We start from the raw sequence: 56,002 nt of genomic DNA on the forward strand, positions 1-56,002 counted from the left end.
CCAGGAGATACGCGTCGCCCAGACCGGTGTGCAGATCCTCTTCGGATTCCTGCTGACGGTGGTCTTCACCCCGCACTTCCAGGGGCTGGATCCGACCGACAAGACGATCTACATCGTCACGGTGATCCTCGGCTCCATGGCCACGGGCGCGCTCATAGGGCCCGTGGCCTTCCACCGCATCGTCTCGGGCCGGCGCATGAAGCCCCAGGCCGTCGCCTGGGCCTCGCGGCTCACGTTCCTCGGCATCGTCCTGCTGCTGGCCACGCTGACCTCCGCGCTCTTCCTGATCCTGCGCGTGGCCACGCACGACGACCACGTCCCGTGGATCGTGGCCGGCGTCATGGCCTGGTACCTGCTGTGCTGGTTCGCCCTGCCCCTCTGGGCCCGGATCCGCTACACCACGGACGGCCCGCAGGACGAGCACGCCACCGCGGACCGGAGCGGCGCCGGAGCCTGACCGCCGCGGGCGCCCCGCCGGGCCGTCCGCGATCCGGTCCGCCCGAGCGAGCGGATCGCTCCCCGGCCCCCGTCACTCCCCGCCCGCGCGGGCCCGGGCGCCCGAGCGGGTGCGGCCCGCGGTCTGGGCGCGCTGCGGATGGCGGCGCACGTACTCGCGCTCCAGCTCGTCCATGCGCTGCGTGTGGGTCGCCAGCGCGTCGTCCGACCCGTGCAGCAGGGTCTCGTGGCGCGTGCGGTGGATGGCCTCCAGCTCCTTCAGGAGCCGGCCCTCCTCCAGGTTCCGCGCCGACGGACCGCCGTCGTGCTCCGCCATGGCACACGCACCTCCCGTAAGACCGCGCGACCCCCGTGGAGACCAGCGTAGGTCCGACCGGCGGGGGCGCGCGCTCCGGGCTCCGCCGGCCGGGGCGCGCGGTCCCCGGCCGGCCGCGGCCGCGGGTCAGCAGATGCGGGGCAGCTGCTCTCCGATCGGCAGGTCCACCACCCGGGTGCCGCCGAGGCCGGTCCGGGCCACGACGAGCCCCGGGTGGGCGTCCACGGCCTCGCCGATCACCCGGGCGCGACGGCCGAGCGGGTGGGCGCGCATCGCGTCGAGCACGGCGTCGGCGTGCTCCCGGGGGACGAAGGCGACCAGCTTGCCCTCGTTGGCCACGTAGAGCGGATCCAGGCCGAGGATGGCGCAGGCGTTCGCGACGGCCTCGGGAACCGGTACCCGGCCCTCCTGGATGACGACGCCGGTGCCCGAGGCGGCCGCGATCTCGTTGAGGGAGGCGGCCAGGCCGCCGCGCGTGGGATCGCGCAGCACGTGCAGGTCGGGGGTGACCGCGAGCATCGCCTGGACGAGCCCGCCGAGCGCCGCGCAGTCGCTCTCCACGTCGACGCCGAACTCCAGCCCCTCGCGCACGCTCATGATCGCCACGCCGTGCAGCCCGATCTCGCCGCTGACGATGACCACGTCGCCGGGCACGACCCGCTGGGCCCTGAGGTCCACGCCCTCGGGGATGAGCCCGATGCCCGAGGTGTTGATGTAGACGCCGTCGCCGTGGCCCGCCTCGACCACCTTGGTGTCACCCGTCGCGACCTCGACGCCCGCCGCGCGGGCCGCCGCGCCGAGCGCTTCGGCCACCCGGGCCACCACGGACATCTCCACCCCCTCCTCCAGGATGAACCCGCAGGACAGGTAGGCGGCCCGGGCGCCGCTCATGGCCAGGTCGTTGACGGTCCCGTTGACCGCGAGGTCGCCGATGCTGCCGCCGGGGAAGAACAGCGGCCGCACGACGTAGGAGTCGGTGGAGAAGGCCAGCCGCGCGCCTCCCAGCGTGACGGCCGCCGAGTCGCCCAGACCGGCCAGCACCTCGCCGCCGAAGGCCGGGGCGAAGAGGTGCTCGACCAGCTCCGCGGAGAGGGCGCCGCCGCCCCCGTGGCCCATCACCACGCGGGGCCGGTCGCGCAGCGGGGCCGGGCAGGTCCAGCCGGTCACGTCCAGTGCGGTGTCAGACAACGGGGCTCGCCTCCAGCGGTGCGGCGGTGCCGGCCTGCGGGGCCGGGGTGAGTTCCAGGCGGCGGTACAGGTAGTACGCGGCGCAGGCGCCCTCGCTGGAGACCATGGTGGCGCCGAGCGGGTTGCGCGGGGTGCACAGGGTGCCGAAGGCCTCGCACTCGTGCGGTTTGAGGAGCCCTTGCAGCACTTCGCCGCTGCGGCACTCGGCGGGCTCGCGGGTCTGGATGCCGGTCACCGAGAAGCGGTGCTCGGCGTCGAACTCCCGGTAGCGGGCGGAGAGCCGCCACCCGCTGTCCGGGATGATCCCGATGCCCCGCCAGGCCCGGTCGGTGACCTCGAAGACGTCTTCCAGCATGGCGAGGGCGGCCGGGTTGCCCTCGGGACGGACGGCCCGCGCGTAGGCGTTGTCGACGGTGTGCTCGCCGCGCTCCAGCTGGTGCACGGCCCGCCGTACGCCCTCCAGGATGTCCAGCGGCTCGAAGCCGGTCACCACGATCGGGACGCGGTGGCGTTCCGCGAGGCCGGGGTACTCCCCCGTACCCATCACACTGCACACGTGTCCGGCGGCGAGGAAGCCCTGGACCCGGCAGCTCGGCGACCGCATGATGGCCTCGATCGCGGGCGGGACCCGGACGTGCGAGACCAGCAGGCTGAAGTTGGCGATGCCCAGCTTCTTCGCCTGGTACACCGTCATGGCGTTGGGCGGGGCGGTGGTCTCGAAGCCGATGCCGAAGAACACCACCTGGCGCGCCGGGTTCTGCCGGGCGATCCGCAGGGCGTCGAGCGGCGAGTAGACGACCCGTACGTCGCCGCCCTCGCTGCGCACCTGGAACAGGTCGCGGCCGGTGCCGGGGACGCGCAGCATGTCGCCGAAGGAGCAGAAGATCACGTTCGGCCGGGAGGCGATCTCCAGCGCCTTGTCGATGACCTCCAGCGGGGTGACGCACACCGGGCAGCCGGGGCCGTGGATCAGCTCGACCCGCTCGGGGAGGAGCTGGTCGATGCCGTGCCGGATGATGGTGTGGGTCTGGCCGCCGCAGACCTCCATCAGGGCCCAGGGCCGGGTGACCGTCGCGTGGATGTCGTCGAGCAGCCGGCGGGCGAGCTCGGGGTCCTGGAACTCGTCGATGTACCTCACCGGCCGCCCTCCTCCCGCGCCGCGCCGACGGCCGGGACCGCGTCGTGGCCCCGCACGCCGTCCGCCGCCCCGTCCGGAGCGGCGTCCGGAGCGGCGTCCGGAGCGTCCGCGAAGGGCCACTCGCCGCCGCCGGCCTGTGCGGCCTGCTCCCACGGATCTCCGAACTCCTCCTGGAGCATGCCCAGTTGCGCGAAGAGTTCGAGCGTCTGCCGGGCCGATTCCTCGTCCAGCCGCTGGAGCGCGAAGCCCACGTGGACGATGGCGTACTCCCCGACCTGGAGGTCCGGCAGGTACTCCAGGCACACCTCCTTCTGCACGCCTCCGAAGGCGACGGTGGCCATCCGGGTTCCGTCCCGCTCCCCGATGTCAAGCACTCGGCCGGGTACCGCGAGGCACATGGGCTTCTCCTTGCTGTGGGTGGTGTTCCGTGGCACGGGCCGCCGCCACCATGAGCTGGCCGAGGGACAGCCCGCCGTCGTTGGGCGGGACCCGGCGGTGGCGCAGGACGGTGAAGCCGTGCCCGCTCAGGGCGCGGGCGCAGGCGGAGGAGAGCAGGGTGTTGGCGAAGACCCCGCCGGTCAGGGCGACGGCGGTGAGCCCGTGGCGCTCGCGGGCGAGGCCGCAGAGGGTGGTGACGAGGTCGGCGACGCAGGCGTGGAAGCGGGCGGCGACGACCTCCTGCGCCACGGCCGCGCGGACGTCGGCCACCACCGCGGCGAGGACGGGGGCCGGGTCGGCGGTGAGGGGCCCGCCGGGGCGGCCGGCCGGCCCGCGCAGGGCGAAGGCGTAGCCGGGTCCGGGCGGCGCGGGAGCCGCGAGGGCGGCCGCCTCCAGTTCGACGGCGGCCTGCGCCTCGTACCCGGCGCGCTGGCAGACGCCCGCGAGGGAGGAGACCGCGTCGAAGAGGCGGCCCATGCTGGAGGTGGGGACGCAGTTGAGGCCGCGGTCCAACTGGGTGGCGAGGACGCGCAGTTCGTCGGCCGGGCAGGCGGCCGTGCACGGGAGGTCGGCCGCCCAGTCGAGACCGGCGGCCCGCAGGTGGGACAGGGCCATCCGGTACGGGCGGTGCACGGCGGCGTCGCCGCCCGGCAGGGGGACGGGGGCGAGGTGGGCGAAGCGGGTGTACCCGGCGTAGTCGGCCAGGAGGAACTCGCCGCCCCAGACGGCCCCGTCGTCCCCGTACCCGGTGCCGTCGAAGGCGACGCCGATGACCCGCGCGGTGCCGTCGAGGCCGTGCTCGGCCATCGCGGAGGCGATGTGCGCGTGGTGGTGCTGGACGCCCACCAGCGGCCGGGCGCCGGCGGCCCGCCGGGCCCACCGGCCGGAGCGGTAGCCGGGGTGCCGGTCGGCGGCCAGCAGCGCGGGGGTGACGCCGGTGAGCGACTCCAGCTGGAGCTCGGCCCGTTCGAAGGCGTGCTGGGTGGCGAGGTCGGCCATGTCGCCGATGTGCGCGGAGGGCCAGGCCCGGCGGCCCTCGCCCAGGCAGAAGGTGTTCTTCAGGTCTCCGCCGACGGCGAGGATCGCGGGCACGGACAGCGGGAGGTCGACCGGGAGGGGGGCGTAGCCGCGGGAGCGGCGGACGAGCAGCGGTTCGCCGTCGCAGATCCGCACCACCGAGTCGTCGCACGGGACGTGGATCGGCCGGTCGTGCGCGAGCCAGGCGTCGGCGAGGCCGGCGAGCCGCTCCAGGGCCTCGTCGTCCTCGGTGACGATGGGCTCTCCGGAGAGGTTGCCACTGGTCATCACGAGCAGCCGGGGCCCGGGCGGGTCGCCGGGCAGGCCGAGCAGGAGGTGGTGGACCGGGGTGTACGGGAGCATCACGCCGAGGTCGGGACTGCCCGGGGCGACGGCCGCGGGCAGCGCGTCGGCGGCGGCCGGGCGGCGGCGCAGCAGCACGACGGGGCGTACCGCGCCGGTGAGCAGGGCGCGCTCCTCGGGGCCGATGCGCACGAGGTGTTCGACGTCGCCGGGGCTCCGGGCCATCAGCGCGAACGGCTTGTCTCCCCGCGCCTTGCGGCGGCGCAGCTCGGCCACGGCTCCGGCGTGGGTGGCGTCGCAGGCGAGGTGGTAGCCGCCGAGCCCCTTGACCGCCAGGATCGCACCGGCGGCCAGCAGGCGACGGGCCTCGGCGACCGGGTCGGCGGCGGACACCGCGCGGGGCGGGTGTCCGGCGAGCAGGCGCAGCCGGGGGCCGCAGTCGGGGCAGGCGACGGGCTGCGCGTGGAAGCGCCGGTCGGCCGGGTCCGCGTACTCGCGGGCGCAGTCGGGGCACATCGGGAAGCGGGCCATGGTGGTGTGGGCGCGGTCGTACGGCAGCCCGGTGACGATGGTGAAGCGGGGCCCGCAGTGGGTGCAGGTGATGAACGGGTGGCGGTGGCGGCGGTCGGCCGGGTCCGCCAGTTCGGCGAGGCAGTCGGCGCAGGTGGCCACGTCCGGGGAGACGAGCGTGCGGGCGGGGCCGCCGGTCAGGGAGGCGACGATGGTGAACCCGGCGCCGCCCGCGACCGGGACCTCGCAGTGCTCGACGGCGTCCACGACGGCCAGCGGCGGCGCGTCCGCAGCGAGCCGCTCGCAGAACGCCGACACGGCCGCCGCGGCCCCCTCGACCTCCGCGACCACGCCGTCGGGGGTGTTGGTGACGTGCCCGGCGAGGCCGAGTCCGGTGGCGCGGGTGTACACGTACGGCCTGAAGCCGACGCCCTGCACCACCCCGGTCACCGTGACCCGGCGGCGTCGCACGGCCTCCATCAGCGGGACCGCGCCACGGCGGGCGGGGCGCCGTGCGGGGGCGCGGCGGCGGTGCGGGGGTGCTCGTGGTCGTGGCCGTGGTCGTGACGCCCGCCCCCCTCCCCGTCGCCGTGACCGTGGTCGTGGTGGTGCGGCCCGTCGCCGTGGTCGTGGACCTGGCCGGCTCCGTGGTGGTGGCCGTTGCCGGGGCCGGCCGGCGTCCCGCCGCGCGCCATCACCGGCGCGTGCGCCGCGCCGCCCGCGCCGACCGCGAGGGCCCGGTCGAGCAGCGCGCCCACGCCCTGGCCGCCGCGCGCCGAGGTCAGGACCACCTCCACACCGGGGTTGACCCGCTGGACGTTGGCCCGGAAGGCCGCTTCGTCGAACTCGACGGCCCGCGCGATGTCGGTCTTGGTCACCACCACCAGCTGGGCGAGCCCGAAGGCCGTCGGGTACTTCAGCGGCTTGTCCTCGCCCTCGGTGACGGAGGCGAGGACGACGCGCAGGCTCTCGCCGAGGTCGTAGGAGGCCGGGCAGACCAGGTTGCCGACGTTCTCGACGAACAGCAGCCGGGTGTCCTCGGGGAGCCAGCCGTCCAGGTGGCCGCCCAGCATGTCCGCTTCCAGGTGGCAGAGCCCGTCGGTGAGCACCTGCTTGACGGGGACGCCCGAACGGGCCAGCCGCACCGCGTCGTTCTCGGTGGCCAGATCGGCCGTCAGCGCGGCGACCGGGACGCCCCGTTCGCGGGCGAGCAGCAGTTCGCGCTCCAGCAGGGCCGTCTTGCCGCTGCCCGGGCTGGACAGCAGGTTGACGACCGCGGTGCCGCGCGCGGTGAGCCCGGCGCGCAGGGCGTGCGCCGCCTCGTCGTTCTTGGCGAGCACCGCCTGGCGTAGATCGACCACTCGGCACATGGTTCAGGCCTCCTCGGGGATGGGTTCGCGGGTGGACGTGTCGGGGGCCGTGCCGTCTTCCCAGTGCACGGCGGCGATCTGCAGCTCCCGGCCCGAGAGCAGGTCGACGTCGGCGGCGCTGCCGCACCCCGGGCAGCACAGTTCGGGGGGCATGCCGACGGGCCATTCGGTCGTGCAGGAGCCGCAGCGGGCGCGGGCGACGACGGTATCGGCGATCAGTTCGGCGCCTTCGAGGACCGTGCCGGCGCAGGCCAGTTCGAAGCAGAAGGCGAGCGCGTCGGGGACCACGCCGGCCAGTTCGCCCACCTGGACGCGCACGGTCGTGACGGCGGTCGCGCCGGCGGCCCCGGCCGCTTCTTCCACCTGGCCCACGACGGCCATGGCGATCGACATCTCGTGCATCGGACTCCGTCCTGCCGGGGCTCATTACACCGGCAGCCGGACGGCGCCGGGGACGGCCACGCCGACGCGGCCCGGCCCCCGTACGCCGTTCGGGCGCCGGGTGCGCGGGCCGCGCCGCCGTGGGCCGCGGGTCACATCCTGCGCATGCGCAGGTAGCGCCGGACGTCGGGAAGGACCTGCAGCAGGACGGCGACGAGCGCGGCGGCCGTCGCACTGCCGACGAGGGCCTGGGTCTTCTTCATGGGGTACTCCTCAGTTCGCGGCGGGGCAGGTCGTCGCCGTCCCCGCGGGCCGGTTCCCGAAGCAGTTCCAGGAGCATGCGTACGGCCTCCGGCACCGCGGCGGCCACCGGGCCGCTGAGGCCGATGCCCTCCTCGGTGGACGCCGGTTCGCAGCCGATGACGAGGGTCCGCCGCGGCGGTGTGGAGCCGGTGCCCGCGCACAGGGTGCCGAGCAGGGCGAGGACCGCGTCGGGGGACATGTGGTGGCCGTCGAGGACGGCGCCGCCCGGTGCGACCGGACCCGCGCCGTCGGCCTCGATGAGGTAGAGGGTGCCGGGCGCGCCGCCGCGGGCGGTGGCGTCGACCAGCACGAGGGTGTCGTAGCCGTCGAGGAGCTGGTAGGCGAGGTGGACCCCGCGCACCCCGAAGTCCACCACCTCGACCCCGTCGGGCAGCGGCCGCGCGGACAGGGCCCGCACGGCCTCGACGCCGAAGCCGTCGTCGCCGAGGAAGACGTTGCCGATGCCGGCGACCAGGGTGGGGCGGCTCACGCGTCCTCCAGCGGGCTGACCTCGTCGGGCTGGAAGTACAGGAAGCGGCCCTGTTCGCGGCGGATGTCCGCGCCCGGGTCGCCCTCCACGGTGACGGCGAGGTGCACGCCCCCGTCGACGTCGTGCAGGACGGCCTCCACCAGCGCGGCGCGGCCCCGGACGAAGAGGTCCTGGGCATCGGTACGGCGCAGGCCCGGGCGCAGCAGGACGCGGCTGCCGACGCCCACCGGGACCCCCTCGACGCTCACGCGGTCGCGGGCCGGGTCGGCGGTGTCGGCGCGGGCCGGGTCCCACCAGGGGGTGTCGGGCCGGAACACGGCCTCGTCGACTCCGGGTCCGCCCGCTCCGACGGGTCGCGCCGGTCCGGTCGGCGGCGGTGCGGTCGGCGGCGGTGCGGTCAGTGGCGGTGCGGTCAGTGGCGGCGGCGGTGCGGTCGGTTCGCCGAAGAGGGCCGGGCCGTCGAGGACCGGGTCGGGGCCCGTGACGTCCCGCAGGCCGCGGACCGCGCCGTGCAGGCGTTCCAGCACCTCGGGGGGCATGGTGTCGGCGAGCTCGATCACGGCCGCCGCACGGGCGTCCGTACCCCGCGCCTCCCGCTTCTCCTGGTCGGTGAGGGCCGCGGTGCGCAGGGCGAGGATCTCGTCGATCTCCGTGGAGTCGTACATGGCGCCCGCGCTCTCCGGAGCGATGGCGGCGTGGTCCTCCAGGATGATCGGGGAGGAGAGGACCACGTCGCGGCGGCCCGCCTCGCCGGCCAGGACGGGCCAGGTGTGGAGGTTGACGCAGGAGGCCGCGGCCGCCTTGGCCCATTCGGGCGGGTCGGTCATGGACAGGAAGGACCCGGTGTCGAGCCCGAGCAGGAGGTGGGCGGCGACGAGGGAGCGCGGCAGGGCCGCGTCGCGGTCGGCGGGTCCGTCCTCGGGCGTCCACGGGCTGGTGTTCTCCACCACCGCGGTGAGCCGCACCACCCGGTAGGGGCCGTCGAGTTCGGTGGTGCGGAGCCGGACGACGCCCTCGATCTCCTCCGTGCGCCGCACGAGGCGGCCCAGGGTGCGGCCGTCCGGCCCGAGGACGGGCTCGGTCTCCTCGCGGGCGGGCCGGCGGAACGGGAAGACGGCGCCCGCTCCCGCCAGTTCGGCCGCGCGCACGGACAGTTCCACGCGCTCCTCGGCGCCTTCGTCCCAGGGGACCAGCACCCGGTCGTCCAGGTGGAGTTCGGCGACCTCGGTGAAACCGCCGTCGTCCCGGAGCCGTTCGACCGTACGGCGCTGGGCGTGCAGGAAGCGGAGCTCCACGGCGAGGGTGGCGTCGCCCTTGGGTTCCATCAGGATCTCGGTCTGCTGGAGGGCGTGTTCCTCGTGCGCGGGCCCCCACGCGGGCGGCACCAGCACGCCGAACTGCCAGCGCAGCCGGTTCTTGGCGGCCGAGGCCCGGTACGGGTAGAGCACGTAGCCCTCGAAGAGGACCGCGTCCGCCACGTGGCGGGCGGTGTCGAAGCGGGAGCCGGGCGCGGCGGTGGTGGTCATGGCGCGGTCCTCTCGGTGACGCGCGGCGCGGCGCCGAGCCGGAGCGGGTCGGGCTGCGGGGGCCGGAGGGGGGCGGCGGTGTCGAGCAGGGCCCGTACGGTCGCCTCCCACGAGGCGAGCGCGTGCCGCGAGCGGAACGCGAGCAGGTCGGCCATGGTGGCGCGGGGCAGCCGCAGCCAGCCGCAGCCGGGGAAGTGCTGCTCGACCATCTGCTGCCAGACCGGCACGGGCATCCGGAAGGACGCTTCGCGGTCCCAGGGCACGGGCTCGACGTGGAAGCCGCCGGCGCCGGTGAAGGCGGTGCCCGAGAACAGCATCAGCAACGGCACCTCGCCCTCCTCCAGTGCGCTGAAGTAGCGGCTCGCCGCGATGTCCATGTCGTAGGTGCAGGGCACGACCAGGTCGGTCTCGGTCTCCCCGGTGAAGCTGGGCACCATCGCGGTGACGTGCGCGAACTGCACCGGCTGGAGGGTGGTTCCCCAGCGGGAGCGTTCGCCGAAGAGGTCGGCGAGGCCCTCGGCCTCGGCGGGGCCGTAGCCGCGCCGGGCCGGTTCGATGCGGATCTGGCAGCGCAGGGCGAGGGCGTGCACCCGGGCCTGCGGGTCGGCCGTGCGGATCCTGAGCCGGAAGACGAGGGTGGGGCCGGCGGCGTAGGCGTCGGCCCGCACGCCGGTGCAGGTGAACTCGAACTCCGTCATGGGCGCCGGTCCCCCTCGGTCCGCGTCGCCGTCGCGGCGTGCTCCGGAGCCCGACCGGTCCCGGCCGGGACCTTGGCCCGTCGTTCGACCTCGTCGAAGAAGGTCCGCAGCGCGGCCCGCGCCTCGGCCCCGCCGTCGAAGCCCTGCCACAGCAGCCGCATGCGCCCCACCAGCTCGTAGCACACGTCGATCGGCACCAGGTGGCAGGTGGTGTCCCCTTCGGAGCGGTGCAGGAGCAGCGCCTCCACGTCGGGTTTGAGCAGCGCGGCGAGCCGGCCGGAGCCCAGCACGCTCTGCCAGGTCTCCGGATCGAGCTCGCTCTCGGTGGCGCCGGCCGGGCTGGGGTAGAGCGCCACCAGCCGGTCGAGGGCGGCGTTGCGGAAGAAGAAGGCCACGCCCACCGGGATCTGGAGCCGCTCCCAGGCACCGTCGTCGAGCGGGTGCCCGGGGTCCTTGAGGTAGCGGGTCGGGACGGCGCGGTAGCGCCCGGTGGCGGTGCCCGGCCGGTCGAAGAGCAGGGCGCAGGCGGTGCAGGCGCACACCAGCGCGCGCCGGTCCGGCTCGACCAGGTGGCGGTGGCCCTCTTCGGGGACCACGACCCCGCACAGTTCGCAGGTCTCGGGGCGGGCGGGGCGCGGGCCGGTGAAACGGCGCAGCCCGCGCGCGGCGTCCGTACGCACCGGTGTCAGGGGCCCGTTCACCGCACCGGCGCCGGGGTGACGGGGCGGGTGGAGATCTGGAGCAGGGCGGGCTGCGGCGGTTCGGCCGGCGCGAGTTCCACCCGGGTGACCTCGGGGGCGAAGCAGGCCAGGGCGTCCTCGACGCTCCGGCCGGCGCCGTCCGCGGCACTGCCGCAGCCGCAGCCGCCACCGGCGGCCCGCGGGCGGAGCGTCAGTACGCCCGTGGCCTCGTCGAACCCGAGCGGCTCCAGCGGGTCGGCGGCGGCTTCCAGGGCGCGTGCGATGCGCGTGTGCACGTCCTCGGGGTTGAGGTGGTGCAGGGCCAGCAGGCTGGCGACGAGCTCGTCGTCGAGCAGCGGCGCGAGCGCGGCCTCGCCGACGCCGTCCACGACCCGGGCGAGCCCGGCGCCGTAGAAGTCCATGAGGACGCGCACCAGTTCCTCCGCGGCTGCGCACACCTCGCGGTCGCCGGTGGCGGCGAGCCGGTCCAGGACCTCCTCGACCCGCTGTCCGGCCTGCCGGGCGTCCACGGCCGCGCTCATCCGCCCAGTCCGCTCAGGCCGGTGGGGACGTGCATCTGCTTGACCGTCTTGCCCGGGCCGACGTACATGTGGACGCCGCAGGGCAGACAGGGGTCGAAGCTGCGCACGGCGCGCATGATGTCGATGCCCTTGAAGTTCTCCGGGGTGTTCTCCTCGAAGATCGGGGTGTTCTGCACCGCGTCCTCGTAGGGGCCGGGGGTGCCGAAGGTGTCGCGGGTGCTCGCGTTCCACGGGGTGGGCGGGTAGGGGTGGTAGTTGGCGATCTTGCCGTCGCGGATCACCATGTGGTGCGAGAGGACGCCGCGCACCGCCTCGGTGAAACCGACCCCCAGGCCCTCGTCGGGGACATCGAACTTCTCCCAGGTCTGGGTGCGTCCGGCGCGGACCTCTGCGAGGCCCTTCTCGGCGCAGTGCAGCGCGATGGCGGCGGCGTACGCCTGGAAGTAGGTGCGGGCGCGGTTGCGCTCCAGGGCGTTGCTCCACTTCGGGATCTTCCACTCGAAGCGGGTCTCGGGCTTGGTCATGGTGCGCGGCAGGGTGATGACGACGCTGTGGCCCGTGGCCTGGACGTAGTCGGTGTGCACCAGCCCGGACAGCGCGGTGGACCACAGCCGGGCCAGGGGGCCGCCGCCGGTGTCGAGCGCGAGGTGGTCCTTGCCGTCGAACCAGCGCGGCGACATCACCCAGCTGTACTTGTCGTCGAAGTTCCGCTTCTGCGGGGCGGGGATGGTGTGCTGGTTCCACGGGTGGCGCGGGTCGACGGGGTTGCCGAGCGGGTCGTGCGTGACGAACTGCTCCTGTCCCTGCCAGTCGTCGTAGTACGAGCTGCCCAGCAGGATGCGGATGCCGAGGTTGATCTCGGTGAGGTCGTTGGTGACCAGCTTGCCGTCCACCACCACGCCCGGGGTGACGAACATCTTCCGTCCCCAGTCGGTCATGTTGGCGTACGTGAAGTCGCAGTACTCGGGGTCGTTGAGCGCACCCCAGCAGCCGAGCAGCACGCGGCGCCGGCCGACCTCCTCGTACCCGGGCAGGGCCTCGTAGAAGAAGTCGAAGAGGTCGTCGTGGAGCGGGACGACGCGCTTCATGAACTCGCAGTACCGCATGAGGCGGCTCATGTAGTCGGTGAAGAGCTGCACGGAGGCGATGGTGCCGACGCCGCCCGGGTAGAGGGTGGAGGGGTGCACGTGGCGGCCCTCCATCAGGCAGAACATCTCGCGCGTGTAGCGGCTGACCTGGAGGGCCTCGCGGTAGAACTCGCCCTCGATGGGGTTGAGCGAGCGCATGATGTCGGCGATGGTCTTGAAGCCGTGCTCGCCGGCGTGCGGGGCCGCGGTGCGCTCGGCGAGTTCCAGGACGCCCGGGTTGGTCTCGCGGACCATCTTCTCGCAGTAGTCGACCCCGACCAGGTTCTCCTGGAAGATGTTGTGGTCGAACATGTACTCCGCCGACTCGCCGAGGTTGATGATCCACTCGGCGAGGTGGGGCGGCTTCACGCCGTACGCCATGTTCTGGGCGTAGACGGAACAGGTGGCGTGGTTGTCGCCGCAGATCCCGCAGATGCGGCTGGTGATGAAGTGCGCGTCGCGGGGGTCCTTTCCGCGCATGAAGACGCTGTAGCCGCGGAAGACCGACGAGGTGCTGTAGCACTCGGCGACCTTCTTCTGCTTGAAGTCGATCTTCGTGTGGATGCCGAGGCTGCCCACGATCCGGGTGATCGGATCCCAGGCCATCTCCACCAGACCGCTGCCGTCAGCGGCCGCCTTCGTCTTCGGTGCCATCGTCTGTGCCGTGACCCTTCTTCGGTGCTGCGTTCGTGTGCGGGAACGGGTGCGGATGCGGGGTGCGGGTGCGGGGCCGGGGTGCGGAGGGGCGCTCCGCACCCGCGGTCACCAGGGCGGGCGGTAGCCCGTGGTGAGCTTCTCGCCGGTGCGGCGCCACTTGGGCTCCTGGTCCACGGTGTGCAGGGTGATCTCCCGGAGCTTGCGGACCACCGCGCCGTACGCGCCGCTGGCCTTGCTGGACACCTTGGCGCCGGGGGGCTCGTCCATGAACGGCATGAACTTGTCGGGGAAGCCGGGCATCGTGCAGGCGATGCAGATGCCGCCGACGTTCGGACAGCCGCCGATGCCGTTCATCCAGCCGCGCTTGGGGACGTTGCACTTGACGACCGGGCCCCAACAGCCCAGCTTGACGAGGCACTTGGGCGAGTCGTAGGTGTGCGCGAACTGGCCCTGCTCGTAGTAGCCGGCGCGGTCGCAGCCCTCGTGCACGGTCGCACCGAAGAGCCAGGTGGGGCGCAGCTTGTCGTCGAGCGGGATCATCGGGGCCGAACCCGCCGCCTGGTAGAGCAGGTAGGTGAGGGTCTCGGAGAAGTTGTCCGGCTGGATCGGGCAGCCGGGCACGCACACGATCGGGATGCCGGCCTTGGACTTCCAGTCCCAGCCCAGGTAGTCGGGCACGCCCATGGCACCGGTCGGGTTGCCCTCCATGGCGTGGATGCCGCCGTACGTGGCGCAGGTGCCGATGGCGACGACGGCGAGGGCCTTGGGCGCCAGCCGGTCGAGCCACTCGCTGGTGGTGATGGGCTGGCCGGTGGCCGGGTCGTCGCCGAAGCCGCACCAGTAGCCCTCGGGCTTGATGCTCTCGTTGGGGATGGAGCCCTCGACGACCAGCACGAAGGGGTCGATCTCGCCCCGCTCGCCCTTGAAGAACCACTCGATGAAGGTGTCCGCGCCGCCGACCGGACCGCACTCGAAGTCGATCAGCGGCCAGTGCACGGCGATCTTGGGCAGTCCGGGCAGTACGCCCATCACGATCTCTTCGATGCTGGGCTGCATCGCCGCCGTGAGGGAGACGGAGTCGCCGTCGCAGCTCAGCCCGGCGTTGATCCAGAGGATGTGGATCGGGGGGTCTTCTGCCGGGGCCGGCGTTGCTGCGTTCATGGGTTCCTCCTCGGGGAGGGGGTTCGGTTCAGGGAGGTGCGGGAGGGAGCGGGAGCTGCTCGGGAGGGCGCGCGGGAGGGGCCGCGCACGTGCTCTCACCCTTCTTGCTAACAGCCCGGGCCCCGCCGCGCCGCGTCATGTACGGCCATTGCGGTGACGCCGCGGCGTCCCGGGCCGGGGGGCCGGGTGGCTCGCGCGGCCGCGGGGTGCGGCGCGGTCCGGCGGCGGCCGGCTGTCGGCGGCGCTCGCGAGGAGCAGGACGTGCACGTGGTCTCCCAGCGGCGGCCCGGAGCCGCGGCGCCCTGGTGCCCCGGCTGATCGTGACCGGAACATGCCCGGCCGCCTGAGATGGTCGGGCACCGCGGCACGGGTGCGCCCGGCGCCGAGCGGTGGAGTCACTCGAAAGCGCGCGCGAAGGAGGGCCAGTCGGCGCACGACCGCCCCGCGGCCCACGACGGCGGGGCGGCAGGGCGGCGGGGCGGGAGCGGCCGTCGGTGGGGTCACCGCGGCCGGGGTGTCACACGGCGGCTTCCCGGGCGGCGGGGGCGGCCGGGCCCGTGCCGTGCTGCTGGTCCTCGGGCCTGCCCTTCGCGGGGAGCAGGAAGGTGATGGCGAAGAAGGCCGCCAGCAGGCACGCCTGGACCAGCAGGGCGCGCTGGAACCCGCCGGTGAAGTCGCCGGTCTCCGCCCGCGCGAAGAAGACGGAGCCGAAGACGGCGACGCCGAGGGAACCGCCGATGGACTGCACGGCGGACAGGACGCCGGAGGCGGAGCCGATCTCGTCGTCGTCGACGGCGGCGAGGATGAAGCTGAACAGGGCGGCGATGACCAGGCCCGCTCCGACGCCGCACACGGTCACGCCGGGGACCACGTCCCAGACCGAGAACGAGGCCGCGTCGAGCCCGTCGAGCTCGTACCAGAGCAGGGCCGCGCCGGCGAGCTGGACGAGCGGGCCGACCTGGAGGACCTTGCGTCCGATCCGGTCCGCGAGGACGGCGCCGCTGACCGCGCCGCCGATCGCGGTGCCCACGGCGAGCGGCAGGTTGCCCAGACCCGCTTCGCCCGCGGTGAAGTGCCGGCCGATCTGGAGGTAGAGGGTCAGGACGAGCTGGGTGCCGACGAGCCCGCTGAAGAAGAGGGCGATGCCGCCGAGTCCGACCGTGAAGGCGGGCTTGCGCAGCAGCGCCGGGGTCACCAGCGGTTCGCGGCCGGCCGCGGCCGTCCGGCGCTGCTGTACGGCGAAGAGCGCGAAGCCGAGGAGGGAGCCGGCGATGGACAGCCAGGTCCACAGGGGCCAGCCGTCCTCCTGGCCCTGGTTCAGCGGCAGGACCAGCAGGGCGCACGAGACGGCGACGAGGGCCGCGCCGGCCGTGTCCACGTTCACGGTGCGGTCGCCGGGCTTCTTCGGGATGCACCGGGCGGCGACGATCAGGGCGGCGATGCCGATGGGCAGGTTGACGAGGAACACCGAGCGCCAGCCCAGGCCGAAGAAGTCGCCCTCGATGAGGCCGCCGCCGAGGACCGGGCCGATGATGCCGCCGAGGCCGAGGACCGGGCCGAAGATCCCGAACACCTTGGTGAGTTCGGGACCCGAGAAGTTCTCCCGCAGCAGGCCCAGGCCCTGCGGCAGGAGCATCGCGCCCGCGGTGCCCTGGAGCAGGCGGAAGGCGATGAGTGAGCCGATGTCCGGGGCGAGGGCGCACAGCAGCGAGCTGGCGGTGAAGGCGGCCAGACCGATGAGGAACATGCGGCGGCGGCCGTAGCGGTCGCCGAGGCGGCCGCCGAGGACCAGCCCGGCGCCCAGCGTGAGCGCGTAGCCGCCGATCACCCATTGCAGGCCGACGGCTCCGGCCCCGAGGGACTCCTCCAGGGCGGGGCCCGCGACGTTGACGATCGAGGCGTCGAGGAGGTCCATGATCTCGGCGACGAGCATCACCACCAGGATCAGCCACCGCCACCGGTACGGCTCGGTCCTCTCGTCGGTGGTGGGGGACGACTCGGACATCCAGATACCTCCATCGTAAAGTAATTCGGCGATGAAGGTAAATTGTGGGTCGGTAGGTTGTCAACGCGAGCCGCCGACGCGGCCCGCCCGGGTACGAGGGAAAGGTGGCGGGCCGCCATGGAGGAACCGATGGCCGAGGACGTCGCGGCGCAGCGCGAGCGGCTGATGGAAGGGCTGAGGATCTACGGTGGCCACTACACCGAGCTCAGCCGCCGCTTCGCCGCCTGGCTCGGGCTGCACTCCACCGACGCGACCGCCCTCCTGGAGATCGCCGCCGCGGAGGAGCGGGGGGCGCCGCTGTCCCCGGCGCGGCTCAGCGAGCGGATCTCGCTGTCGTCCGGCGCCACGACCGCCCTGCTCAACCGCCTGGAGGCCGGCGGCCACATCGCCCGCAGCCGCGAGCACACCGACCGGCGCGTGGTCACCCTGCGCGGGGGAGCCCACATCCAGGAGCGGGCCGACGAGTTCTTCGGCCCGCTGGCCGTCCGACTGGACGTCGCCACCGCCTCCTACCCGCCGGAGCTGCTGGAACGGTTCGAGTCGTTCGTGGCGGACCTGAACGCGACCATGGACGCGCACCTCGGCGACCTCGCCCGCGAGGAGGCGGCCGGGACCGCGGACGGCGTCTGAGCCCCCGGACGGCGCCGGGTCGCGGCGCCGTCCGGGGGCCGGGCGGGGGGTCGTGGTCAGGGGGTGAAGGTCCAGCGCTGCGCCGGGGTGTCGGCGCAGGGGGTGCGGGTCAGGGGGGTGCCGTTCGCGGTGGCCGAGCCGGCCGGGGCGAGGCATTGGCCCGCGTTGCGCAGCGTGCTCTGGGCGCCCGCCTGCCAGCGCTGGCCGGCGCTGCCGTCGCAGGTGCGGATCGTGACGCGCGGGCTGGTGGCGCCGTCCAGGCAGACGCCTCCGAGACCGGTGAGGCGGTCGTCGGACTCCAGGGTCCAGCGCTGGTTCGGGCCTCCGTGGCAGGAGTGGAGCGTCGGTTCGGTGCCCGGGCTGGTGGCGCTGCGCGGGAGGTCCAGGCAGGTCGCGGAGGCGGCGTTGACGAGGGTGGCGGAGGCCGGGAGCGGGGCGGCCGGTGAGGGTGATCTCCGCGGCGCTGGTCCAGGGCCCCCGGCCGCCGGCTTCGGTCAGGGCCCTGAACCGCAGGTAGCGGCCCGTCTTGGCGGACAGGGCGGCGGTCTTGGCGGCCGCGGTGTCCGCGAAGGCGCCGGTCGCGACGGGCGGGCCCCAGTCGGCGGTGGTGTCCGAGACGTAGACCTCGTAGCCGCCGACCCGGCCGTTGGCCCCGCCGTCCTGCCGGGGCAGGTAGCCGAGGCCGTCGACCGTGTACCGGGCGCCGAGGTCGATCCGGATCTCGTGCGGGAGCGCGGCCGGGGTGCCCGAGGACCAGGCCGTGTGCCACTGCGTGGCCGGGTCGCCGTCGAAGGCGCGGGCGGCGGCGCCGTTCTCGGCTGCGGTCTCCTGGCTGTCGGCGCCCAGCAGCGACCAGCCCGACCGCCGCGCTCCGGCCCGCCGTGCCCCGGTGGTGGTGCGGGGTGCGACGGGCCGGAGGGGGGCCGGGGGCGGCTACATGTGCCGACCGTCCCGGGCCACTTCGCGGGCGGCCGCGGTGATGTCCGCCAGGAGTTCGTCGATCTCGGCCTCGGTGGTGGTCGGGTTGAGGAACACCAGCTTGAGGTGGACCTGCGGTACGCCGTCCAGGCCGGTGATCTTCGTACGGGCGAGCAGGGCCCTGCCCTCGGCCAGGAGCTTGCGGCGCACCGCCGCGTTCCAGGCGCTCTCGTCCGTCACCGGGTCGGCCGCCGAGGGACGGCACCGGAAGATCACCGTGCTCAGCAGCGGCTGCGCCACGAGGTGCAGACCCTCGGTGGCTGCGATGCGGCCGGCGGCGTACCGGGCCTGCGCGTGGCACGCGTCCACCCACGCGCCCATGCCCTCGCGGCCGACCGTCAGCAGCGAGGCCGCGATCTTGAAGGCGTCGGAGCGGCGGGTGGTCTGGAGGGAGGTCCCGAGCAGCGCGGTGTAGCCGGCCGCCTCGTCGTCCGACGGGTTGAGGTAGACCGCCTGCTGGTCGAGGCATTCCATGTCGCGCCGGTCGCGCACCAGCAGCACGCTCGACGAGGCCGGGGTCCAGCCGAACTTGTGCAGGTCGAAGGCGACCGAGTCGGCCCGCCCCAGGCCGTCGAGCAGCGGGGCGAGCGAGGTCGAGAACAGCGCGCCGATGCCGTACGCCGCGTCGACGTGGAGCCAGATGCGGTACTCGGCCGCCAGGTCGGCCAGTTCGGGCAGCGGGTCGAAGGAGCCGTGGTCCGTGGTGCCCGCGGTCGCGACGAGGGCCACCGCGACCTCGTCGGGGCCGAAGCCGTCGAGCAGCCGCCTGGCCTCCTCGGGGAGCATCCGGCCCCGCTCGTCCACCGGCACGATGAGCACGGCGTCGCGGCCGAGGCCGAGGAAGCCGGCGGCGCGGGCGATCGAGAAGTGGGCGGCGGCCGAGCAGAGGATGCGCGGGCGTATCCGCCGCCCGGTCAGCCCGGCCTGGGACACCGCGCCCGAGTCCGGGCCCGTCGAGTCCGCTTCGCGCAGGGCGCGGTCCCTGCTGAACAGCAGCCCCATCAGGTTGGAGATGCTGCCGCCGGGCGTCAGCGTGCCCGAGGCCGCTTCGCCGAAGCCGACCCACGAGGCCATCTCGGCGATCAGCCGCCGCTCCAGCTCCAGCGCGAAGGGGCCGCTCTCCCAGGCGTGCAGCGACTGGTTGAGGGTGGCGGCCAGCAGTTCGGCCGCCACCGAGGCGGCCGTGGGCGCGCACTGCATGCGGGCCACGGCCGACGGGTGCGTCAGGTCGACGGCCCACGTCGCGTACGCCCCGAAGAGGTCCGCCACCCGCTGGGCGCTGGGCTCCTCCGCGAGGAACCGGCTCCCTCCCAGCGCTTCGCGCACCGCGGCCACCGCCGCCTCCGGCCCGCCGGGCGCGACCGGTCCGCCCCGCTTGAGCGCGGCGTCGCCGAGGGCCCCGAAGGCCGTGTCCAGGAGGGTCCTGAGCTGTTCGAGGCCTTCCGGACGGCCCGCCAGCGCTGCGTTCCTGCCTGTGTCGATCATGAGGTTTCGGTTCCTTGGGTGGAGGGGGCGGAGGTGGGGACGGACGGGGTCGCGGCGGGCGGGACGACCACGGCGACGGGCCCGGTGCCGGGCGCCGCACCGGGCACCGGGACGGGAGCGCCGGGGCCCGGGACGGCCGCGTCCGGGAGCGCTGCGGGCGCCTCGCGGGGCGGCCGGGTGCTGCGGATGACGCCCATCGACGCCACCACGACCGCGGCCAGCCCCAGCACCTGCGCCGCCGAGAGGGTCTCGCGCAGGACGAGCAGGGCCACCAGGGCGCCGATCGCGGGCTCCAGGCTCAGCAGCACCCCGAAGACCAGGGCCGACACCCGGCGCAGCGTCTCCATCTCGCAGGTGTACGGGATGAGCGAGGACAGCATCGCGACGCCGAAGCCGAAGGCCAGCACCTCCGGCCGGGCCAGCGCCTCCCCGCCCTCCGCCAGCCCGGCCGGCAGGGAGCACACCGTGCCGAAGGCCATGGCGAGGGCGAGGCCGCCGCCGCCGGGCAGCACCGCTCCGACCCGGGCCGACAGCGGGACGTACGAACCCCAGAAGACGGCGCAGGCGCAGGCGATCAGCAGGCCGGTCAGGCCGGCCGCACCGCCCTGCCAGCCGAGCAGGCCGATGCCCGACGCCGCCAGCACGATCCACAGCCGGTCCCGGGCCCGCCGCGAGGACAGCGCCGCGACGGCGAGCGGGCCGGCCATGCCCACGGTCAGGGCCACGCCGACCGGCATCCGGGCCATGGCGAGGTAGAAGCAGATGTTCATGCCGGCGATGGCCACGCCGAGCGCCGCGACCGCGCCCGCCGTGCGGCGGTCCAGCCGCACCGAGGGCCGCCACCACAGCAGCAGGACGACCGCCGCGAAGCCGAGGCGCATCACGGTCATCGACGCCGGGCCGACGGTGCCGAACAGGTGCTTGGCGAAGGCCGCGCCCAGTTGCGTGGTCACCATCCCGATGAGCATGAGCAGGGGCGCCGGTACCACGCCGATCCCGCCGGCCCCTCTCCCTCCCCTGTTCGCCGTGGTCCCCGCGCCCGCCGTGGCGGCCGGCGCTCCCGCCGGTGTTCCCTGCGCCGTGCCGGACCTCGTGTCCACCTTCATGGCGTCCTCCCGCGTTCCTTGTCGTCTACGTCACGGCGTGAGCAGGACCTTGCCCGTGGTCGCGCGGCCTTCCAGCAGTGCGTGCGCGCGCGCCGCCTCGGCGAGCGGCAGTTCCGCCCGTACGTCGGGGCGCACGACCCCCCGGGCCACGTACGCGAAGAGCTCGGCGGCCGCGGCCCGCAGGGAGTCCGCGTCCGGCACGTGGTCGGCGAGGGTGGGGCGGGTCAGGTGGAGCGATCCGGACGTGCGCAGCAGCTCCAGGTCGAAGGGGGGTACGGGCCCGCTGGACAGACCGCAGACCACGAGCGTGCCGCGGCGGCGCAGGGCCTGCAGACTGGTCGCGAAGGTGGCCGCGCCGACGGAGTCGTAGACCACGTGGGCGCCCTGTCCGCCGGTGAGGTCGCGCACCGCGTCCGCGAAGTCCTCGTAGCCGACGGCGTGGTGGGCGCCGGCCGCGAGGGCGACCTGCTGCTTCTCCTTGCCGGAGGCGACGGCGACGACGGTCGCGCCGCGGTGTGCGGCCAGTTGCACCAGGGTCCGGCCCAGGCCGCCGGCCGCCGCGAGCACGACGACGCTCTCGCCGGGCGCCACGGGGTGCGTGGTGTGGCTCAGGTAGTGGGCGGCGAGCCCCTGGAGCAGGACCGCCGCCGCGTCCTGGAGGGACACGGAGTCGGGGACGGGCACCAGTTTGCCGGCCGGTACGGCCGTGTACTCGGCGTAGGCACCGAGCTGGGTGGCGTACGCGACGCGGTCGCCCGGCGCGATGCCCTCGACGCCCTCGCCCACGGCCGTGACGACGCCGGCGGCCTCCTGGCCGGGGACGAGCGGATAGGCGGCCGGGTAGGTGCCGTTGCGGTAGTAGACGTCGATGAAGTTGAGGCCGACCGCCTCGTTGCGGACGACGGCGTGGCCGGGGAGGGCCGTCGGCTCGGGGATCTCGGTGAGGGTGAGCGCGGCGGGGCCGCCGGGCTGGGTGACGTGGAGGGCTCGCACGGTGTCAGTTCCTCGGTTCGCTGGAGGTTTGGGACCGGCCCGGTGGGCCGGGCGCGGGGGCGGGTGCCGGCGCGGGGGCGGAGAAGGGCCGGGTCGGCGGGGTGGTCGGCTCCTCCTCACGGAAGACGTGGCGGAAGTGGTTGATGTCGCCGGTCAGCCCCCGCATCAGCGTGTCGAAGCCGGGGTCCGGGCCGTCCACGGCGTGCAGCAGCTCCTCGTTGCGGCGCAGGTGGGCCGCGGAGAACGGCAGCGCTCCGGTCGACAGGTAGCGGATGGCGCCGGCCGCGTCGCGTCGCGGGATCAGGTCGGAGCGGGCGTGGCGGCTGGCGCTGAAGGGGATGTCGAGCCGGCCTTCGGCGAAGGCCAGGGCGATGGCGTCCGCCAGGTCGGCGGCGGCCAGCAGCGGCTCGACGAGCTCGGCCACCTCCGCGAGGATCCACTCCAGCTCCTCGGCGACCTGGCCGGTGTCGACGCCGATGAAGTCGAGGAGCGGGGAGTTGGCCCGGTCGGCCAGGCGCAGCCCTTCGACGTTCGCCGCCGTGTCGGGTATGCCGTACGCCTCCTGGTGCGTCTTGGTGATCAGCTTGGACGCGCCGCCGAGCCGGGCGACGAGCGCCCCGTAGAGGATCAGGTCCTCGGCGTTGCCGCGCTCGCGCGGGAAGACGCCCATGAACTCGTGGAGCACCGCGTGGACGGTGACGCCGGCCGGCAGGTAGCGCTCGGCGAGCACGGGGATGGCGCGCAGCGCCGCGACGTCCTGGGCGAGGTGGCCGCCCTGCGGGTAGGCGACGGAGATGCAGCGCACGCCCGCGCGGGCGGCGAGCACCGCTTCCAGGACGCTGACGGCCAGGCTGATCGAGGGCGGTACGAGCACGGCGGTGAGCGTGCCGAACAGCTCCCGGTCGATGACCACCCCGTGGTCGGCGAGTTCCCCGCAGCGCCGGTCCACGTCCTGCCAGGCGCCGAGCGACTCGGCGAGCGGCACGGCCTTCGAGTAGGGCAGGTTGTACGAGATCCCGCCGCCCTCGAAGGAGGTCATGCCCGAGGCCACCGACACGTCGAAGAGGATGCGGGCGTCCGGCGAGCCGTGCCGGATCTCCAGGGGCGCCGCGAGCAGTTCGTTGATCTCCCGGCCGCGCCGCCATCCGTGGGCCACCAGCGGGTAGCCGTTCAGGTCGGCGGGTCGGAGGTTGAGGGTGCGCAGCGCCTCCTCGAACCGCTTGAGGCGGGTGTGCGAGTCGATGGTGAGCGTGAGGATGTCGGGTGCGGCCTCCGCCTCCAGGGTCGTCAGCAGCGCCTTCATCTCCTCGTGGCCGCCGACCCCGCACCGCGGCTGGATCGCCACCCGGCCCTGTGCGCGGCACCGGTCGAGGACCTCGGCCGCCGTGGGCTTGCCGAGCGAGCCGATGTACGCGGCGCTCTCGGCCGGTGTCGGCAGGGCGGCCGGACCGGTACCCCGGACGGCGGGCCCGGGTGCGGTGCGCGGCGGCGATCCGAGGGCGGGCAGCGAGGTCAGGCTCATGACGCCGCCATGCCGGAGGCGACGGCCGAGCGGTCGCGGGCGGCGCGCAGGGCGTCGAGGAGGAGGGGCAGTTCGGCCGGGTCGCTCAGGATGTGGTCCACGCCGGCGGCGTAGAGGCGGTCGAGGGAGGAGTCGTCCTTGTGGCTGCCGACCGACAGGTTGCCGCCGACGACCACGGGGCACGTGATCCGTCCGGCCTGCTTGGCCCGGTCGAGTCCGCGCAGGTCCTCGTGGACGTGGCCGTTGAGGCTGCCGATGACGACGGCTTCGGCGTCCGGGTGCTGTGCGCATGCTTCGGCGAACTCGTCGACGGAGGTGCAGGTGCCGAGGTTGACGACGTCGTAGCCGAGGCCGCGCAGCGAGTAGGCGATGAGGTGGTTGGCCACGGCGTGGCTGTCGCTGGCCGCGACCCCGAGGATGACGGTACGGGGCGCTGATTCCTGGTGGGGCATGGTCCGCATCGGGGGTTCCTGAATCGGGAGGAGGGCGGTCGGTGCCGGTGTGGGCGGTCGGCGGATCGTCATGGCCGGCTCAGTCGTCGAAGGCGGCGAAGAGTTCGCGCTTGGAGACGGACCGGAGCCGGTTCACGTCGAACTCCTCGGCGTCGGCGGCGGCCAGCGAGTCGAAGACGTGGCTGATGGCGGGCACCAGGCCCCACACCTCGTGGTAGGGCGGCCGGTTGCGGTCCCCCGACGCCGCCGCCTCTTCGGCGTCCTGCCGACGGGCGAAGAGGTAGTCGGCCCAGTCGGCGCTGCGCGGATGCCGGTGGTGGTAGTCGTGCACCACCGTGTCACCGGTCAGGACGAGGTAGCGGGCCGGGGCGTGCACGAACAGCAGGCGCAGGGTCCAACGGCTCCAGGCCAGGGCGCGCCGGCCGGCGGGCAGGGCGGGCGAGGGGACCCGGTCGCCGATGAAGATCGCGTTGGTCAGCGAGGCGAAGTACGCCCGGCTGCGCCGGTCTTCGATCCCGGGCTCGGGAAAGGTGTGCTTGACGCACAGCCGCAGGGTGTTGCTGATCTGGAACAGCGGGACGAGCGGCACGAACCAGACGAGGAGCAGGGCCGGCCAGGTCCCGGTGAGAGCGGTGGCGAGGACCGCGGTCCCGTACAGCCCGAGCACGGTGGCCTTCTCGGTGCGGGCCGACTCCTTGGCGAAGGACCGGACGCGGGAGACGGCGAACGCGAGGTGGAAGCGCGGCGAGACCAGCTTGCCGAGGAGCCGGCGCCACATCTGGCGCCGGGTCATGCCCGGGTGCATGCCGAGGCTGACCAGGAAGGCCTGGACCGTGGGGTCCTGGAGGGTCATGTGGTGGGTGGCGTGGTGGTCACTGACGTGTTCACGGCTGTAGCGCTGGAAGTTCTGGATGACGAGCAGGCTCGATATCGCGTGGCCGATGGCCCGGTCGGGGGTGCGGCTGCGGTACATGTTCCGGTGCGAGCACTGGTGGTAGATCATCATCCGCAGGTTGCGCATCCCGTGCAGGGTCACCGCCCAGCCGGGCAGCAGCAACAGCAGGCAGGCGCCTCCGAGCGCGTAGCCGAGGGTGCCGAGCAGGACGCCGACGACCATCGACGCGGTGGCGGTCAGCAGGTGGAAGGTGGGGGTCCAGCCCAGGGGCTCCTGTTCGGGGAGCGCCTTGCCGGTGAAGACCGTCAAGGGGTACTGGAGGACGCGGGGCAGGGCCGTCATGCTCTGCCGGGGGTCGGGCGCCGCAGTCGCGGGGGCGCTGCCGCGTGCGGTGGTGCGGGGTTCGGTGTTGATCACGGACACGAGCACTCCTGGACGTCTGAAGCGGGTGGAGGGCCGGGTGCGGGCCGGAGCAGGGGTGCGCTCGGGGCCCGGGGCGGCCTGTGTGCCTGTCGGTCTGTGCGTCTGCCGTTCGTGCGTTCCTGTTTTCGCGTGTCTGCCGTTCGCGTCTCCGCCGCCGGTGCGCGGGGCGGGCCGGGCGCGGGGCGGGCCGCGGACCCGCGGCGCCGTGTGCGCGCGGGCCGGGTCAGGCCTCCACGACGCGCACGGTCGCGGAGGCCATCAGCCGGCACTGGCACGCCAGACGGAAGGCGCCGTCCGCCCGGCCGAGGTCTTCGAGGAAGTCCGTCTCCTCGGGGTCGGCCTCGCCGAGCGCGTCGGCGCCGTCGAGGACCTCGACGACGCACGCGCCGCAGGCTCCCGAGCGGCAGCCGAAGGGAATCACCGGTTCGGAGGTCTCGTACTCGATGTCCGTCAGCGGCGATCCCTGCGGCAGGTGTATCTGCACGCCTTCCGGCATGAGTGTGAGCGTGTTGCGGAGCATCGCTTCCCAAGTCCCCTCTGGGCATGTCGCATGTCGGCATGGTGTGCGCGGGCACCGGGCGGATCCGGTACCGGTGTCCGGTCGGCCGGAGCGGAGCGGCCCGCCTACGCGGGTACCGCCGCCGCACCGGCCGGTGCGGGGCGGACGGCGGGCGCGGTGGGCGCCGTGTCCCCCGGGGAGGTGTCGGAGGAGTGCTCGGGGGCCAGTCGCTCCCCGGGCCGCAGCGACACGGCGGCGTGGTTGACCGCGGTGCCCGCCTCCCCGAAGCCGACCGATATCAGCGGCACCCGGCCGGGGTAGGTGCAGCCGTCGCCGACGGCGTACACCCGGGGCAGGTTGGTCCGCATGGACCGGTCGACGCGGATCCTGCGGTGTTCGAGCTCCAACCCCCAGTCCGCGACGGGCCCCGGGCCGGAGGAGAAGCCCAGCGCCGCCACGAGCGACTGCGCCGGCAGGATCAGGGTGTCCTCGGCGGCCCGGACCTCGACCCGTTCGAGCCGGTCCGCTCCGTGGCAGGCGACCACCTGGGCGTCGGTGAGGACGCGGACACCGGAGGCGTACACCAGGCGGACGCTGTGCTCGTGGGCCCGGAACGTGCCCCGGCGGTGGACCAGGGTCACGCTCCGCGCGAGCGGAGCCAGGGCCAGCGCCCAGTCCACGGCACTGTCCCCGCCGCCGACGACCACCACGTCCCGCCCGGCATGTGCGTCGAGCCGAGGTACGTGGTAGGCCACGCCCCGGCCCTCGTACGGAACGGAGCAGGGCAGTGTGCGCGGTACGAACCTGCCGAGCCCGGCCGCTATCACGACCGCGCCCGCGTGCACCCGGCTGCCGTCGTCGGTGCCGAGCGTCCAGCCGGGCCCGGCCGCGGGCCCCTGCCCGCCTCCGCTCCCGTGCGCCGCGCCGGCCTCCCGGGGGTCCAGGCTGACGGCCGTTCGGCCCAGCAGATGCGCGGTGCGAAACGGCTCCGCCTGGCGCAGCAGGTTGTCGATCAGCCCGCGGCCCGTGATGCCGGGGTGCCCGGCGACGTCGTACAGCAGCTTCTCCGGGTACATCGCCGACACCTGGCCGCCCGGCTCGTCGAGCCCCTCGACGACGGCCGCGGACAGACCGCGGAACCCGGCGCAGTACGCGGCGTAGAGCCCCGCGGGGCCGGCGCCGACGATCGCGATGTCCACCGTCGTCTCGATGGCGCCGCCGATGCCGCCGGCCCCCGTCACCGTCACGTTCACGGACTCCCCCGTTCCTCCTCGGTGCGCCCTGCCGGGCAGCGGCTCGGAGGCCTGTTTCCCCCGAGCGACTCTCAGACCATACAGAACGTTCGCTATGTTTTTCTAGGTCTTTTGAGCCTCTGGAGGGAGCGACCCACCCCGCACCGCCCCGCCCGCACCCTTCAGGAGGGTTCGGCCGCGACCCCGGACAGCACCAGCCGCCAGATGCGTTCGAGCTGGTCAGAGGTGCTGTGACGAGCCCCGGCCGCCAGCTCCGCGCCCACCCGGGCCTGCAGTTCGGCGCCCGCCAGCAAGTACACGACCATGTCCGCCAGAGTCTGCGACGAGGCCGCACTCTGCCGCAATTGCCCCGTTTCGTAGGCCCGGTGCAGCAGGTCGCGCACCGCGGGCAGCCATACGTCCACCCAGCACGCCCCTCCCCCGGGCCGCTCGCGGGCCAGGCGCACCGAGGACCGCACGACCGGGTCCTCGTCCAGGAGGCCGGCGAGGCCGACCGTCAGGCCGATCACCGCGTCGAGCTCGGGGCGCCGGACGAGCAGCCGCTCCACCAGGGCCCTGGTGATCGCCCCGCCCTCCTGCTCCACCGCGTCGGCCAAAGCCGCCTTCACGGGAAAATGAAAGGTCAGAGCCCCCATCGACACCGCGGCCGACGCACAGATGCGCGACAGCCGGGCGCCCCCGTACCCCACCTCGCCGAACTCCGCCGCCGCCGCCCTGACCAGCACGCTGCGGGTACGCACGGCCCTCTCCTGGAACACCACGCGCCTACTCCTCTCCCCTTGTCGCCGACGCCTCCCCGGTGCGGCGGGGGCGCGGGCGGGCCGCTCGCTCGCCGAGCGGCAGACAGCGCCGACGGGGAGACGATGCTTCTCGTTCCCAAAAAAAATAGCAATCGTTCTGTATGTTTTGGTTGCCGGATGCCGCATCCTCCACGGGACCGGCGGGCGGGCAACGCCTTCAGGGGCGGTCCGTGGTGTCCGGACCGCCCCTGAAGCACCACGGCCGCCGCCGCGCCCGGCGCGCCCTACAGGGCCGTCGCCCCGCCGTCGACGGCCATCGCCGCGCCCGTGACGAACGACGAGCGGTCGCTGCACAGCCAGGCCGCCGCCTGGGCGACCTCGTCCGGACCCGACATGCGGCGCTGCACCGAGTGCGCGAGGAAGACCTCCTCCAGGTCCGGGTCGACCCCGAGGACCTCCTCCATCATCTCGGTCCTGGTGCTGCCCACGACGAGCGCGTTGACCCGGACGCCCCGGCGCCCGTAGTCCAGGGCCGCGGCGCGGGTCAGCCCGATCACCGCGTGCTTCGCGGCGACGTACGCGGCCGACGCGCCGGTCGCCCGGAGCCCGGCCACGCTGGAGGTGTTGACCACCGACCCGCCGGCCCCGGATCCGAGCATCACCGGGACCTGGTGGCGCAGGCAGTTCCACACCCCGCGCAGGTTGACGTCGAGGGTGCGTTCGTAGACCTCGTCGTCGATCTCGTGGAGCGGGGTACCCGCCGTGGCGTAACCGGCGTTGTTGAAGGCGGCGTCGAGCGTGCCGAACGTCTCCACGGCGGTCGCCACCGCCCGTTCGACGTCGTCCGAGGAGGCGACGTCGCCCCGCACCGCCACCGCACGGCCGCCGTCCGCGCGGATCTCCTCCACCAGCAGGTCCAGCCGCTCCTTGCGGCGGGCCACGAGCACCACCGCGGCCCCCTCGGCGGCGAACAGCCGGGCGGCGGCCGCCCCGATGCCGCTGGAGGCCCCCGTGATCATGGCCACCTTGCCGTTCAACAACAGCCGTTCGTCGCCCATGCGCTCGTTCCCGTCTCCGTACGAAGGTGCCCGTTCCGTGCCGACCCCGCTCCGCGCCGCCCCCGAGCGGCGCCCCGGCGCTCCGCTCACCAGGTGCGCCCGGCGCTCTGGCGGGGGATGAACAACCCCGCCGTACGGCCGGCCGCGGCCGGAAGGGACACCGGCGCCGTGGTGACGAGCGCGGTGAAGGCCGGGACCCCGTTCTGGACGGCGCGCACCCGCACCCGTCCGGCGCCGGACCCGGCGCGCTCCCCGGACCCGGCGCCGGCCCCGTCGTCGGCCCCGTCCGCGAGGGCCTCGGCCTGGATCCAGCAGGGCGCGTCGAATTCGACGTACTGCGCGAAGAGCACGTCCATCCCGGTGGGTATCACGGCCCGGGGGTGCGCCACGGCGTGCGTGGCCTGCCTGGCCGCCTCCAGCAGGAGCATGCCCGGCGCGTGGTCGACCGGGTGGTCGAAGAGGGCCGGGTGCGCGCGGTCGACGCGCAGCTGGGTGCGGTGCGGGTCGTTGGTCGGCGAGAGCACCACATCGGCGAAGTCCGTACGGGCCACCTGGCGCGGCGGCACCGGCGGCGCCAGCGGCACGGCCCTGCGGACGGCCTCGTCGATGTCGGCGTACGGGCCGCGCAGCCGCCGGTAGACGGCGGGCGCCAGGTTGGCGAAACCGGTCTCCACCGTGCCCAGCCGCGCGCCGTCCGCGGACAGCTCGACGTGCAGGTGCACGGAGACGAGCCTGCCGCCGCGGCGGACCACGTCGGAGCAGGTGATGTCCATCTCCACCTCGGCCGGGGCCCCGGTGGCGGCCAGCGCGGCGGGGTCGGCGGCGTAGCGGAAGGTGTGCCACGTCTGGCGGTGCCCGAAGGGCACGTCGTAGGCGGCGTGGCTGAGCAGGGGGACGGCCTGCCGCACGGTCTCGGCGATGAGCAGCGGGTCGTGGTGGCCGTACACGGGCCCGTAGAAGGAGTGGCCGGCCGGCCAGCGGGCGGTGACCCGGAAGCGGTCGGGGCCGAGCGGGAACCAGCCCGTCAGCAGGACTTCGGACTGGGCCGTTTTATGGACGTACTGCCGCGGAATGGACGTGGCGAGCAAGGAGCGCAGGGCGTGCGGCGCGCAGAGGCCGCCGGGGCGTTGACTGGTGGCGATGGTGGCTGACATGTGGATTCCCCCTGAGAACACTGGAATTGAGCGTGCGCCGCGGCAGGACCGCGGCACGTGTGGCCGATGCTGTTCCAGCCACGAAAATAGAGAATGCTCGTTTTGTTTTGAGTCACCAAACAGTAAAAGCGAGGCCATCGATTGGTCAAGGGGTGAAGAAAGAAGCCGAAAAATCCCCAGATGAACGGAAGGTGATCCCTTTATCTCCGGGCGGTTGGGGGTACGAGGGCAAACGATCGGTAACATAGGGAGCGCTCTGTTTGCTCTAGGAGGTACCGTGGCCCAGCAGCCGAAGCAGGAAAGAGCCATCCAGACCCGCAAGGAGATCCTCCGCGCCGCGGCCGTGGTCTTCGACGCGTCGGGATTCGCCGGTGCGAGCATCAACCGCATCCTGGCGGAGGCGGGGGTCACCGCCGGCGCCCTGTACTTCCACTTCAAGTCGAAGGAAGACCTCGCCCGCGCGGTGATGACCGCACAGCCGGATTCGATCCTGCCGTGGCTCACCTCCGACGGCCTCCAGCGCCTGGTCGACATCACCCTGGTCTGGGCACACCAGCTGCAGACCGATGTCGTGCTGCGCGCCGGGGTCCGACTGACCAGCGAGCAGGGCTCGTTCGGCGTCCGGGACGTCACCCCGTACCAGGACTGGAGCCGGCTCATGGCCGACTGCCTGCGGGCCGCCTCCGAGAAGGGCGAGCTCCAGGCCGGCATCGAGCCGACCGAGCTCGCCGAGTTCGTGGTCGAGGCGTGTACGGGCATGCAGACCTACTCCGCCGTGGCCAGCGAGGCGCGGGCGGACCTCGTCGACCGGGTGGTGCGGATGTGGCGGCTGCTGATGCCGGGCATCGCCGTGCCGACCGTCATCGCCCGCACCGAGGTGAACCCCGCCCGCGCGCAGACCGCCGTCCTGGTCGCCGCGTCCTCGGCGGCCTCCTCCGCCGCGGCGGTCGCCTGACCGGTGCCCGCGCGGGGCCCCGGGCCGGTCCGGGGCCCGTTGTCAGACCCCTCGGCGAAGATCGCCGCATGACGACGACCACCGCCGAAACCCTGGCCACCCGCGACGAGTACGCCGGCGCCATCGCCGCCGCCCTGCGGGCCTCCGCCGCCTACTACGGCACCGGCGGATCGGCCCTGGACGACGCCTCGTTCGACCTGCTCATGGGGCTGATACAGGCCTACGAGGAGCGGTACCCCGAGCACACGGACCCGGCCTCCCCCACCGGCAAGGTGGCCGGCGGCGCCGTGCCGGCCGGGGAGGTCGCGCACACGACGGCGCTGCTCTCGCTCTCCAACGCCTTCGGCCCCGAGGACCTCCTCGGCTGGGAGGCCTCGCTGGTGCGCCGGCTCGGGGCGCCCGTGAGCGGCGGGTTCGTCGTCGAGCCCAAGCTGGACGGCGCTTCGCTGGCAGCGCGGTACCGGCGCGGCAGGCTGGTCCGGCTCGTCACCCGCGGCAACGGCGCCGGCGGCGAGGACGTGTCGCACGCCATCGGCACCCTCGTGGGCCTGCCTCCGGAGCTGGCCGTGGACGCCACCTTCGAGGTGCGCGGCGAAGTCCTGCTGACGGCCGAGCAGTTCGCCCGGGCGAACGCGACGCGCGCCGAACACGGGGCCGGCCCGTTCTCCAACGCGCGCAACGGCGCGGCGGGCACCCTGCGGGCCAAGGGCCGCCCGTACACGGTGGAGATGTCCTTCTGGGCGTTCGGCGCGGTGGCGCTCGACGGCGGCGCGCCCCTGCCCGGCGCCACCCACGCGGAGGTGATGGCGTACGTGGCCGGCACGGGTGTGCGCACGGCGGCCGACACCCCGGCCGGGCTGTCGGTGACCGCCACCGTCGCCGGGGCGCAGGAGCACGTGGAGCGGATCGCGGCGCTGCGCGGCGCTCTGCCGTTCGGGATCGACGGGGTCGTGGTGAAACTGAACGGCCTGGCCGAACAGGAGGCGGCCGGCTCCGGCTCCCGCCACCCGCACTGGGCGACCGCGTACAAGCTGCCGGCGGTGGAGCGGCGGACCCGGCTGCTGGACGTGACCTGGTCGGTGGGGCGCACGGGCGTGCTCGCGCCCACCGCCGTGCTGGAGCCGGTGGAGGTGGACGGCTCCGTGGTGCGGCACGCGACGCTGCACAACCCGGCGGACATCGGGCGCCGCGACCTGCGCATCGGCGACACGGTGACCGTCTACAAGGCGGGGGACGTCATCCCGCGCGTCGAGGCCCCCGTGGTCGAGCTGCGCACCGGCGAGGAGCGGCCGGTCGAGCCGCCGCGGGTGTGCCCGGGATGCCAGGGGGAGGTGGACCGCTCCCAGGAGCGGTGGCGCTGCGCCCGGCCCGCCGACTGCGGCCGCATCGCGGCGATCCTGTACGCGGCCGGACGCGACCGGCTCGACATCGACGGGCTGGGCGAGCGGTACGTACGGGCGCTGGTGGAGGCGGGGGACGTCCGGGACGTGGCGGACCTGTTCGCGCTGGACCACGCGCGACTGGCCGCGGCGGCCGGGAGCGGGAAGCGGGCCGCGAAGCTGCTGGAGCAGATCGGGGCCGCGAGGGCCAGGCCGCTGTCGCGGGTGCTGTGCGCGCTCGGGCTCGTGGGCACGGGGCGGGGGATGTCCCGGCGGATCGCGCGGCACTTCGGGACGATGGACGCAGTCCGGGCCGCCGACGCGGCGGCCATGACGGCGGTGGAACTGGTCGGTGACGTCAAGGCCGCCGGGATCGTCGCCCAGCTCGCGGAGCTCGGAGGGGTGATCGACAAGCTCGCGGCGGCCGGGGTCAACCTCGCGGAACCGCAGTCCGCCGCCGCGCCGGGCGACGGCCCGCTCACCGGCCAGACCGTGGTGGTCACGGGCCGGATGACGGGTGCGCTGGCCGCCTACGACACCCGGGACAAGGTCCGCGCACTGATCGAGCGGGCCGGCGGCACGTCGTCGAGCGCCGTCTCGGGCCGGACCACGCTGCTCGTGGCGGGCGAGAGGGCGGGCGGCAAGGTCGCCAAGGCCGAGGCGGCGGGCATCGGCATCCTCACCGAGGCGGCCTTCGCCGACCGCATCGCGGGCGTCCTGAGCCGGACCGGGGAGAGCGTTTAGGCACCGCCCGCGCGGTGCGCCGCCGGGGGTGGGGTGACCGTCAGGACGGGGGCGGTCGACGAGGTCCATCGGTGGTCGCAGGGCTCGAAGACCAGGACCACGGGCAGGCCGGGGCGCTGGCGCCAGGAGATGCGTTCCGGTCTCTCGTCGCATACCGGACAGCACGGCAGCGGACTCGGCTCCGGCGGGACCGCGGGGGCGGCCACCAGCGGCGTGCGGTGCGGATCGCGCATGGGGGCTCCCTGGTCGTGCGGTTGGACTGATCGCACTGTGCCATGGACAAGGCCCGGTCCGCACGGGCGAATCGTCCAGGGTTCCGGCTGGTCAGGGGTTCGGGCGGCCGGAGTGTTCCGGTGCTTTCACGGACACTCGGCGATCAACCGCTCCCCGCCGCGCCCCTCACCTGGCCCGATGCGTACGCCGCCGCGGCGGCCGGACCTCGGCGGTCCGCCGCGCGGCGCCCGCACGCGCGAGGGCGCCGGCGCGCGCAGGACCGTGCGTACGGCGTCCTGCGCCCGCCGGCGCCCTCGGGGTCCGGCCGGCGGCCCGGTCTCACCCTGGACTTCAGGGTGAGGGTCGGGCGCGGTGCGGTGGATCAGGCCAGTTTGTCGACCTCGGGGTGGTCGGCCAGCCAGCCGCGCACGGCCTGCTGCTCCTTGCCCTTGCCGGTGTCCTGGATCTTGGCCTCCAGGCTGGTCAGCTGCTCCTCGGTGAGCTTGAAGGAGCGCAGCCACTCGGCGACCTTCGGCTCGTCGGAGGCGAAGCCCTTGCGGGCCAGGGTGTGGATGCCGTCGCCCTTGCCCCAGGCGCCCTTGGGGTCCTCCAGCTTGGTGAGCTCGTACGAGGAGTAGGCCCAGTGCGGGGACCAGAGGACGACCGCGACGGGCTCCTTCTTCTCGTAGGCGCGCTTCAGCTCGGCGAGCATGCCCGGGGTGGAGCCGTCGACGACCTTGTACTCCCCGTCGAGCCCGTACTCCCCCAGCACCTTGTCCTTGAGGATGGACATCTCGCCGGCGCTCGGCTCGATGCCGATGATCCGGCCCTTGAACCGGCCGGACTTGCCCTTGAGGTCGGCCAGCGAGCGGACGTCCTTCAGGTACGAGGGGACGGCCAGCTCCAGCGAGGTCGGCCCGTACCAGGAGCCGAGGTCCTCCAGCTTGTCGCCGTACTTCTCCCAGTACTGCGCGTGCGTCACGGGCAGCCAGGCGTCGGTCTGGAAGTCGAGCTGGCCGCCGGCCAGGCCGGTGTACAGGGCGCCGGCCTCCAGCTGCCGGGCGTCGACCTTGAAGCCGCGGCGCTCCAGGAGCTCCTTCCAGAGGAAGGTGGAGGCGATGCCCTCGTCCCAGGGGATGTAGCCGATCGAGACGGTGCGGCCCTTCCCGATGTCGTCGGCGCCGGCCGGGCCGGACTCGTCGCTGCCGCCGAAGGTGCTCATGCCGCCGGCCACGAGGGCCAGGACGACGGCGCCGGTGACGGCGTACGCGGGCTGGGGGCGGTGGTTCCACACCTTGGCGGCGCCGGTCGCGGCGGACCGGGCCTTGGCGAGGGCACGGCGGCCCAGCGGGGAGACCTGGCGGCCGAGGGCGCCGGTCATCCGGTCCAGGTACATGGCGAGGATGACGATGGAGATGCCGGCCTCGAAGCCGAGGCCGATGTCGACGTTGCCGATGGCGCGGTAGACGGCGCCGCCGAGCCCGCCGCCGCCGACCATGCCGGCGATGACGACCATGGACAGGCCCAGCATGATGACCTGGTTGATGCCGGCCATGATCGTCGGCAGGGCCAGCGGGAGCTGGACGCGCACGAGCGTGTCGCGCGGGGTGGTGCCGAAGGCGTCGGCGGCCTCGACGAGGTCGGCGTCGACCTGGCGGATGCCGAGCTCGGTCATCCGGACGCCGGGCGGCAGCGAGAAGATGATGGTCGCGATGATGCCGGGGACGACGCCCACACCGAAGAAGATGATGCCGGGGATCAGGTAGACCATGGCGGGCATGGTCTGCATGAAGTCCAGGACGGGTCGCAGCACGGCGCTGACCCGGTCTGAGCGCGAGGCCCAGATGCCGAGCGGGATCGCGAAGACCAGGGTGACCAGGGTGGCGACCAGGACCAGGGAGAGCGTGGACATCGCGTCGGACCACAGGTCGACCGAGTCGACGAGCGCGAAGCCCGCGAAGGCGAGGAGGCCGGCGAGGAGGCCGCGCAGCCACCAGGCCCCGACGGCCAGGATGCCGGCGAACAGCAGCGGGGCGGGGGCGGAGAGCACCGCGTCGATGCCGTCGTAGAGGCCGGTGACGAGGGTGCTGATCGCGTCGAACAGCCAGGAGAGATGGCGCTGGAGGAAGTCGACACCGCTGTCGACCCAGTCGCCGAGGTGCAGGCGGGGCATCAGGCGGCCACCTCCGTGCAGGCCACCGGCGGGCGTTGCTCGTCGCCTATGAAGGCGATGAGCCGGTCCTGCGGGACGGAGCCGACGACGGCCCCGTCCTCGCCGGTGACGGCCACCGGGTGCGGGACGCGGGCGCTGACGGCGCACAGGTCGGCGAGCGGGGTGTCGGCGCTGACGGTGGGGCAGTCGCAGGAGTCGGCGTCGGCGGGCGCGTCGTCCATGACGGCGTCGGCGGTCAGCACGCGCGAGCGGTCGACGTCCTGGATGAAGGAGGCGACGTAGTCGTCGGCCGGGCGGACCAGGATGTCCTCGGCGGTGCCGAGCTGCACGATGCGGCCGTCGCGCATGACGGCGATGCCGTCGCCCAGGCGCATGGCCTCGTTCAGGTCGTGGGTGATGAAGACGATGGTCTTCTTCAGGCGCCGCTGGAGTTCGAGGAGCTGGTCCTGCATGTCGCGGCGGATCAGCGGGTCGAGCGCGCTGAAGGACTCGTCCATGAGCAGCAGGTCGGCGTCGGTGGCCAGGGCGCGGGCCAGGCCCACGCGCTGCTGCATGCCGCCGGACAGCTCGTCGGGCCAGGAGTGCTCCCAGCCTTCGAGGCCGCACAGGGCCAGTGCCTCGGCGGCGCGGCGCTCGCGCTCGGGGCGGGCGACGCCCTGCACCTCCAGGCCGTAGGCGGCGTTCTCCAGGACGCTGCGGTGCGGGAAGAGCGCGAAGTGCTGGAAGACCATGGAGATCTTCTCGGACCGGACCCGGCGCAGCTCGCGCGGGCTGAGCCCGGTGAGGTCCTCGCCGTCGAAGAGGATGCGCCCCGCCGTGGGTTCGAGCAGTCCGTTGAGCATGCGCAGCAGCGTGGACTTGCCGGACCCCGACAGACCCATGACGACGAAGATCTGGCCGGGCTCGACGCTGAAGGACGCGTCGATGACCGCGGCCGTGGTCCCGTCGGCGCGCAGCTCGTCGCGGCTTGCGCCGCCTTCGAGCGCGCTGACGGCGTCGGCGGGTCGTCTTCCGAACACCTTGTAGACGTGTTCGGCCTGGAGCGTGGACACATACACCTCGCGGGTCGTACCGGTGACGGCCGCCGGGTGGGCCGGCGGGCCGTGGAGCGGGACGGGATCGGCCCGCGTGCGCCGTGCCCCCCGCGCGATGCGCCGGAAGACATGGTTCCGCTCCGGCGGCCTACCTGCCCGGCATTCGCACCGGCAAACGGGGAGGTGATCCACCTCACGTACGGGGGCCTTCCGGGCCGCGCCGTTCGGTCGCGGCGGGCATCGGACGGCGTTCCGGGGGTAAGCGGGGCCCATGAAACCGTTCATGAGGGCGAAATCGGGGCCGAGTTGGGCCGGTCGGCTGCGGATGGGCCGGGGCGGCGGGGCGGGAGCGGCCGCGCCGGGGTCGCTCGTGGCGGCCGGGCCGGGTGTGGCGCAGCCGACAGTGAAGGAGCGTGGGGCGGGTCCGCTGCGGGGCGACGGCCGTGCGGCGCGTCCGGAGGACCGGGACGCGGCGCGCCCTGGCGACGGCGGGCCGGCGCGTACGGACGGCAGGGGGGCACCCGGGTTCGACCCGGACGGGCCGGTGCACGGGGAGCCGAAGGCGCCTGCGCATCCGGCGGTGCGGGCGGCTGCGATGCTGGCGGCGCTGGCCGGGACCGTGGCGTTCAGCGTGGTGCTGGCACGGCTCACGCTGGAGCCGTCACCAGCCTCGGTGGCCCTCACGTACAGCAACGTGCACCCGGGGCAGTCGATCCGCGCCTACCTGGACCACGGCACGGTACGGGAGGCGGCGCGGCAGCTCGGCGGGAACCTGCTGCTGGGGGTGCCGTTCGGGGTGCTGCTGCCGGTGCTGGTGCCGCAGGCACGCGGGCTGGCCCGGGTGGCGGTGTGCACGACGGTGGTGATGACGCTGGTCGAGCTGGTGCAGGGGGCCCTGGTCACCGGACGGGCCTTCGACATCGACGACGTGATCCTGAACACGGCGGGGGCCCTGCTGGGCTACCTGCTGCTGGGACGGCGGCTGGGCCGCGCCGTGCATCCGCGGCGGCGGCACTGGTGGCACCGCTTCACCCGGCGGTCGCCCGCCGGGTGAAGGCGCCCGGGCGCATCAGGACCGGTGTGCGGAGGAGACGGCGCCCTGCGCGGACTCCTCGCCCCGGTCCTCCAGCATGGAGGCGCGCAGGTGGGCCAGGAGCCGGGTCAGCAGGCGGGAGACCTGCATCTGGGAGATGCCGAGCTCGGCGCCGATCTGGGCCTGGGTCAGCTCCTCGCCGAAGCGCATCTGGAGCATGCGGCGCTCGCGGCCGGTGAGCCGCTCCAGCAGCGGGGCCAGGGTCTGGATGTCCTCGACCAGTTCCAGGGCCGGCTCCTCCTCGCCCATCACGTCCGCCAGGCTGTGGCCTTCGGTGGGACCGTCGCCGTGCTCGGTGTGGGGGGCGTCGAGCGAGCCGCTGGTGTGGCCGTTCGCGGCGACGAGCCCCTCGATGACCTCCTCGTCCGAAAGCCCGAGGTGGCCGGCGAGATCGGCGACGGTGGGCGAGCGGTCGAGCGTCGTGGTCAGCTCTTCCTTGGCCTTGGCGATGTCGATGCGCAGTTCCTGGAGGCGGCGCGGGACGCGCACGGCCCAGGAGGTGTCGCGGAAGTGCCGCTTGATCTCGCCGGTGATGTAGGGCATCGCGAGAGTGGAGAACTCGTTCTCGCGGGCCGGGTCGAACCGGTCGATGGCCTTGATGAGGCCGATGGTGCCCACCTGGACGATGTCCTCGATCTCCCCGCCGTCGCCCCGGTTGCGGAACCGGCGGACGGCGAACTGGACGAGCGAGGCGTTCATCTCGATGAGGGTGTTGCGGACGTACTGGTACTCCTCGGTGCCCTCCGTGAGCTCGCGCAGCCGCCGGAAGAAGACCTTCGAGAGTTCCCTGGCGTCGGCGGGAGCCACCTCACGGGGCTCCGCGATCCGGGGCAGGCCCGCGATGCGGGCGGCCTCGGCGCTCTGGCGCTGCTGGGGAACGGCCGCGGTGGGGCCGGCGGTACGGACGGGGGCGGTATCGGAGGACGGGGCAGGGACCGGCATGGGGTTCGCTCCTTGGGCTGGTCGGCTTGCGGCGCGGGACCTTGACTGCCGTAGATGGTGTCCCCCTTCGGCTCGTACGTCAAGAATTGCCGGAAAAGCATTTCGCGTCTTGCGTCACCGGAAACAAATGACGCATCATGACCCCATGGGGACCGCGTCTCAGCGACAGAATTGGACATTTCTGACCAATCACGCCCGTGTTCTGGTGGCCATCGCCCGGGACCCGGCCGTGAGGCTCAGAGATGTCGCCGGCGTGTGCGGACTCACGGAGCGCACGGTCCAGACGATCGTCACGGACCTGGAGTCGGACGGCTACCTGCGGCGCGTCCGCGACGGCCGGCGCAACCGGTACGAGATCTCCACCGGCGCCGTCTTCCGCCACCCGGCCGAGGCCGGCGTCCAGGTCGCCGGGCTCCTCGCCCTGCTGACCGGCGCGGCCGCCGCCCCCGACGCGCCCTCCGCCGCGGCGGCTGCCGAGGACACGGAGGACACTGCGGACGCCGAGGACACCGAGGACACCGACGCCACGCACCACCACGGCCCCGGGGCCCCCGACCCGCTCGACGCGGAGATCCTCGACCTCGCCCCGCACCGGGAACCGGCCGGCGCGGCGGTCAGCCCCCCGGCCGCCACCGGCGGACCCGGCGCGCCCCGCGCCTGAGGCTCCTCTCCCGCGACCGGCCCCCGGCGGTCCCGCCGGACGCCCCCTCCGGCCCTCCGTTCGGCGCGGCCTCCGGCATCCCCTCCCGTACGCGTCGTCAGGTGACGCGGAAGCCGGTCGACGCGTGGTCGCGGCGGTCGCGGTGGAAGATCAGACGGTCCCAGGTGGGGAAGGACAGGTCGGTGACGGCCAGCAGCCGGCCCGCGGCGTCGTGCAGGGTGCGCCGTACCGTCAGCCCGCAGGAGGGGACCACGGCCGGCGGATGCGTGGTGCGCGTCATGGTGATGGTCTCGGCGACCCGGCCCCGGGCCGCCGCCCGGTCGAGCCACCGGTGCAGGGGAGCGAGGTCCTCGTCCCGGGCGCCCTCCACCCGCTCGCGGTAGCCCGCCAGTTCGGGACTGGCCGCGACCACCGCCGGGCTGAAGTACGTGGCCTCGTGGCGCAGGGCCTCCCCCGCCGGCCCCTGTTCGCGCCGGTGGTGGACCAGGGTGCGGGCGCCGCCGCCCATGCCGAGCAGGCCGGCGAGCGAGGGGGCCACGGTGACCAGGGTCAGCCAGCTCTGTTCGAGCGCGGGCTCGGGCACGGGGCGGGCGGCTTGGGCCCGGCCGTGCGGCGGGCCGTTCACCGCCCCGGCGGCGTGCGCGGACCCGGTCGCCGCCGGCGCCGGGCGGGTGCCCCGGCGGCCGGTGACGACGAGGCCGTCCGCGCGGAGCTCCTGGAGCGCCGCCCTGATGGTCTGGCGGTTGACCTGGTAGCGGTCGGCGAGCCTGCGTTCGGAGGGCAGTCTGCCTCCGGGAGCCTGCGCGGCGTGCTCCAGATCGCGGCGCAGGGCTGCGGCGATCCGCTGGTACTTGGGCATGGCGGCCGGGCCGCCGCCCCGCGAAGGGGAGGGCATGGCTTCTCCTCTGACGGGTGGTCAAGGACTGCGCGGTCTGCCCGACCAACGTAGCATTGGTCTATACCTCTGAGGGAAACGGGAGCGTGAACGGTCACCACCTTGGCCAATTCCGTACCCCGCCCGCCCCCCGGTCCGGACCCCCGCCGCCCTCACTCCCGCAGCGGGTTCGCCAGATCGAGGTACCGGGCGTCCGCGCCGTCCGCACGGGTCCAGCGCAGCAGCAGGTTGGTCTTGGCCGGCAGGGCCGGGGCGGTCAGCAGCTGCGCGATCTCGGGCAGGCCGCGCGCGGCGTCGTAGCGCAGGAACTCCTCGCGCGCGGCCGGCCACACCAGCGGCGCGATGTCCGGATGGTGTGCGGTCAGCGCCCCGGCGATCTCCATGAGGTGGTTGACCACCAGGCAGTACACGAGCCGCTGCCAGGCCGCCGCGCGCTCCGCCCCCGGCAGCAGCCTGACCCCCTCCGCGTCGCGGAAGAGCGCCTGCACCGGCAGGCCCGAGGCGTCCACGGCGACGACGGTGTTCTGCAGGTGCGCCTCCAGCACCACCCCGTGCCGGGCGAACAGTTCCAGCGCCGGCGGCACCACCCGGCTCAGGTACGCCCGCCACCAGGCCGCCGGATCGGGCGCCGCGGCCAGCGGGCTCCCGGGCCAGCCCTCGGCCAGGGCCGCCGCCGCGAGCGGCGTCGCCCCCGGTGCCACGTGCGCGTGCAGGCCGTCGCGGACCAGGACGGCCAGTTCCTCGAAGGCGAAGCCGGCCGTGCGGTACCCCCGGTCGGACAGCCAGGCCGCCGTCGAACCGGACGCGCGCAGCGCCGCGAAGCCGGCCGCCACGGCCGCGTCGGTCCGGCGCAGCCGCAGCAGGTCGTGACGCCACAGCCGGCGCACGTCGTTGGTGATGCGGACGTCGAGGCTGAACTTGACGAACAGGTCCGCGGCCGCGTCCGGTACGTACAGGGTGCGGACGGAAGCGGTCGGCCAGGCGGGCCGGCGGCTCTCGCCGAGCCGCAGCAGCCGCCCGTCGGCGAAGGCCTCGCGGACCGCCCCGCGGCCGCCGACGAGGTCGAGCTGCCAGGGGTGGGCGGGCAGCAGCCGGTAGCCGGCGGGCGGGCGCGGCCCGTCGAGCAGTCCGGCCAGCGCGTCGACGGCGTCCCAGGCGGCCGCGCCGCCCTCCTCCGCCACCTGGTCCTCGCGCAGCCCGAGGAAGACCAGCGGGAAGCGGGCGCGGGCCTCCGGCGCGTAGGGCAGCCAGCTCGCCGCGGGCCCGCCGCCCCGGGCCTTGGGGGCCGGGTGGTGGGGGTGCCCCATGACCAGGTCCTGCTCGGACCGGACGTACGGGTCGGCGGGCGGTGCGGCGGCGGCGCGCGCGGCCAGCAGCGCGGCGACCGCGTCGCGGCTGTCGGCGATCTCGACCGGGAGCTCGTCGTTCGCGACGCCGGTGAACTGCCGCAGCTCGTCGGAGACGAGCTTGACCAGGTCGGGGTGGGCGAGCGGCCGCCAGCCGTCCGCGGTGCGCAGTTCGGGGCGCACCGGACGGCGTCCGCCGTGCACCCGGAGCAACCGCCCGCTGCCGCGCAGTCGGTGGACGGCTGCGCCCGGGCCCGCGACCGGTTCGGCGACCTCGCGGAGCAGGCAGTTCAGGAGCGGGGTGGTGGCGTACGCGTCGGCGGCGGCGTTGAGGTCCACTGATTCCATTCGGTCCATCCGGTGCGCCGGGGTCCGCGGGGGCGCCCTCCGGCCGTGATCTTCAGTATCCGCGATGATGGCGTGATCATCCCGTCCCCCGCCCTCGCGATGCCCGGAGCCGCCTCGTGTACGTCCCCGCCTCCCCTGCCGAAGAGGCCGTCGCCGCCGAGCTGGCCACCGTCCGCCCCGCCCTCGCGGCCGCGTACGCCGACGCGCTGGCCGGCGCCCGCGCGGCCGTGCTGAGCCGGTTGTGGCGGGCGCTCGCCCACGAGCCGCTGCCGTGGGTGACGGCCCGGGAGCGGGGCCCCGGCTCGCTGACGGTGCGGCTGGCCGGGGGCGCGCGGCTGGAGGGGCCCCCGCCGGACCCGTACGCGACCGGGCCGCGCGCGGACGAGCTGCTGCTGGACGGCAAGCCCTATCGGCAGGCCTCCCGGCTCGTGGCCGCCCTGGAGGTGCCGCACGGCGGGGAGTTCGCCGCCGAGCTCGACGGCAGTACGGCCTCGCTCGCGCTCTCGCGCGCGGGCGCGTCGGCGGCCGGAGCGGCGGCCGGCGCCGCCGCCCCGGGATCGGCGTCGGGGCCCGGGCCGGGGCGCACCTGGGAGTGGGAGCAGCGGGTGGTCGACGGGCATCCGTACCACCCGAACTGCCGCTACCGGCCCGGCTTCTCGGTGGCCGAGGAGCTGGCGTACGGACCCGAGCACCGGCCGGTGGTGGAGGTCGGGCTGCTCGCCGTCCCGGCCGCCCGGTGCCTGGTGACCGGGACGTGGCCGGAGCGGTTCCGGGACGGCGAACGGCTGCTGCTGCCGGTCCATCCGTGGCAGGCCGCGCACGTCCTGGGGCCGGAGCGGGTCTCGGGCGGTTTCGCGGCGCATCCGCTGATGGCCCTGCGGACGCTGGCGCCCGAGGCGGGCGGCCCGCACGTCAAGACGGCCCTCAGCACCCGGCTGACCTCCTCCGTGCGGGACATCTCCGGCTATTCCATCGAGACGGCCGCGACCGTGTCCGCCTTCGCGCACGCCCTCACCGAACGGCTCGACGGGCGGCTGCACATCACCCGCACCCTGGGCGCGGCGACCGCGCACAGCCCCGACCTGGCGGCCGTGCTGCGCGAGCCGCCCGAGGCGTACGCGGACGCCGGGGCCGGCGAGCGGGTGGTCCCGGTGGCGGCGCTGGCCTTCCATCCGCCGGCGGCCTCGGCGGCCTGGCGGGCGCGGTTCGCCCGCCTCGCGCTGTCGGTGTGCCTGCGCGTCCTGGACCTCGGGGTGGCGCTGGAGGCGCACGGCCAGAACCTCCTCGTGGTCCTCTCCGCGACCGGTGCCCCGGTCCGCCTGGTCTACCGGGACCTGGCCGACATCCGCGTCAGCCCCGCCCGGCTGCGGCGCAACGGACTGCCGGTGCCGCCGCTGTCCGGCCGGCTGGTCACCGACGACGTGAGCGTGCTGCGGCGCAAGCTGTTCGGTTCCCTGCTGACGGGTGCGCTCGGTGCCACGGCCGGTTCGGCCGGTGCCTTCGCCGAGGCCCTCGCCGAAGCGGAGGGGCTGGAGGCCACCGCCGACACCGGGGCGCTGCTGGCCGGTCCGCTCCCCACGAAGGCGCTCACCCTGATGCGGCTGAGCCCCGGGACGCCGGGCGACCAGTGGGCGGAACTGCCCAATCCGCTGGCGCTCCGCTGAGCGCGGGCCGCAGATCCGCCGATCGGCCCCGGGTCCCGGCCCCGCGCGGGCTACGCTCCGGGGACATGACAGACACCTCGCCCCCGCACGCCGTACGGGCCCCGTCCCGCGCCGTCGCCGTGGACCACGCGCGGCTGGCCGCCGCGGCACTCGCCCGGCGGCCGCTGGACCGCGCCATGCTGGCCGCGTTCGCCGAGTGCGTGCGGGGCGGCGGCGCGGGCGAGGGGCCGGGCGGCGGCGCCCGCGCCGTCGCGGACCTGGGCTGCGGGCCGGGCCGGATCACGGCGCACCTGGACGGGCTCGGCGTACGGGCCTTCGGCGTCGACCTGTCTCCGGCGATGGTGGCGGTGGCCCGGCGCACCTATCCCGGGCTGCGCTTCGAGGTCGGATCGATGGCCGCGCTGGACGTGGCGGACGGCGTGCTGGGCGGGGTGCTGGCCTGGAATTCCACCGTGCACACCCCGCCGCCGCAACTGCCCGCCCTCTTCGCCGAGTTCGCCCGTGTCCTGGCGCCGGGCGGACACGCCCTCATCGCGTTCAGGACGGGTGAGGCGACGGGTGGGGCGACGGGTGAGGCGCGCGTCCTGCCGCGGCGGGCGACCGCATCCCCCGCCGAGCCGGACGTGCACCGGGCGCCGCCCGACCGGATCGCGGGCCTGCTGGCCGCGGCCGGGCTGGCCGAGGTGGCGCGGCTGGTCCGGGAGCCGGACGCCGGCGAGTGCTCCCCGCAGGGCTTCCTGCTGGCCCGCAGGGCGCGCGGGGACGCACCCGCCGGGTAGCCGGGACGCACGGCGCGGACCTCGCGTACGGCGCGTACGGCTGTGGCGGGAGGCGCGGACCGACGGCAGGACGAGCCGAACCGGTGCGGCTGTGGGCCGTACGGGCGGGAACGCGGCGGGCGTGGGCCCGCCTTCGCTCCGTTCGGCCCGCACGGTGGCAGGAAGGAGGCATGAGCCTCCACCGCCGCCGGATCCTGGGAACCGCCGCCGCGGCCGTCCTCGCCTCCGTCGGCGCCGCGGGCCGCGGCCCCGACTACGGCGCCCTCGCCCGCGCCCTCGACGGGCGGCTGGTGCTCCCGGACCATCCGGACTTCGCCGAGGCCCGGCAGCTCTTCCAGCCGCGCCACGACGCCGTCGCACCCGCCGCGGTGGCCTATCCGGCGCACGCCGGCGACGTGGCCGTCTGCCTCGGCTTCGCCCGCCGCTCCGGCGTCCCCGTGGTCCCGCGCGGCGGCGGACACGGCTACGGGGGCTGGTCCACGTGCGGCGGCGGGCTGGTCGTGGACACCGGGGCCATGGGGGCGGTCTCCGTCGAGGGGGGCGCCGTCCGGATCGGTGCGGGGGCCCGGCTCGGCGACGTGAACGCCGCGCTGGCCGGGCGGGGCCTGGGCATCCCCACCGGCCTGTGCCCCTCCGTCGGCATCGCCGGACTCGCCCTCGGCGGCGGCCTGGGCCTGGCCTCCCGGGCGTACGGGACCACCGCCGACCGGCTCACCGGCGCCCGGGTGGTCACGCCGGACGGGACGGTCCGCGACGTGGGGCCCGACCGGGACGCCGAGCTGTACTGGGCGCTGCGCGGCGGCGGGGGCGGCAACTTCGGGGTGGTCACCGAACTCCGTTTCGCCACCCACCCGGTCGCCGACTGCGCCTTCGCCGAGCTCCACTGGCCCGGCGGCGACGGTGCGGCGCTGCTGCGGGGCTGGCAGCGCTGGCTGGACGGGCTGGCGGACCCGTTCTGGAGCCAGGTCGAGTTCACCGTGGGCGCGGGGTCGGCGGGGCCGCCGGCCGTCCGGGTGGTGTGCCTCGACGGGCGGGCGGAGCTGGAGCGGGCGCTGACCCGGCTGGTGGACCTGGTCGGCCGTCCGGTGCGGGACGGGCGGGTCGTCGTACGGGGCTACGGCGACACCGTGCGCACCCTGGCGGGCTGCGCGGACCGCACGCCCGCCCAGTGCCGTCTCCCGGGCACCCTGCCGGGCAGGGACCCCCGGGGACTGCTGGGCCGGGACTCCTACGCGGCCCGCTCCGACTTCTGGCCGGGCGGGGGGCTGCCGGGGCCGGCCGTCGCCGTGGTGCTGGACGCCGTCGACCGCTACGCGGCCGCCGTCCCCCGGGGCGGGACGGGCGTGGTGCAGTTCGACGGGGTCTGCGGCGGCGCGGTGAACCGGGTCCCCGCGACCGCGACCGCCTTCGTGCACCGGGGCAGCGGCTTCCTGGCCCAGTACCTGGCGTACTGGCCCGAGTCCGCTCCCGGCGCGGAGGTCGCCCGGCACCGGGCCTGGCTGGACGGGCTCTGGCAGGACCTGCGCCCCTGGGCGGGCGGCAGCGCGTACCAGAACTACGCCGATCCCCGGCTCACCGGCTGGCGCGAGGCCTACTACGGGCGGAACCTCCCCCGGCTGGAGGCCGCCCGGCGCACCTACGACCCCGACCGCCTCTTCCGTTTCCCGCAGGCCGTCTAGTGCCGCGGCCGGACGGGCCCGCGGGCCCGGGCCCGCGGCCGCTCCCCCACCGCCCCTTCGACACGACACGACCCTAGGAGCTCCGCATGCGACGTACGTTGGTCCTGGCCGCGGCAGCCGCCGCGCTGCTGGTGCCGGGAGGACCGCTGCCGGTGGCCGAGGCCGGTCCCGCGGCCCCGATGGGCGCGGGACGCTGGTCCGCGCGGGAGGCGGAGGCGTTCTGGACGGCCGAGCGGATGGCCTCAGCGGCCCCGCTGCCGGACCCGGAACCCGCCGCGGTGCCCGGCCCCGCCGCGCCCCCGGTCCCGGTGGCGCCCTCCGCGCCCGGCAGGCCCGGCACGGCGGACCCGGGCCCGTCGGCGGACCCGGCTCCCGCCGCGGTGCCCGCGGTGGACCCCGCGGCCGTGCCGGCGCCCGACCCCGTAGCGGACCCGTCCGGCACCGCGGCGCCGCAGCCGTCCGGCGCGAGCACGGCGCCGGCCGCGCCCGTCGAGGTCCCGCCCTCCGACCCCGCGTCGCCGCGCCCCGTCGCACCACTGCTGCCCGCCGCGGCGGACCCGGGCGTCGGACAGGACTTCGACGGGCTGCCGGTCGTCGGCCGGATGTACGTGATGAAGGCGGGCGGAGCGTACTTCTGCACCGCCAGCGTCGTCGCCTCGCCCGGCCGCGACCTGGTGCTCAGCGCGGCCCACTGCCTGCTCGGCCCGGACTCCCGGCAGGTGGCCTTCGTCCCCCGGTACACGCGGGCCAACCCGCGCCCGTACGGCATGTTCCCGGTGCTGCGGGACGGGGACGGCGACCCCAGGATCTGGATCGACCCGCGCTACCGCTCCCAGGGCCCCGACCGCGCCGCCACCCTGGACGTGGCCTTCGCGCAGGTCGGGCCGAACGTGCGGGGCGTGCCGGTGCAGGACGTGGTCGGCGGCAACCGGCTGCTGACCGGCGCCGCGTACGCGCAGCGGGACGTCACGCTGATCGGGCACCCGGCCTCCGCATCCCGGCCGCGCCTGTGCGTGAACCGGACGACGAAGTTCACCAGTTCCGACGCGCGCATCCCCGGATCGTTCCTGCGGATCGACTGCACCGGCTACCCGGGCGGCACCAGCGGCGGCCCGTTCCTGCTGCGGCTGAACTCCCGTACCGGGACCGGTGACGTGGTGGGGGTGATCGGCGGCTGGAAGACGGGTGGCGACACGGCCGACACCTCGTACAGCTCCTACTTCGGTGCGGACGTGCGGAAGTTGTACGACAGGGCGGTGGCCGAGACGAAGACGGGCTGAGGCCCGCACTGGCGCGGGCGCGGGCGCGCAGCCGCCGATCGCGCGCCGGTCGAAGAGGGCCGCGAGGTCGCCGGAGTAGATGGTGCCGAAGAGGTGGCGGGCCACGGCGAAGAGGAAGGCGCAGTCGGAGAAGGCCTTGGACGCCTCGGCCGGGACGCTCTTGCGGCGGGCGAGCAGCACTCCGCCGCCGAAGGCCGGCAGCACGGGCAGCGGTTTCCCCAGCGCGGCGGCTGCGCCCGTGCGTTCCGGCCCTCCCCCGTGATCGACCGCGGGCGGCCTACCGGCCCCCGCAGCGCTCCCCGGTGGCGGGCCGACGGAGCATAGGCTGGGCGGATCATGAGCGAAAAGAACCGCACGCGGTGGCCCGGCCGCATCCGCCCGGGCCGCCGCGCCGCCTCCCCTGCCGGCCCCGGCGCGCCGGGTCGGCCCGGCGACACCTCCCCGGACGGCGCCGCCGGTGCGTCCCCGGCCCCCGGCGGCGCGTCGCGCGCCGCGCGCGGGGCCGGCGCGCTGGCGCAGCTCGCCGTGGTGCTGCGCACGCCGGCCCGGCCGGCCCAGCCGCTGCTCGGTCGGGCGCCCCGGCGGTGGCAGCGGCTGCTGCCGTACGCGGTGGTCGGGGTCTTCGTCGTGTCGCTGCTCCCGACGACCATCACGGTGCTGACCAACGACTACAAGGGCGGCGGCGGCTGGTCGGGCGCGCTGGGGGTGGCGCAGACCGTGCCGCTGCTGCTGGCCGTGACCCGGCCGCTGCCCGCGTGGGGCATGGTCCTGCTCGCGGACGCGCTGGGCGCGGTGCTGCTGATCCAGGCGGACGGCGTGGCGGGGCGCGCCTGGCCGTGGACCCCGATGGCCGTCATCGGCTATCTGGTCCTGATGGCGTGCACGGGGCTGCGCGAGTCCGTCCGCACCCTGGTCGGGGTGTGGCTGGTGACCGGCGCGGTCGGCGCGGTCCTGGGATTCTTCCAGCCCGCGGGCGTGACGAACACGTCGGCGCTGGTGCTGGTGCTCAGCGGGCTGGTGCTGACGCTGACGGGCGCGCTGCGCGGGCTGGGCGACGCCCGGCAGCGGATCGCCGAGCAGGAGAGCATCAGCGAGGCGGAGCGGTCCCGGCGGACGCTGCTGGAGGAACGGGCGCGGATCGCGCGGGAGTTGCACGACGTGGTCGCGCACCACATGTCCGTGATCACCGTCCAGGCCGACTCCGCGCCGTACCGGTTGCCGGGGATGGCGCAGCCGGTGCAGGAGGAGTTCGCGGCCATCGCGGCCAGTGCGCGCGAGTCGCTGGGCGAGATGCGGCGGCTGCTGACGGTGCTGCGCGGGGACGGGGCGAACGGCTCGGACGGCGAGCGCGCCCCGCAGCCGGGGATCGACCGGTTGCAGCAGCTGGTGGAGGCGACCGTACGGGCGGGCCAGCCGGTGGAGCTGTCCCTGTCGGCGGGGGCGGCCGGGGCGGCCGCGTCGGCGCCGCCCGCGGTGGACCTGTCGGCGTACCGGATCGTGCAGGAGGCCCTCGCCAACGTGGTGCGGCACGCGCCGGGTGCGGCGACCCGGGTGTCGGTGACCGTCGACGAGGACGAGGTCCTGGTGCTCGTGGTGAACGGTCCGGCCCGCGACGCCGTGGTGGCGCTGGAGGGTTCGGGGACGGGGCACGGTCTGGTCGGGATGCGGGAGCGCGTACGGTTGACGGGCGGCACGCTGGACACCGGTCCGCTGCCCGACGGCGGCTTCCGGGTCGCCGCCCGTCTGCCGCTGAACGACCCGGCCGAGGAATCCAGTTGACCATCCGCGTGATCATCGTCGACGACCAGGCCATGGTGCGGGCGGGTTTCGCCGCGCTGCTGTCGGCGCAGGCCGACATCGACGTGGTGGGCGAGGCCCCCGACGGGCGGGAAGGGGTGCGGATCTCCCGCACCGCGCACCCCGACGTGGTGCTGATGGACGTGCGGATGCCGGAGATGGACGGGTTGACGGCGGCCCGCGAGCTCCTCGATCCGCCGCCGGGGGTGGTGCACCGCCCGAGGGTGCTCATGCTGACCACCTTCGACATCGACGACTACGTGTACGAGGCGCTCCGCGCCGGGGCCTCGGGGTTCCTCTTGAAGGACGCGCCGCCCGCCGACCTGATCGCGGCGGTCCGGGTCGTGGCGTCGGGCGAGGCCCTGCTGGCGCCGTCGGTGACGCGGCGGCTGATCGCCGACTTCGTGCAGCGGCGGCCGGCTCCGCGCAAGGACCCGGCGCTGCGGCTCAACGGTCTGACCCCGCGCGAGACCGAGGTGCTGGAGCTCATCGCGCGCGGACTGTCGAACCAGGAGATCGCCGGCCACCTGGTGCTGGCGGAGCAGACGGTCAAGACCCACATCGGGCGGGTGCTGGGCAAGCTGGACCTGCGCGACCGGGCCCAGGCGGTGATCTTCGCGTACGAGGCGGGGCTGGTGCGGCCGGGGGACGGCGGCTGACGGCCGAGGCGCGCGACGGACCGGCTTCGGCACGGCGGGGCGCGGCCGTGTCGCGGCCGGGATCGGGGGAAGGGGAGGTTTGCGGCGGAATACCCGGGCCAGATTGATTGCTATATACATCGATCGGCCCGGGTCCCGCCCCGGCCCTCCGCACTCCCGGCACCGGCCCCGCGGCCGGGCCGCCCCCACCGCTTGGAGCACCGCATGTCGGACCACCGTTCGCACACGCCCGCAGACGTCGTCGCGCGGCTGCGCGACACCTTCGCCACCGGCCGTACCAAGTCCCTCAGCTGGCGGACGGCCCAGCTCGACGCCCTGCGGACGCTGCTGACCGAGCGGGGCGACGAGCTCGCCGCCGCGCTCCAGGCCGACCTCGGCAAGGGCCGCGACGAGGCGTACCGGACGGAGATCGACTTCACCCTGCGGGAGATCCAGCACACGCAGGAGCACCTGGCCGAGTGGCTGCGCCCCCGGCCGGTCCCCGTGCCGGACCGGCTGAGCCCGGCGACGGCGCACACCGTGCAGGACCCCCTCGGCGTCGTCCTGGTGATCGCGCCCTGGAACTACCCGGTCCAGCTGCTGCTCGCCCCGGTCGTCGGCGCGCTCGCGGCCGGCAACTGCGTCGTGGCCAAGCCCAGCGAGCTGGCGCCCGCGACCTCGCGCGCGCTGGCCGCCCTCCTGCCGAGCTACCTGGACGAGGACGCGGTCGCCGTGGTGGAGGGCGCCGTACCGGAGACCACCGAGCTGCTCGCGCAGCGCTTCGACCACATCTTCTACACCGGCAACGGCCAGGTCGGCCGGATCGTGATGCGGGCCGCCGCCGAGCACCTGACGCCGGTGACCCTGGAGCTGGGCGGCAAGTCCCCGGCCTTCGTCGACCGCGGCACGGACCTCGGCGTGGTGGCCGCACGGCTGGCCGCCACCAAGTTCATGAACGCCGGCCAGACCTGCGTCGCCCCCGACTACGTGCTGACCGACCCGGAGACCGCCCGCGAGCTGGAGAAGGCCCTCGGCTCCGTCCTGCGCGACCTCTACGGCGACGACCCGGCCGCTTCGCCCGCGTACGGCCGGATCGTCAACGAACGCCACTTCGACCGGCTCACCGGCCTGCTCGACTCGGGCCGTACCGTCACCGGCGGCGACCACGACCGGGCCTCGCGCTACATCGCCCCGACCGTCCTGGCGGAGGTCTCCCCCGACTCCCCCGTCATGGCGGAGGAGATATTCGGCCCCGTGCTCCCCCTGGTCGAGGTGGCCGGTCTGGACGAGGCCGTCGCGTTCATCCGGGACCGCGAGAAGCCCCTCGCCCTGTACGCCTTCACCGACTCCGACACGACCCGCGAACGCCTGGTCCAGGAGACCTCCTCGGGCGCCGTGGCCTTCGGTCTGCCCGTGGCCCACCTGACCGTGTCCGACCTGCCCTTCGGCGGGGTCGGCGAGAGCGGCATGGGCAACTACCACGGCCGCTACTCCCTGGAGACCTTCAGCCACCGCAAGGCCGTCCTGGACAAGCCGCTGCGCTGACCCGGCGGCGCGGCGGCGGCCGTCCGCGTCCCCCGCAGCGCCCGCGACCGGGACGGATGTCCGGCGCGAGGCCGGGCAGGGGTAGGGCATGGCTATCCTCCGAAAACTCGCCCGCCCCCTCCTGGCCTCCCCCTTCGTCACCGGCGGCCTGCGCACCCTGCGCCGTCCCGAGGCGGTCGCCGAACGCGCCCGGCCCGTCGTCGGGCCGATCGCCGAGCGCATCCCGGCGCTGGCCGGGGACCCCGTGACGCTGGTGCGCGCGACCGGCGCCGTGCAGGCCGGTGCGGGCCTGCTGCTCGCCACCGGCCGCGCCCCGCGCCTGGCCGCGCTCACGCTGGCCGCCACGCTGGTGCCGTCCACCGTCGCCGGCCACGCCTTCTGGACGATGGAGGACCCGCAGGAGCGGGCCCGGCACCGGGCCGCCTTCCTCAAGGACCTCGCCCTCGTCGGCGGCCTCCTCATCGCCGCCGCGGACACCCACGGCAAGCCGTCGCTGGCCTACCGTTCCCGGCACGCGCTCGACCACGCCCACCCGCTGCGCGCCGTGAGCGGCCCGGTCGCGGCCGCCGCCACCAGTACGGCCGCCCGCGCCAAGGCCGCGGCCCAGCCCCTCGTCGGAAGGCTCTGACGACCCGGCGCGCCGGGCCCGCAGGGGCCCGCGCGCGCCCGTCTCCTCCACCCCCTACCGGGGTATGACCTCCTCCTTGGCTCCACGGTCCGACGCGCCGTTCGGCATCTCCTTCCTACCTTCCTCCTCGTCACGAGGAGAGGAGAAGGTGCATGCGCCGCTTCAGGAGGACGCTGGTCACCGCCGCACTGGCGATGACCGTCGTCGGGGGGACCGCCGGCTGGGCGTCCGGCGACAGTGAGCGGGCCGTCACCGGTCCGCCGCCCGGCGCCGCGGCGTGGCGGGCCGACACGGCGGCCCTCGGACGGCCGCTGCCCGACCCGGCGACCGCACCGCCCGCGGAGGTGGCCCGCTTCTTCGCCGGCCTGGACACCGGCGCCCGGCAGCAGCTCGTACGCTCCCACCCGCTGGTGGTGGGCAATCTGGACGGGGCGCCGCCGGCCCTGCGGTACCAGGCCAACCGGCTCGCGGTCCTCGCCACCGGAGAGGCGCGGTACGCGTCCCTCGGGGCACCGGGCCGGCAGATCCTCGCCTTCGACCCGCGGGGCCGGGGCCAGGTCGCCGAGGCCTTCGGGGACCTGGAGCGCGCCGCGCACGTCTCGGTGATCGTGCCGGGCTCGGACAACGACGCCACCGGCCACGACGCACCGCGCGCCGCGCACTCCGGACCGGCCGGCATGGCCAGGGCCCTGCGCGCGGCGGCCGGCGAGCGCACCGCCGTCATCGCCTGGACCGGCTACACCACCCCCGTCGGGGTGGGCCTGGACGCGGCCGAGGGCCGACTGGCCGTCGCCGGCGCGTCCCGCCTCGCCCGCTTCACCGCGGGGCTCGACGCGGTCGGGGCGCCCGACCCGGTGCTCTTCTGCCACAGCTACGGCTCGGTGGTCTGCGGGCTCGCGGCCCGGCACACGGACGCCACCGACATCGTGGTCTTCGGCTCTCCGGGCATGCGCGCCGACACCGCCGCCGCCCTGGGCACCGGCGCCCGCGTCTGGGCGGGGCGGAGCCCGTCCGACTGGATCGCCGACGTACCGAACGTCGAGTTCGCCGGACTCGGCCACGGCGCCGATCCGACCTCCGCCGCCTTCGGGGCCCGGCGGCTGCCGGCCGCCGACGTCCGGGGCCACACCGGCTACTTCGCCCCGGGCACCCAGTCCCTGGCGGCCTTCTCCGCCCTCGCGAACGGAGAGGCCCGATGAGCGCGCTCACCCTGCTGCGCGGGACGGCGGACCGCATCGATGCCCGGACCCCCGCCCACCGCGACCGGGCGGTCGACGGGCTGCGCGCCCTGGCCCTGCTGGCGGTGCCGACGGGGCACTGGCTGCTCGGCGGCTTCACCCTCGACGCCGACGGAGGCCTGCACAACGCCAGCCCGCTGTCCGCCTTCGGCGGGCTCGCCCCGGCGAGCTGGGTGCTCCAGATGCTCGGCATCTTCTTCCTGGTCGGCGGATACGCCTCCGCGCTGTCCTACCGGCGGCGCGCCGGGTCGGCGGGGGCGTGGCTGCGGGGAAGGATCGTCCGCCTGGGGCGTCCGGTCCTGGGGGTCACCGCCGTATGGGCGGTGGCCGCACCGCTGCTGTACGCGGCGGGGGTGCCGGAGACGACGCTGCGGACCGGGGCGACGCTGGTGGTCCAGCCCCTGTGGTTCGTGGGCGTGTACGTGGTGGTCACCGCGCTCACCCCGTACTGCGTACGGGCCGCCGGCCGGCTCGGCGGGTGGGCCGCGCTGCCGCTGCTCGTCTCGGTCGCGGTGGTGGACGTGCTGCGGTACGGGCCGCTCGCCGAGTCCGTGCCCTCCTGGCTCGCCCTGCTGAACGTCCTGCCGGGCTGGCTGTTCGCATACCAGCTCGGCGTCTCGTGGGGCGAGGGGCGGATCGGGCGGCGCGGTGGCCTGCTGCTGCTGGGGGGCGGGACGGTGCTGTTCGCGGCGCTGCTGCTGGTCTTCGGCTATCCGGCGTCGATGGTGGGCGTGCCGGGCGCCGCGCGGACCAACTCGCACCCGCCGTCGCTGCTGGTCCTGGCCCTGGCGGCGGCCCAGTCGGGGGCGGCGGTCCTGCTCCGGGACCGGCTGGCGAAGGCGCTGGCGCGGCCGGCGCTGTGGGCTCCGGTGGTCGTGGTCAACCTGTGCGCGATGACGATCCTGTGCTGGCACCAGACGGCGATGCTGGCCGCGGCCGTGCCCGGTTCGTTCGCGGGGCCGGTGGCGGGGCTGACGACGGCGCCGGACAGCCTGGGCTGGATCGTGGCGCGGCTGGCGTGGATGCCGGTGTTCGCCGCGCTGCTGGTCGGCATCGCCCGGTACGCGCGCCGCTTCGAGGACCCGGCGCCGGACGGCCGGAAGGCCTCGGCGCTGCGCAGGGCGGTGACCGGTGTACTGGCGGCGGGGTTCGCGGTGTTCGCGCTGGGGCTGGCGTAGGCGTCCCGGCCGCGCGGATCACCGGTGTGCGACGAGAGCACCGCTCCCCGGAAGGAGCGGTGCTCTCGTCGCACACCGGTGATCCGCCGTCAGGCGATGGAGGCCGCGACGATGGCGGCGACCGCGAGGTTGCAGCAGGCGGTGACCCAGACGGCGGGGTGGGGCTCCGGGTCGACGACGATCGCGCCCAGCCTGCCGGGGGTCACCAGGTCGAGCACGAGGAACGCCACGGCCATCAGGACCAGGCCGAGCAGGCCGAACGCCGCGGTGGACAGCAGACCCTTGCCGAAGTCGTCGTAGGTGGTCCAGATCGAGGTGAAGACGATGCCGCCGATCCCCAGCAGCGCGGAGCTGAGGAGCAGCGCGGCGTTGCGGTTGCGCTCTTCCCAGATCTGCTTCGGGAGCTTCCCGGGCGTCAGGACGTCGACGAGGACGATGCCGAGGATGAGCAGCACCAGGCCGAGGGCGCCGAAGGCGCTGGTGCGGCCGAGTCCGTTGATGATGTCGCTCATGGGGAAGCCTTGTCTCCGGGTGGTGGGGAAGGATGTGCCGTGGGAGGCTGGGCGAATCTATCGCACACCCCTGCTCCCGGCCACGGGGAGGTCTGGACATGGCAAAGCTCAGGGCCGCGCGGGGCGACGAGGCGCGGTCCCTGACCGCACTGGTGCTGCGGTCCAAGGCCCACTGGGGGTACGACGCGGCCTTCCTGGCCGCGTGCGCGGAGGAACTGCGCCTGCGGGCTGTCGACATGACGGTCCGTCGGGTGGTCGTGGCCGAGGACGAGGAGGGGGCGGCCCTCGGACTGGCCTCGCTGGAGGGCGACGGGCACCGGGCGGCGCTGGGCCTGCTGTTCGTGGAACCGGCCGCCATCGGCCGGGGGGTGGGGCGGCTCCTCTACCGGGACGTGCTGCGCCGGGCCGCCGGTCTGGGGGTGCGGCGGCTGGTGATCGACGCCGATCCGCACGCGGCGGGGTTCTACCGCGCGATGGGCGCGGTCCCGGTCCCCCGGCCCGCGCCCGCTCCCCTTCCCGTGCCCGCACCGGACGGTGCGGGCGGCGAGGAAGGTGACCACGGTGACGGCCCGGCCCCCCTGGTGCGGTTCGAGGTGGCGCCCCTGCCGCTGGCCGGCTGGGCGCGTGCCTGGACGGGCGGCGGGCGGGCCGTCCACGTCGGCAACGTCGCCGAGTTCAACGGGCAGTTCGCCGAGCCCTCCCTGGACCGCGACCAGTCGGCCGCGCACCACTACGCCTGTCTGGCCGCGTTCTACAGCCCCACCCCGGCCGCCCTGGTCCTGCCGCGGGCGGTGCCCGCGGGCTGGGCCGGGCTCGTCTGCCGCCAGCTGGGCTGGACCGGGGTGGAGGTGTACGACGGGCTCGCCCCGGAGACCGGCCCCGGCGGCCTGTCGGATGCCGTACGGGCCCGCCCGGCGCTCGCCGAACGGCTGACCGGGGCCGGGCTGCCGCTCGTACCGTGGGGGCGGACGCGGGCGTTCGGGCGGCTGGCGGGCCGGCCGTGGCGGCCGGAGGAGCTGCGGTACGAGTCGAAGTCCGCCGCGCACGGCCTGTTCGCCCGGATCCTGGCGGACGGCGGCCACCCGTCGGTGCTGCTCCCGGCGCAGTGGCGGGCGGGCACCCGGCGGGCCGCGGTCCGGCTGCTCGCGGGCCGGGCCCGGGCGGGCGAGAGCACCGTTCTGAAATCGGAGCACGGCGTCGGGGGTTCGGGTACGACCGTGGTCACGCCGGAGGACGTGCGGGCGGCGGGCGGCGCCCGCGCGGTCCTCCGCCGGCTGCCGCGCGGGCCGGTGCTGCTGGAGGAGTACGTCCGCGGCCCGGCGCCCGGGGCGGCTCCGCGGGACCTGACCTACGACGGCTTCGTGGACGACGCGGGCCGGGCGCACGAGGTGGGCGGCGCGGTGATGGACGTCGCGGACGGCGGCTACCGGGGGGCCACGGTCGGCCCGGGGGTCGTGCCGGAGTGGGCGCGCGGGCCGCTGTGCGCCTTCGGCCGGGCGGTGGGCCGTGCGCTGGCGGAGTCGGGCTACCGGGGCTGGTTCGACGTGGACTTCGTCGCGGACGGCGCGGGCCGGCTCGCACCGACCGAGGCCAATCTGCGGCTGACCGGCCCGTCGGTGGCCTTCATGGTGGCGGCCCGGCTCGACGAACTGCGGGGCGCGGGGCACCTCGTACGGATCGCGGACCGGGTGGAGCTGGGGGCGCGGCTGCCCGACGCGCAGGTGGACGAATGGTGCGCGGCCCTGGCCCGGGACTGCGCGGAGCTGGGCGCGGTCTTCGTCCCGGCG

Annotated in this window: 50 protein-coding genes and 3 pseudogenes (2 of these 53 running past the window's edge); 17 read left to right on the forward strand and 36 right to left on the reverse strand. The window is 74.9% G+C overall.

Going from position 1 to position 56,002, the window contains the following annotated elements; genetic code table 11:
- Positions 1–457, forward strand: partial view of a DUF6328 family protein gene (locus tag CP968_RS02685; RefSeq protein WP_150516444.1) — the 3' portion only. It extends 65 nt beyond the left edge of the window; 457 of the gene's 522 nt are visible here — the last part of the coding sequence; the start codon falls outside the window, past its left edge; its stop codon occupies positions 455–457.
- A gap of 72 nt (positions 458–529) precedes the next feature.
- Here CP968_RS02685 and CP968_RS02690 read toward each other — a convergent pair whose 3' ends face one another.
- From CP968_RS02690 to CP968_RS02760, 16 genes are all read right to left on the reverse strand, one after another.
- Positions 530–772 (reverse strand): DUF6158 family protein, encoded by a 243-nt coding sequence (locus CP968_RS02690; RefSeq protein ID WP_150516445.1) that lies wholly within the window; start codon positions 770–772, stop codon positions 530–532.
- A 126-nt stretch (positions 773–898) separates the two neighbouring features.
- On the reverse strand, positions 899–1,960 hold the full coding sequence (hypE, locus tag CP968_RS02695; RefSeq protein ID WP_150516446.1) for a hydrogenase expression/formation protein HypE: 1,062 nt from the start codon (positions 1,958–1,960) through the stop codon (positions 899–901).
- Positions 1,953–3,098 (reverse strand): hydrogenase formation protein HypD, encoded by a 1,146-nt coding sequence (gene hypD, locus CP968_RS02700; RefSeq protein ID WP_150516447.1) that lies wholly within the window; start codon positions 3,096–3,098, stop codon positions 1,953–1,955. The genes hypE and hypD overlap by 8 nt, the downstream gene beginning before the upstream one ends.
- On the reverse strand, positions 3,095–3,496 hold the full coding sequence (locus CP968_RS02705) for a HypC/HybG/HupF family hydrogenase formation chaperone (RefSeq protein ID WP_150516448.1): 402 nt from the start codon (positions 3,494–3,496) through the stop codon (positions 3,095–3,097). The genes hypD and CP968_RS02705 overlap by 4 nt, the downstream gene beginning before the upstream one ends.
- Complete coding sequence (hypF, locus tag CP968_RS02710; RefSeq protein WP_150516449.1) at positions 3,465–5,846, reverse strand: carbamoyltransferase HypF; 2,382 nt, start codon at positions 5,844–5,846, stop codon at positions 3,465–3,467. Before hypF ends, CP968_RS02705 begins: the two co-directional genes overlap by 32 nt.
- A complete protein-coding gene (gene hypB / locus CP968_RS02715) occupies positions 5,846–6,736 on the reverse strand; it encodes a hydrogenase nickel incorporation protein HypB (RefSeq protein ID WP_150516450.1) in 891 nt (296 codons plus the stop codon). Before hypB ends, hypF begins: the two co-directional genes overlap by 1 nt.
- 3 nt (positions 6,737–6,739) lie before the next feature.
- Positions 6,740–7,138, reverse strand: coding sequence for a hydrogenase maturation nickel metallochaperone HypA/HybF (locus CP968_RS02720; RefSeq protein WP_150516451.1), 399 nt, complete (start codon positions 7,136–7,138; stop codon positions 6,740–6,742).
- A gap of 131 nt (positions 7,139–7,269) precedes the next feature.
- Positions 7,270–7,380: a DUF6893 family small protein gene (locus CP968_RS35645; protein ID WP_373303971.1), complete on the reverse strand. Its 111-nt coding sequence runs from the start codon at positions 7,378–7,380 to the stop codon at positions 7,270–7,272.
- A complete protein-coding gene (locus CP968_RS02725) occupies positions 7,377–7,910 on the reverse strand; it encodes a hydrogenase maturation protease (protein WP_150516452.1) in 534 nt (177 codons plus the stop codon). The genes CP968_RS35645 and CP968_RS02725 overlap by 4 nt, the downstream gene beginning before the upstream one ends.
- A complete protein-coding gene (locus CP968_RS02730) occupies positions 7,907–9,436 on the reverse strand; it encodes a hypothetical protein (protein WP_150516453.1) in 1,530 nt (509 codons plus the stop codon). Before CP968_RS02730 ends, CP968_RS02725 begins: the two co-directional genes overlap by 4 nt.
- Positions 9,433–10,134 carry a DUF6084 family protein gene (locus CP968_RS02735; RefSeq protein WP_150516454.1) on the reverse strand — a complete coding sequence of 234 codons (702 nt, stop codon included), beginning with the start codon at positions 10,132–10,134 and terminating at the stop codon, positions 9,433–9,435. The genes CP968_RS02730 and CP968_RS02735 overlap by 4 nt, the downstream gene beginning before the upstream one ends.
- Complete coding sequence (locus tag CP968_RS02740) at positions 10,131–10,814, reverse strand: DUF5947 family protein (RefSeq protein WP_229885815.1); 684 nt, start codon at positions 10,812–10,814, stop codon at positions 10,131–10,133. The genes CP968_RS02735 and CP968_RS02740 overlap by 4 nt, the downstream gene beginning before the upstream one ends.
- Before the next feature lie 17 nt (positions 10,815–10,831).
- Positions 10,832–11,356 carry a hypothetical protein gene (locus tag CP968_RS02745; RefSeq protein ID WP_150516455.1) on the reverse strand — a complete coding sequence of 175 codons (525 nt, stop codon included), beginning with the start codon at positions 11,354–11,356 and terminating at the stop codon, positions 10,832–10,834.
- Positions 11,353–13,137: a nickel-dependent hydrogenase large subunit gene (locus tag CP968_RS02750; protein WP_150516456.1), complete on the reverse strand. Its 1,785-nt coding sequence runs from the start codon at positions 13,135–13,137 to the stop codon at positions 11,353–11,355. The genes CP968_RS02745 and CP968_RS02750 overlap by 4 nt, the downstream gene beginning before the upstream one ends.
- Positions 13,138–13,245: 108 nt before the next feature.
- Positions 13,246–14,301: an NADH-quinone oxidoreductase subunit B family protein gene (locus tag CP968_RS02755; protein WP_150516457.1), complete on the reverse strand. Its 1,056-nt coding sequence runs from the start codon at positions 14,299–14,301 to the stop codon at positions 13,246–13,248.
- A 517-nt stretch (positions 14,302–14,818) separates the two neighbouring features.
- Positions 14,819–16,306, reverse strand: coding sequence for an MFS transporter (locus CP968_RS02760; RefSeq protein WP_150516458.1), 1,488 nt, complete (start codon positions 16,304–16,306; stop codon positions 14,819–14,821).
- Positions 16,307–16,423: 117 nt separating this feature from the next.
- Between CP968_RS02760 and CP968_RS02765 the strand changes: the two genes are divergently transcribed.
- Positions 16,424–16,936, forward strand: coding sequence for a MarR family winged helix-turn-helix transcriptional regulator (locus tag CP968_RS02765; protein ID WP_150516459.1), 513 nt, complete (start codon positions 16,424–16,426; stop codon positions 16,934–16,936).
- 56 nt (positions 16,937–16,992) lie between these two features.
- Here CP968_RS02765 and CP968_RS35650 read toward each other — a convergent pair.
- The 13 genes and pseudogenes from CP968_RS35650 to CP968_RS02830 form a co-directional block, all read right to left on the reverse strand.
- Positions 16,993–17,343: pseudogene (locus CP968_RS35650) on the reverse strand (RICIN domain-containing protein); the annotation flags it as partial.
- Between the two features lie 55 nt (positions 17,344–17,398).
- Positions 17,399–17,785: pseudogene (locus CP968_RS35655) on the reverse strand (discoidin domain-containing protein); the annotation flags it as partial.
- An 84-nt stretch (positions 17,786–17,869) separates the two neighbouring features.
- Positions 17,870–19,399: a pyridoxal phosphate-dependent decarboxylase family protein gene (locus tag CP968_RS02780; RefSeq protein WP_150516460.1), complete on the reverse strand. Its 1,530-nt coding sequence runs from the start codon at positions 19,397–19,399 to the stop codon at positions 17,870–17,872.
- The gene (locus CP968_RS02785; protein ID WP_150516461.1) at positions 19,396–20,505 is read right to left on the reverse strand and encodes an EamA family transporter; all 1,110 of its coding nucleotides are present in this window, start codon (positions 20,503–20,505) and stop codon (positions 19,396–19,398) included. The genes CP968_RS02780 and CP968_RS02785 overlap by 4 nt, the downstream gene beginning before the upstream one ends.
- Before the next feature lie 30 nt (positions 20,506–20,535).
- The gene (locus CP968_RS02790; protein ID WP_150516462.1) at positions 20,536–21,498 is read right to left on the reverse strand and encodes a quinone oxidoreductase family protein; all 963 of its coding nucleotides are present in this window, start codon (positions 21,496–21,498) and stop codon (positions 20,536–20,538) included.
- Between the two features lie 4 nt (positions 21,499–21,502).
- Positions 21,503–23,020 carry a methylaspartate mutase gene (locus CP968_RS02795; protein WP_150516463.1) on the reverse strand — a complete coding sequence of 506 codons (1,518 nt, stop codon included), beginning with the start codon at positions 23,018–23,020 and terminating at the stop codon, positions 21,503–21,505.
- The gene (locus CP968_RS02800) at positions 23,017–23,481 is read right to left on the reverse strand and encodes a cobalamin-dependent protein (protein WP_208835970.1); all 465 of its coding nucleotides are present in this window, start codon (positions 23,479–23,481) and stop codon (positions 23,017–23,019) included. The genes CP968_RS02795 and CP968_RS02800 overlap by 4 nt, the downstream gene beginning before the upstream one ends.
- A gap of 70 nt (positions 23,482–23,551) precedes the next feature.
- On the reverse strand, positions 23,552–24,790 hold the full coding sequence (locus CP968_RS02805) for a fatty acid desaturase (protein WP_208835971.1): 1,239 nt from the start codon (positions 24,788–24,790) through the stop codon (positions 23,552–23,554).
- Positions 24,791–25,013: 223 nt separating this feature from the next.
- The gene (locus CP968_RS02810) at positions 25,014–25,310 is read right to left on the reverse strand and encodes a 2Fe-2S iron-sulfur cluster-binding protein (protein ID WP_150516464.1); all 297 of its coding nucleotides are present in this window, start codon (positions 25,308–25,310) and stop codon (positions 25,014–25,016) included.
- 104 nt (positions 25,311–25,414) lie between these two features.
- Positions 25,415–26,542, reverse strand: coding sequence for an NAD(P)/FAD-dependent oxidoreductase (locus tag CP968_RS02815; protein WP_229885819.1), 1,128 nt, complete (start codon positions 26,540–26,542; stop codon positions 25,415–25,417).
- 161 nt (positions 26,543–26,703) lie between these two features.
- Positions 26,704–27,282: a helix-turn-helix domain-containing protein gene (locus tag CP968_RS02820; RefSeq protein WP_150516465.1), complete on the reverse strand. Its 579-nt coding sequence runs from the start codon at positions 27,280–27,282 to the stop codon at positions 26,704–26,706.
- A 284-nt stretch (positions 27,283–27,566) separates the two neighbouring features.
- Complete coding sequence (locus CP968_RS02825) at positions 27,567–28,301, reverse strand: SDR family NAD(P)-dependent oxidoreductase (RefSeq protein WP_229885869.1); 735 nt, start codon at positions 28,299–28,301, stop codon at positions 27,567–27,569.
- Positions 28,302–28,426: 125 nt separating this feature from the next.
- Positions 28,427–29,494 (reverse strand): ScbA/BarX family gamma-butyrolactone biosynthesis protein, encoded by a 1,068-nt coding sequence (locus CP968_RS02830; protein ID WP_150516467.1) that lies wholly within the window; start codon positions 29,492–29,494, stop codon positions 28,427–28,429.
- Positions 29,495–29,771: 277 nt separating this feature from the next.
- On the opposite strand from CP968_RS02830, the gene CP968_RS02835 reads away from it, so the two are divergent.
- Both CP968_RS02835 and ligA read left to right on the forward strand, forming a co-directional pair.
- Entirely contained in the window at positions 29,772–30,449 is a 678-nt protein-coding gene (locus CP968_RS02835; protein WP_150516468.1) for a ScbR family autoregulator-binding transcription factor, read from the forward strand.
- A gap of 68 nt (positions 30,450–30,517) precedes the next feature.
- Positions 30,518–32,572 (forward strand): NAD-dependent DNA ligase LigA, encoded by a 2,055-nt coding sequence (ligA, locus tag CP968_RS02840; protein ID WP_150516469.1) that lies wholly within the window; start codon positions 30,518–30,520, stop codon positions 32,570–32,572.
- Here ligA and CP968_RS02845 read toward each other — a convergent pair.
- The 3 genes from CP968_RS02845 to CP968_RS02855 form a co-directional block, all read right to left on the reverse strand.
- Positions 32,569–32,805, reverse strand: coding sequence for a hypothetical protein (locus CP968_RS02845; protein WP_150516470.1), 237 nt, complete (start codon positions 32,803–32,805; stop codon positions 32,569–32,571). The genes ligA and CP968_RS02845 overlap by 4 nt on opposite strands.
- 362 nt (positions 32,806–33,167) lie before the next feature.
- Complete coding sequence (locus CP968_RS02850; RefSeq protein ID WP_150516471.1) at positions 33,168–34,958, reverse strand: ABC transporter permease/substrate binding protein; 1,791 nt, start codon at positions 34,956–34,958, stop codon at positions 33,168–33,170.
- Positions 34,958–36,010, reverse strand: a complete 1,053-nt coding sequence (locus CP968_RS02855; protein ID WP_150521676.1) for a quaternary amine ABC transporter ATP-binding protein — start codon at positions 36,008–36,010, stop codon at positions 34,958–34,960. Before CP968_RS02855 ends, CP968_RS02850 begins: the two co-directional genes overlap by 1 nt.
- A 562-nt stretch (positions 36,011–36,572) precedes the next feature.
- On the opposite strand from CP968_RS02855, the gene CP968_RS02860 reads away from it, so the two are divergent.
- Complete coding sequence (locus CP968_RS02860; protein WP_373303972.1) at positions 36,573–37,046, forward strand: VanZ family protein; 474 nt, start codon at positions 36,573–36,575, stop codon at positions 37,044–37,046.
- A gap of 15 nt (positions 37,047–37,061) precedes the next feature.
- Here CP968_RS02860 and CP968_RS02865 read toward each other — a convergent pair whose 3' ends face one another.
- A complete protein-coding gene (locus CP968_RS02865) occupies positions 37,062–38,027 on the reverse strand; it encodes a SigB/SigF/SigG family RNA polymerase sigma factor (RefSeq protein WP_150516472.1) in 966 nt (321 codons plus the stop codon).
- A 145-nt stretch (positions 38,028–38,172) separates the two neighbouring features.
- Between CP968_RS02865 and CP968_RS34590 the strand changes: the two are divergent.
- Positions 38,173–38,478: pseudogene (locus tag CP968_RS34590) on the forward strand (winged helix-turn-helix domain-containing protein); the annotation flags it as partial.
- Between the two features lie 307 nt (positions 38,479–38,785).
- On the opposite strand, the gene CP968_RS34595 reads toward CP968_RS34590, so the two are convergent.
- Together CP968_RS34595 and CP968_RS02880 are read right to left on the reverse strand one after the other, a co-directional pair.
- Entirely contained in the window at positions 38,786–39,583 is a 798-nt protein-coding gene (locus tag CP968_RS34595) for a GntR family transcriptional regulator (protein ID WP_229885820.1), read from the reverse strand.
- 152 nt (positions 39,584–39,735) lie between these two features.
- Complete coding sequence (locus tag CP968_RS02880) at positions 39,736–41,286, reverse strand: IucA/IucC family protein (RefSeq protein WP_150516474.1); 1,551 nt, start codon at positions 41,284–41,286, stop codon at positions 39,736–39,738.
- 107 nt (positions 41,287–41,393) lie between these two features.
- Here CP968_RS02880 and CP968_RS02885 point away from each other — a divergent pair, with 107 nt between their 5' ends.
- The 10 genes from CP968_RS02885 to CP968_RS02925 all read left to right on the forward strand — a co-directional run bounded on the left by CP968_RS02885 (position 41,394) and on the right by CP968_RS02925 (position 53,703).
- Positions 41,394–42,941, forward strand: a complete 1,548-nt coding sequence (locus tag CP968_RS02885; protein WP_150516475.1) for an IucA/IucC family protein — start codon at positions 41,394–41,396, stop codon at positions 42,939–42,941.
- A gap of 65 nt (positions 42,942–43,006) precedes the next feature.
- Positions 43,007–43,720 (forward strand): class I SAM-dependent methyltransferase, encoded by a 714-nt coding sequence (locus tag CP968_RS02890; RefSeq protein WP_150516476.1) that lies wholly within the window; start codon positions 43,007–43,009, stop codon positions 43,718–43,720.
- A gap of 170 nt (positions 43,721–43,890) precedes the next feature.
- On the forward strand, positions 43,891–45,399 hold the full coding sequence (locus CP968_RS02895) for an FAD-binding oxidoreductase (RefSeq protein ID WP_150516477.1): 1,509 nt from the start codon (positions 43,891–43,893) through the stop codon (positions 45,397–45,399).
- Positions 45,400–45,485: 86 nt separating this feature from the next.
- Entirely contained in the window at positions 45,486–46,679 is a 1,194-nt protein-coding gene (locus tag CP968_RS33990) for a S1 family serine peptidase (protein WP_167536751.1), read from the forward strand.
- A gap of 336 nt (positions 46,680–47,015) precedes the next feature.
- Positions 47,016–48,458, forward strand: a complete 1,443-nt coding sequence (locus CP968_RS02900; protein WP_150516478.1) for a sensor histidine kinase — start codon at positions 47,016–47,018, stop codon at positions 48,456–48,458.
- Positions 48,455–49,135, forward strand: a complete 681-nt coding sequence (locus CP968_RS02905) for a response regulator (protein WP_150516479.1) — start codon at positions 48,455–48,457, stop codon at positions 49,133–49,135. Before CP968_RS02900 ends, CP968_RS02905 begins: the two co-directional genes overlap by 4 nt.
- A gap of 204 nt (positions 49,136–49,339) precedes the next feature.
- Complete coding sequence (locus CP968_RS02910) at positions 49,340–50,659, forward strand: aldehyde dehydrogenase family protein (RefSeq protein ID WP_150516480.1); 1,320 nt, start codon at positions 49,340–49,342, stop codon at positions 50,657–50,659.
- An 88-nt stretch (positions 50,660–50,747) separates the two neighbouring features.
- Entirely contained in the window at positions 50,748–51,287 is a 540-nt protein-coding gene (locus CP968_RS02915; protein ID WP_150516481.1) for a DoxX family protein, read from the forward strand.
- 152 nt (positions 51,288–51,439) lie between these two features.
- Positions 51,440–52,486 carry an alpha/beta hydrolase gene (locus tag CP968_RS02920; protein ID WP_150516482.1) on the forward strand — a complete coding sequence of 349 codons (1,047 nt, stop codon included), beginning with the start codon at positions 51,440–51,442 and terminating at the stop codon, positions 52,484–52,486.
- Positions 52,483–53,703, forward strand: coding sequence for an acyltransferase family protein (locus CP968_RS02925; RefSeq protein ID WP_150516483.1), 1,221 nt, complete (start codon positions 52,483–52,485; stop codon positions 53,701–53,703). Before CP968_RS02920 ends, CP968_RS02925 begins: the two co-directional genes overlap by 4 nt.
- A gap of 89 nt (positions 53,704–53,792) precedes the next feature.
- Here CP968_RS02925 and CP968_RS02930 read toward each other — a convergent pair whose 3' ends face one another.
- The gene (locus CP968_RS02930; RefSeq protein ID WP_150516484.1) at positions 53,793–54,215 is read right to left on the reverse strand and encodes a DUF350 domain-containing protein; all 423 of its coding nucleotides are present in this window, start codon (positions 54,213–54,215) and stop codon (positions 53,793–53,795) included.
- Between the two features lie 98 nt (positions 54,216–54,313).
- On the opposite strand from CP968_RS02930, the gene CP968_RS34600 reads away from it, so the two are divergent.
- On the forward strand, positions 54,314–56,002 hold the 5' portion of the coding sequence (locus CP968_RS34600; protein WP_229885821.1) for a GNAT family N-acetyltransferase. It continues 177 nt past the right edge of the window; 1,689 of the gene's 1,866 nt are visible here — the first part of the coding sequence; it begins with the start codon at positions 54,314–54,316; the stop codon falls past the right edge of the window.

This window comes from Streptomyces subrutilus (assembly GCF_008704535.1).
Lineage (GTDB): Bacteria > Actinomycetota > Actinomycetes > Streptomycetales > Streptomycetaceae > Streptomyces > Streptomyces subrutilus.

Excerpts from the sequence above, each read along its gene's own strand:
- CP968_RS02690 (WP_150516445.1), bottom strand. The coding sequence starts at position 772 with ATGGCGGAGCACGACGGCGGTCCGTCGGCGCGGAACCTGGAGGAGGGC.
- CP968_RS02705 (WP_150516448.1), bottom strand. The coding sequence starts at position 3,496 with ATGTGCCTCGCGGTACCCGGCCGAGTGCTTGACATCGGGGAGCGGGAC.
- hypF (WP_150516449.1), bottom strand. The coding sequence starts at position 5,846 with ATGGAGGCCGTGCGACGCCGCCGGGTCACGGTGACCGGGGTGGTGCAG.
- hypB (WP_150516450.1), bottom strand. The coding sequence starts at position 6,736 with ATGTGCCGAGTGGTCGATCTACGCCAGGCGGTGCTCGCCAAGAACGAC.
- CP968_RS02720 (WP_150516451.1), bottom strand. The coding sequence starts at position 7,138 with ATGCACGAGATGTCGATCGCCATGGCCGTCGTGGGCCAGGTGGAAGAA.
- CP968_RS35645 (WP_373303971.1), bottom strand. The coding sequence starts at position 7,380 with ATGAAGAAGACCCAGGCCCTCGTCGGCAGTGCGACGGCCGCCGCGCTC.
- CP968_RS02730 (WP_150516453.1), bottom strand. The coding sequence starts at position 9,436 with ATGACCACCACCGCCGCGCCCGGCTCCCGCTTCGACACCGCCCGCCAC.
- CP968_RS02735 (WP_150516454.1), bottom strand. The coding sequence starts at position 10,134 with ATGACGGAGTTCGAGTTCACCTGCACCGGCGTGCGGGCCGACGCCTAC.
- CP968_RS02745 (WP_150516455.1), bottom strand. The coding sequence starts at position 11,356 with ATGAGCGCGGCCGTGGACGCCCGGCAGGCCGGACAGCGGGTCGAGGAG.
- CP968_RS02750 (WP_150516456.1), bottom strand. The coding sequence starts at position 13,137 with ATGGCACCGAAGACGAAGGCGGCCGCTGACGGCAGCGGTCTGGTGGAG.
- CP968_RS02755 (WP_150516457.1), bottom strand. The coding sequence starts at position 14,301 with ATGAACGCAGCAACGCCGGCCCCGGCAGAAGACCCCCCGATCCACATC.
- CP968_RS02760 (WP_150516458.1), bottom strand. The coding sequence starts at position 16,306 with ATGTCCGAGTCGTCCCCCACCACCGACGAGAGGACCGAGCCGTACCGG.
- CP968_RS02765 (WP_150516459.1), top strand. The coding sequence starts at position 16,424 with ATGGAGGAACCGATGGCCGAGGACGTCGCGGCGCAGCGCGAGCGGCTG.
- CP968_RS02780 (WP_150516460.1), bottom strand. The coding sequence starts at position 19,399 with ATGATCGACACAGGCAGGAACGCAGCGCTGGCGGGCCGTCCGGAAGGC.
- CP968_RS02785 (WP_150516461.1), bottom strand. The coding sequence starts at position 20,505 with ATGAAGGTGGACACGAGGTCCGGCACGGCGCAGGGAACACCGGCGGGA.
- CP968_RS02795 (WP_150516463.1), bottom strand. The coding sequence starts at position 23,020 with ATGAGCCTGACCTCGCTGCCCGCCCTCGGATCGCCGCCGCGCACCGCA.
- CP968_RS02800 (WP_208835970.1), bottom strand. The coding sequence starts at position 23,481 with ATGCGGACCATGCCCCACCAGGAATCAGCGCCCCGTACCGTCATCCTC.
- CP968_RS02810 (WP_150516464.1), bottom strand. The coding sequence starts at position 25,310 with ATGCTCCGCAACACGCTCACACTCATGCCGGAAGGCGTGCAGATACAC.
- CP968_RS02825 (WP_229885869.1), bottom strand. The coding sequence starts at position 28,301 with ATGATCACGGGGGCCTCCAGCGGCATCGGGGCGGCCGCCGCCCGGCTG.
- CP968_RS02830 (WP_150516467.1), bottom strand. The coding sequence starts at position 29,494 with ATGTCAGCCACCATCGCCACCAGTCAACGCCCCGGCGGCCTCTGCGCG.
- ligA (WP_150516469.1), top strand. The coding sequence starts at position 30,518 with ATGACGACGACCACCGCCGAAACCCTGGCCACCCGCGACGAGTACGCC.
- CP968_RS02845 (WP_150516470.1), bottom strand. The coding sequence starts at position 32,805 with ATGCGCGATCCGCACCGCACGCCGCTGGTGGCCGCCCCCGCGGTCCCG.
- CP968_RS02850 (WP_150516471.1), bottom strand. The coding sequence starts at position 34,958 with ATGCCCCGCCTGCACCTCGGCGACTGGGTCGACAGCGGTGTCGACTTC.
- CP968_RS02865 (WP_150516472.1), bottom strand. The coding sequence starts at position 38,027 with ATGCCGGTCCCTGCCCCGTCCTCCGATACCGCCCCCGTCCGTACCGCC.
- CP968_RS34595 (WP_229885820.1), bottom strand. The coding sequence starts at position 39,583 with ATGCCCTCCCCTTCGCGGGGCGGCGGCCCGGCCGCCATGCCCAAGTAC.
- CP968_RS02880 (WP_150516474.1), bottom strand. The coding sequence starts at position 41,286 with ATGGACCGAATGGAATCAGTGGACCTCAACGCCGCCGCCGACGCGTAC.
- CP968_RS02890 (WP_150516476.1), top strand. The coding sequence starts at position 43,007 with ATGACAGACACCTCGCCCCCGCACGCCGTACGGGCCCCGTCCCGCGCC.
- CP968_RS02895 (WP_150516477.1), top strand. The coding sequence starts at position 43,891 with ATGAGCCTCCACCGCCGCCGGATCCTGGGAACCGCCGCCGCGGCCGTC.
- CP968_RS33990 (WP_167536751.1), top strand. The coding sequence starts at position 45,486 with ATGCGACGTACGTTGGTCCTGGCCGCGGCAGCCGCCGCGCTGCTGGTG.
- CP968_RS02900 (WP_150516478.1), top strand. The coding sequence starts at position 47,016 with ATGAGCGAAAAGAACCGCACGCGGTGGCCCGGCCGCATCCGCCCGGGC.
- CP968_RS02910 (WP_150516480.1), top strand. The coding sequence starts at position 49,340 with ATGTCGGACCACCGTTCGCACACGCCCGCAGACGTCGTCGCGCGGCTG.
- CP968_RS02915 (WP_150516481.1), top strand. The coding sequence starts at position 50,748 with ATGGCTATCCTCCGAAAACTCGCCCGCCCCCTCCTGGCCTCCCCCTTC.
- CP968_RS02920 (WP_150516482.1), top strand. The coding sequence starts at position 51,440 with ATGCGCCGCTTCAGGAGGACGCTGGTCACCGCCGCACTGGCGATGACC.
- CP968_RS02925 (WP_150516483.1), top strand. The coding sequence starts at position 52,483 with ATGAGCGCGCTCACCCTGCTGCGCGGGACGGCGGACCGCATCGATGCC.
- CP968_RS02930 (WP_150516484.1), bottom strand. The coding sequence starts at position 54,215 with ATGAGCGACATCATCAACGGACTCGGCCGCACCAGCGCCTTCGGCGCC.